The organism is Bradyrhizobium sp. CB82 (genome assembly GCF_029714405.1).
In the GTDB taxonomy this organism is placed as follows: Bacteria; Pseudomonadota; Alphaproteobacteria; order Rhizobiales; family Xanthobacteraceae; genus Bradyrhizobium.
This window is the reverse complement of record NZ_CP121650.1, coordinates 5,348,047-5,403,696: the sequence shown is the minus strand read 5'-3', so window position 1 is coordinate 5,403,696 and position 55,650 is coordinate 5,348,047. Positions and strand designations below refer to the sequence as shown.

General features: G+C 64.2%; 54 protein-coding genes, 1 tRNA gene and 3 pseudogenes (2 of these 58 cut by a window edge). 39 read left to right on the top strand and 19 right to left on the bottom strand.

Annotation, left to right across the window (positions count from 1 at the left end):
- Positions 1-1,095: the 5' end (the start) of a type I DNA topoisomerase gene (gene topA, locus QA640_RS26360; RefSeq protein WP_283035827.1), read on the bottom strand. The gene continues 1,650 nt to the left of window position 1, outside the view; 1,095 of the gene's 2,745 nt are visible here — the first part of the coding sequence; it begins with the start codon at positions 1,093-1,095; the stop codon falls past the left edge of the window.
- Positions 1,096-1,322: 227 nt separating this feature from the next.
- Between topA and QA640_RS26355 the strand changes: the two genes are divergently transcribed.
- A complete protein-coding gene (locus tag QA640_RS26355) occupies positions 1,323-1,562 on the top strand; it encodes a hypothetical protein (protein ID WP_283035826.1) in 240 nt (79 codons plus the stop codon).
- 188 nt (positions 1,563-1,750) lie between these two features.
- On the opposite strand, the gene QA640_RS26350 is transcribed toward QA640_RS26355, so the two are convergent.
- Positions 1,751-2,215, bottom strand: coding sequence for a helix-turn-helix domain-containing protein (locus QA640_RS26350; protein WP_283035825.1), 465 nt, complete (start codon positions 2,213-2,215; stop codon positions 1,751-1,753).
- A gap of 106 nt (positions 2,216-2,321) precedes the next feature.
- On the opposite strand from QA640_RS26350, the gene QA640_RS26345 reads away from it, so the two are divergent.
- Positions 2,322-3,095 (top strand): SDR family oxidoreductase, encoded by a 774-nt coding sequence (locus QA640_RS26345; protein WP_283035824.1) that lies wholly within the window; start codon positions 2,322-2,324, stop codon positions 3,093-3,095.
- A 173-nt stretch (positions 3,096-3,268) separates the two neighbouring features.
- Positions 3,269-3,451 carry a hypothetical protein gene (locus QA640_RS26340; protein ID WP_283035823.1) on the top strand — a complete coding sequence of 61 codons (183 nt, stop codon included), beginning with the start codon at positions 3,269-3,271 and terminating at the stop codon, positions 3,449-3,451.
- 68 nt (positions 3,452-3,519) lie between these two features.
- Here the strand turns inward: QA640_RS26340 and QA640_RS26335 are convergent, their stop codons facing one another.
- Positions 3,520-4,128 carry an FMN-dependent NADH-azoreductase gene (locus tag QA640_RS26335; RefSeq protein ID WP_283035822.1) on the bottom strand — a complete coding sequence of 203 codons (609 nt, stop codon included), beginning with the start codon at positions 4,126-4,128 and terminating at the stop codon, positions 3,520-3,522.
- An 83-nt stretch (positions 4,129-4,211) separates the two neighbouring features.
- Here QA640_RS26335 and QA640_RS26330 point away from each other — a divergent pair, with 83 nt between their 5' ends.
- The gene (locus tag QA640_RS26330) at positions 4,212-4,625 is read left to right on the top strand and encodes a helix-turn-helix domain-containing protein (RefSeq protein WP_283035821.1); all 414 of its coding nucleotides are present in this window, start codon (positions 4,212-4,214) and stop codon (positions 4,623-4,625) included.
- Here the strand turns inward: QA640_RS26330 and dprA are convergent.
- Positions 4,622-5,740 (bottom strand): DNA-processing protein DprA, encoded by a 1,119-nt coding sequence (gene dprA, locus QA640_RS26325; protein ID WP_283035820.1) that lies wholly within the window; start codon positions 5,738-5,740, stop codon positions 4,622-4,624. The two genes, QA640_RS26330 and dprA, sit on opposite strands and share 4 nt — an antisense overlap.
- Before the next feature lie 116 nt (positions 5,741-5,856).
- On the opposite strand from dprA, the gene QA640_RS26320 reads away from it, so the two are divergent.
- Complete coding sequence (locus tag QA640_RS26320) at positions 5,857-7,098, top strand: amidase (RefSeq protein ID WP_283035819.1); 1,242 nt, start codon at positions 5,857-5,859, stop codon at positions 7,096-7,098.
- On the opposite strand, the gene QA640_RS26315 is transcribed toward QA640_RS26320, so the two are convergent.
- The 4 genes from QA640_RS26315 to QA640_RS26300 form a co-directional block, all read right to left on the bottom strand.
- Positions 7,090-8,301 (bottom strand): patatin-like phospholipase family protein, encoded by a 1,212-nt coding sequence (locus QA640_RS26315; protein ID WP_283035818.1) that lies wholly within the window; start codon positions 8,299-8,301, stop codon positions 7,090-7,092. The two genes, QA640_RS26320 and QA640_RS26315, sit on opposite strands and share 9 nt — an antisense overlap.
- A 139-nt stretch (positions 8,302-8,440) precedes the next feature.
- Positions 8,441-9,037, bottom strand: a complete 597-nt coding sequence (gene plsY, locus QA640_RS26310) for a glycerol-3-phosphate 1-O-acyltransferase PlsY (protein WP_283035817.1) — start codon at positions 9,035-9,037, stop codon at positions 8,441-8,443.
- Between the two features lie 98 nt (positions 9,038-9,135).
- Complete coding sequence (locus tag QA640_RS26305; protein ID WP_283042894.1) at positions 9,136-10,437, bottom strand: dihydroorotase; 1,302 nt, start codon at positions 10,435-10,437, stop codon at positions 9,136-9,138.
- A gap of 5 nt (positions 10,438-10,442) precedes the next feature.
- Positions 10,443-11,390: an aspartate carbamoyltransferase catalytic subunit gene (locus tag QA640_RS26300; RefSeq protein WP_283035816.1), complete on the bottom strand. Its 948-nt coding sequence runs from the start codon at positions 11,388-11,390 to the stop codon at positions 10,443-10,445.
- Positions 11,391-11,648: 258 nt separating this feature from the next.
- Between QA640_RS26300 and QA640_RS26295 the strand changes: the two genes are divergently transcribed.
- The 4 genes from QA640_RS26295 (at position 11,649) to QA640_RS26280 (ending at position 16,027) form a co-directional block, all read left to right on the top strand.
- Positions 11,649-12,368, top strand: a complete 720-nt coding sequence (locus QA640_RS26295; protein ID WP_283035815.1) for a M15 family metallopeptidase — start codon at positions 11,649-11,651, stop codon at positions 12,366-12,368.
- A gap of 189 nt (positions 12,369-12,557) precedes the next feature.
- Entirely contained in the window at positions 12,558-14,201 is a 1,644-nt protein-coding gene (locus QA640_RS26290) for an acyl-CoA dehydrogenase family protein (protein ID WP_283035814.1), read from the top strand.
- 57 nt (positions 14,202-14,258) lie between these two features.
- Positions 14,259-15,029 carry a type II CAAX endopeptidase family protein gene (locus QA640_RS26285; RefSeq protein ID WP_283035813.1) on the top strand — a complete coding sequence of 257 codons (771 nt, stop codon included), beginning with the start codon at positions 14,259-14,261 and terminating at the stop codon, positions 15,027-15,029.
- A gap of 236 nt (positions 15,030-15,265) precedes the next feature.
- The gene (locus QA640_RS26280; protein WP_283035812.1) at positions 15,266-16,027 is read left to right on the top strand and encodes a type II CAAX endopeptidase family protein; all 762 of its coding nucleotides are present in this window, start codon (positions 15,266-15,268) and stop codon (positions 16,025-16,027) included.
- Between the two features lie 62 nt (positions 16,028-16,089).
- Here the strand turns inward: QA640_RS26280 and ruvX are convergent, their stop codons facing one another.
- The gene (ruvX, locus tag QA640_RS26275; protein WP_283035811.1) at positions 16,090-16,581 is read right to left on the bottom strand and encodes a Holliday junction resolvase RuvX; all 492 of its coding nucleotides are present in this window, start codon (positions 16,579-16,581) and stop codon (positions 16,090-16,092) included.
- Between the two features lie 44 nt (positions 16,582-16,625).
- Positions 16,626-17,515 (bottom strand): annotated as a pseudogene (locus QA640_RS26270) (LysR substrate-binding domain-containing protein).
- A gap of 95 nt (positions 17,516-17,610) precedes the next feature.
- On the opposite strand from QA640_RS26270, the gene QA640_RS26265 reads away from it, so the two are divergent.
- From QA640_RS26265 to QA640_RS26230, 8 genes are all read left to right on the top strand, one after another.
- On the top strand, positions 17,611-18,591 hold the full coding sequence (locus QA640_RS26265; RefSeq protein WP_283035810.1) for a nitronate monooxygenase: 981 nt from the start codon (positions 17,611-17,613) through the stop codon (positions 18,589-18,591).
- A gap of 15 nt (positions 18,592-18,606) precedes the next feature.
- Entirely contained in the window at positions 18,607-19,683 is a 1,077-nt protein-coding gene (locus QA640_RS26260) for a nitronate monooxygenase family protein (RefSeq protein WP_283035809.1), read from the top strand.
- Positions 19,684-19,842: 159 nt separating this feature from the next.
- Positions 19,843-20,130, top strand: coding sequence for an Asp-tRNA(Asn)/Glu-tRNA(Gln) amidotransferase subunit GatC (gene gatC / locus QA640_RS26255; RefSeq protein ID WP_283035808.1), 288 nt, complete (start codon positions 19,843-19,845; stop codon positions 20,128-20,130).
- 80 nt (positions 20,131-20,210) lie between these two features.
- Positions 20,211-20,435: a hypothetical protein gene (locus QA640_RS26250; RefSeq protein WP_283035807.1), complete on the top strand. Its 225-nt coding sequence runs from the start codon at positions 20,211-20,213 to the stop codon at positions 20,433-20,435.
- Positions 20,432-21,907: an Asp-tRNA(Asn)/Glu-tRNA(Gln) amidotransferase subunit GatA gene (gatA, locus tag QA640_RS26245; RefSeq protein WP_283035806.1), complete on the top strand. Its 1,476-nt coding sequence runs from the start codon at positions 20,432-20,434 to the stop codon at positions 21,905-21,907. The genes QA640_RS26250 and gatA overlap by 4 nt, the downstream gene beginning before the upstream one ends.
- 2 nt (positions 21,908-21,909) lie before the next feature.
- The gene (locus QA640_RS26240) at positions 21,910-22,200 is read left to right on the top strand and encodes a hypothetical protein (RefSeq protein ID WP_283035805.1); all 291 of its coding nucleotides are present in this window, start codon (positions 21,910-21,912) and stop codon (positions 22,198-22,200) included.
- The gene (gene gatB / locus QA640_RS26235) at positions 22,197-23,675 is read left to right on the top strand and encodes an Asp-tRNA(Asn)/Glu-tRNA(Gln) amidotransferase subunit GatB (RefSeq protein ID WP_283035804.1); all 1,479 of its coding nucleotides are present in this window, start codon (positions 22,197-22,199) and stop codon (positions 23,673-23,675) included. Before QA640_RS26240 ends, gatB begins: the two co-directional genes overlap by 4 nt.
- A gap of 1,489 nt (positions 23,676-25,164) precedes the next feature.
- Complete coding sequence (locus QA640_RS26230) at positions 25,165-25,431, top strand: hypothetical protein (protein ID WP_283035803.1); 267 nt, start codon at positions 25,165-25,167, stop codon at positions 25,429-25,431.
- 74 nt (positions 25,432-25,505) lie between these two features.
- Here QA640_RS26230 and QA640_RS26225 read toward each other — a convergent pair whose 3' ends face one another.
- Positions 25,506-26,918 carry a UDP-N-acetylglucosamine-peptide N-acetylglucosaminyltransferase gene (locus QA640_RS26225; RefSeq protein WP_283035802.1) on the bottom strand — a complete coding sequence of 471 codons (1,413 nt, stop codon included), beginning with the start codon at positions 26,916-26,918 and terminating at the stop codon, positions 25,506-25,508.
- A 27-nt stretch (positions 26,919-26,945) separates the two neighbouring features.
- Here QA640_RS26225 and QA640_RS26220 point away from each other — a divergent pair, with 27 nt between their 5' ends.
- The 4 genes from QA640_RS26220 to QA640_RS26205 all read left to right on the top strand — a co-directional run bounded on the left by QA640_RS26220 (position 26,946) and on the right by QA640_RS26205 (position 30,502).
- Positions 26,946-27,473: a hypothetical protein gene (locus QA640_RS26220; RefSeq protein ID WP_283035801.1), complete on the top strand. Its 528-nt coding sequence runs from the start codon at positions 26,946-26,948 to the stop codon at positions 27,471-27,473.
- A 393-nt stretch (positions 27,474-27,866) separates the two neighbouring features.
- Positions 27,867-27,960, top strand: a tRNA-Ser gene (locus QA640_RS26215).
- 614 nt (positions 27,961-28,574) lie between these two features.
- Positions 28,575-30,050, top strand: a complete 1,476-nt coding sequence (locus tag QA640_RS26210) for a porin (RefSeq protein ID WP_283035800.1) — start codon at positions 28,575-28,577, stop codon at positions 30,048-30,050.
- Positions 30,051-30,202: 152 nt separating this feature from the next.
- Entirely contained in the window at positions 30,203-30,502 is a 300-nt protein-coding gene (locus QA640_RS26205) for a DUF3551 domain-containing protein (protein WP_283035799.1), read from the top strand.
- 76 nt (positions 30,503-30,578) lie between these two features.
- Here the strand turns inward: QA640_RS26205 and QA640_RS26200 are convergent.
- Both QA640_RS26200 and QA640_RS26195 read right to left on the bottom strand, forming a co-directional pair.
- Positions 30,579-30,695: pseudogene (locus tag QA640_RS26200) on the bottom strand (DUF3551 domain-containing protein); the annotation flags it as partial.
- Between the two features lie 463 nt (positions 30,696-31,158).
- On the bottom strand, positions 31,159-33,540 hold the full coding sequence (locus tag QA640_RS26195; RefSeq protein WP_283042893.1) for a transglycosylase SLT domain-containing protein: 2,382 nt from the start codon (positions 33,538-33,540) through the stop codon (positions 31,159-31,161).
- Positions 33,541-33,821: 281 nt separating this feature from the next.
- Here QA640_RS26195 and dapA point away from each other — a divergent pair, with 281 nt between their 5' ends.
- The 4 genes from dapA to QA640_RS26175 are packed head-to-tail and all read left to right on the top strand — an operon-like array spanning position 33,822 to position 36,296.
- A complete protein-coding gene (gene dapA / locus QA640_RS26190) occupies positions 33,822-34,712 on the top strand; it encodes a 4-hydroxy-tetrahydrodipicolinate synthase (protein WP_283035798.1) in 891 nt (296 codons plus the stop codon).
- 24 nt (positions 34,713-34,736) lie between these two features.
- A complete protein-coding gene (gene mscL, locus QA640_RS26185) occupies positions 34,737-35,177 on the top strand; it encodes a large conductance mechanosensitive channel protein MscL (RefSeq protein WP_283035797.1) in 441 nt (146 codons plus the stop codon).
- A gap of 59 nt (positions 35,178-35,236) precedes the next feature.
- Complete coding sequence (gene smpB, locus QA640_RS26180; RefSeq protein WP_283035796.1) at positions 35,237-35,710, top strand: SsrA-binding protein SmpB; 474 nt, start codon at positions 35,237-35,239, stop codon at positions 35,708-35,710.
- A 4-nt stretch (positions 35,711-35,714) separates the two neighbouring features.
- The gene (locus QA640_RS26175) at positions 35,715-36,296 is read left to right on the top strand and encodes a peroxiredoxin (protein WP_283035795.1); all 582 of its coding nucleotides are present in this window, start codon (positions 35,715-35,717) and stop codon (positions 36,294-36,296) included.
- Here the strand turns inward: QA640_RS26175 and QA640_RS26170 are convergent.
- Positions 36,293-36,967, bottom strand: a complete 675-nt coding sequence (locus QA640_RS26170) for a uracil-DNA glycosylase (RefSeq protein ID WP_283035794.1) — start codon at positions 36,965-36,967, stop codon at positions 36,293-36,295. The two genes, QA640_RS26175 and QA640_RS26170, sit on opposite strands and share 4 nt — an antisense overlap.
- Positions 36,948-37,592: an NYN domain-containing protein gene (locus QA640_RS26165; protein WP_254095709.1), complete on the bottom strand. Its 645-nt coding sequence runs from the start codon at positions 37,590-37,592 to the stop codon at positions 36,948-36,950. Before QA640_RS26165 ends, QA640_RS26170 begins: the two co-directional genes overlap by 20 nt.
- A gap of 328 nt (positions 37,593-37,920) precedes the next feature.
- On the opposite strand from QA640_RS26165, the gene rpoZ reads away from it, so the two are divergent.
- The 11 genes from rpoZ to parC all read left to right on the top strand — a co-directional run bounded on the left by rpoZ (position 37,921) and on the right by parC (position 48,899).
- On the top strand, positions 37,921-38,313 hold the full coding sequence (gene rpoZ, locus QA640_RS26160; RefSeq protein WP_027522935.1) for a DNA-directed RNA polymerase subunit omega: 393 nt from the start codon (positions 37,921-37,923) through the stop codon (positions 38,311-38,313).
- Positions 38,314-38,519: 206 nt separating this feature from the next.
- Positions 38,520-40,808 carry a bifunctional (p)ppGpp synthetase/guanosine-3',5'-bis(diphosphate) 3'-pyrophosphohydrolase gene (locus QA640_RS26155; RefSeq protein WP_283035793.1) on the top strand — a complete coding sequence of 763 codons (2,289 nt, stop codon included), beginning with the start codon at positions 38,520-38,522 and terminating at the stop codon, positions 40,806-40,808.
- A gap of 39 nt (positions 40,809-40,847) precedes the next feature.
- Complete coding sequence (locus QA640_RS26150; RefSeq protein ID WP_283035792.1) at positions 40,848-41,600, top strand: pyridoxine 5'-phosphate synthase; 753 nt, start codon at positions 40,848-40,850, stop codon at positions 41,598-41,600.
- Entirely contained in the window at positions 41,597-42,016 is a 420-nt protein-coding gene (gene acpS / locus QA640_RS26145) for a holo-ACP synthase (RefSeq protein ID WP_283035791.1), read from the top strand. The genes QA640_RS26150 and acpS overlap by 4 nt, the downstream gene beginning before the upstream one ends.
- Positions 42,017-42,268: 252 nt before the next feature.
- Positions 42,269-43,030 carry a signal peptidase I gene (lepB, locus tag QA640_RS26140; RefSeq protein WP_283035790.1) on the top strand — a complete coding sequence of 254 codons (762 nt, stop codon included), beginning with the start codon at positions 42,269-42,271 and terminating at the stop codon, positions 43,028-43,030.
- Positions 43,027-43,842, top strand: a complete 816-nt coding sequence (rnc, locus tag QA640_RS26135) for a ribonuclease III (RefSeq protein ID WP_283035789.1) — start codon at positions 43,027-43,029, stop codon at positions 43,840-43,842. The genes lepB and rnc overlap by 4 nt, the downstream gene beginning before the upstream one ends.
- Positions 43,835-44,761 (top strand): GTPase Era, encoded by a 927-nt coding sequence (gene era / locus QA640_RS26130; protein ID WP_283035788.1) that lies wholly within the window; start codon positions 43,835-43,837, stop codon positions 44,759-44,761. The genes rnc and era overlap by 8 nt, the downstream gene beginning before the upstream one ends.
- Positions 44,762-44,783: 22 nt before the next feature.
- Positions 44,784-45,164, top strand: coding sequence for a hypothetical protein (locus QA640_RS26125; protein WP_283035787.1), 381 nt, complete (start codon positions 44,784-44,786; stop codon positions 45,162-45,164).
- 123 nt (positions 45,165-45,287) lie between these two features.
- A complete protein-coding gene (recO, locus tag QA640_RS26120) occupies positions 45,288-46,037 on the top strand; it encodes a DNA repair protein RecO (protein ID WP_283035786.1) in 750 nt (249 codons plus the stop codon).
- Between the two features lie 97 nt (positions 46,038-46,134).
- Positions 46,135-46,410: a hypothetical protein gene (locus QA640_RS26115; protein WP_283035785.1), complete on the top strand. Its 276-nt coding sequence runs from the start codon at positions 46,135-46,137 to the stop codon at positions 46,408-46,410.
- 230 nt (positions 46,411-46,640) lie between these two features.
- Positions 46,641-48,899: a DNA topoisomerase IV subunit A gene (gene parC / locus QA640_RS26110; protein ID WP_283035784.1), complete on the top strand. Its 2,259-nt coding sequence runs from the start codon at positions 46,641-46,643 to the stop codon at positions 48,897-48,899.
- Positions 48,900-49,052: 153 nt separating this feature from the next.
- Here parC and QA640_RS26105 read toward each other — a convergent pair whose 3' ends face one another.
- Positions 49,053-49,805: a hypothetical protein gene (locus tag QA640_RS26105; RefSeq protein WP_283035783.1), complete on the bottom strand. Its 753-nt coding sequence runs from the start codon at positions 49,803-49,805 to the stop codon at positions 49,053-49,055.
- Positions 49,806-49,929: 124 nt separating this feature from the next.
- Positions 49,930-51,240, bottom strand: a complete 1,311-nt coding sequence (locus tag QA640_RS26100; protein WP_283035782.1) for a hypothetical protein — start codon at positions 51,238-51,240, stop codon at positions 49,930-49,932.
- 142 nt (positions 51,241-51,382) lie between these two features.
- On the opposite strand from QA640_RS26100, the pseudogene QA640_RS26095 reads away from it, so the two are divergent.
- Positions 51,383-51,807 (top strand): annotated as a pseudogene (locus tag QA640_RS26095) (hypothetical protein).
- A gap of 386 nt (positions 51,808-52,193) precedes the next feature.
- Positions 52,194-52,508: a hypothetical protein gene (locus tag QA640_RS26090; RefSeq protein ID WP_283042892.1), complete on the top strand. Its 315-nt coding sequence runs from the start codon at positions 52,194-52,196 to the stop codon at positions 52,506-52,508.
- A 112-nt stretch (positions 52,509-52,620) separates the two neighbouring features.
- Here QA640_RS26090 and chrA read toward each other — a convergent pair whose 3' ends face one another.
- Positions 52,621-54,006: a chromate efflux transporter gene (gene chrA / locus QA640_RS26085; RefSeq protein ID WP_283035781.1), complete on the bottom strand. Its 1,386-nt coding sequence runs from the start codon at positions 54,004-54,006 to the stop codon at positions 52,621-52,623.
- Positions 54,006-54,824 carry a chromate resistance protein ChrB domain-containing protein gene (locus QA640_RS26080; RefSeq protein WP_283035780.1) on the bottom strand — a complete coding sequence of 273 codons (819 nt, stop codon included), beginning with the start codon at positions 54,822-54,824 and terminating at the stop codon, positions 54,006-54,008. Before QA640_RS26080 ends, chrA begins: the two co-directional genes overlap by 1 nt.
- Positions 54,825-55,203: 379 nt before the next feature.
- Between QA640_RS26080 and dmeF the strand changes: the two genes are divergently transcribed.
- Positions 55,204-55,650, top strand: the beginning of a protein-coding gene (gene dmeF / locus QA640_RS26075) for a CDF family Co(II)/Ni(II) efflux transporter DmeF (RefSeq protein ID WP_283035779.1). 525 nt of this gene lie beyond the right edge of the window; only the first 447 of its 972 coding nucleotides appear in the window; the start codon lies at positions 55,204-55,206; the stop codon falls past the right edge of the window.

Genomic DNA, 55,650 nt, shown 5'->3' with positions numbered 1-55,650 from the left:
CATGCTGGCGGGACGGCGGGTGAGGTCGGTCGGGCGGATCGCCTCATGCGCTTCCTGCGCGTTCTTGGCCTTGGTCTGGTACTGGCGGGGGCTGTCCGGCACATAGGCGTTGCCGTAGTCCTCGCCGATCACCTTGCGCGCCTGGGTGATCGCTTCGCCGGCGATCTGCACGCCGTCGGTACGCATATAAGTAATGAGTCCGGTGGTCTCGCCTCCGATGTCGATGCCCTCGTAGAGCCGCTGCGCGATCCGCATCGTATGCGCGGGCGCAAAGCCGTATTTGCGGCTGGCCTCCTGCTGGAGTGTGGAGGTCGTGAAGGGCGCCTGCGGATTGCGCCGGGCCGGCTTGGCGTCGACGGCAGCGACCGCATAAGCGGCCGCTTCCAGCGCCTTCTTGAAGGCTTCCGCTTCCGCACCGGTGCCGATGTCGAGCCGCTGGATCTTCTTGCCGTCGGCGCCGACGAGGCGCGCCTCAAATGCTTCGCCGCGCGGCGTCAGCAGGGTGGCGATCAGCGACCAGTATTCGCGCACGACGAATTTCTCGATCTCGAGCTCGCGGTCGCAGACGAGGCGCAGCGCCACCGACTGCACGCGGCCGGCCGAGCGTGCGCCCGGTAGTTTTCGCCACAGCACGGGGGAGAGGGTAAAGCCGACCAGATAATCCAGGGCGCGGCGCGCCATGTAGGCGTCGACCAGTGCGCCGTCGATCTGGCGAGGATGCTTCATGGCTTCCGAGACCGCCTGCTTGGTGATGGCGTTGAACACCACGCGCTCGATCTTCTGGTCCTTCAGCGCACGCTTCTCTTTGAGCACCTCCAGCACGTGCCAGGAGATTGCCTCGCCCTCGCGATCGGGGTCGGTGGCGAGAATCAGGCGGTCAGCGCCCTTCAGCGACTTGGCAATGTCATTGAGCCGGCCGGCCGCCTTGGGGTCGACCTCCCAGATCATCTTGAAATTTTCGTCCGGATCGACCGATCCGTTCTTGGCCGGCAAGTCGCGGACATGGCCGAACGAGGCCAGAACCTCGTAGGACGAGCCCAAATATTTGTTGATCGTCTTGGCTTTCGCCGGCGACTCCACAATGACGATATTCATGTAGTTCCAGTAACTTACGGGAGAAATTGAGGCCAAATTCGAAGGGACTCGGGTCGGCCGTTTCGACCCGAACATGGGTGGTGAGGCGGCCCCTGTCAAATCGAGGGCTGTTGAATGGACCGAAAATGAGCAAAGTTTCATATCGGGAAAGTTGCAAAATACTACCTTTAAGTTGTGGGCGAGGCGGCGTAGAGTCCTGCCCGGGCAAGGATTCGGGATGGGGTCTGGTGACAAAACCAGCAAGGAAGCGGACGCGGTCCGCCGCGGCCGGAGGAAAGCGTTCGCGGAGCGAGGAACCGGGTGAGGGCGGTGCGGACGAGGCTGTCGCGTTCATCGCCGAGCAGGTGGTTCATCTGCGCAGGATCGCCGAGCGCCACAAGCTCGACGTCCTGCATTATCTCCTCGGCATGATCCAGCTAGAGGCCGACGAGCGCATCCGTCTGCGCAGCAAGCGCAAGCTGTCGTGAGAGGCGGCTTCTCCAAAATGACGCTGTCACGCCCCCGCGAAAGCGAGTCGTCCAGCACGCCGTGGCATCTCTGTATGCGTCGCTGTCTCTGGAATACTGGATCGCCCGCTTTCACGCGGGCGATGGCACTGAGAGGGTGGGGTGCACGCGCCACATGGTCCCAGTGACCGTGTAGCGGCAGCTTGCCGCTAACCCGTGGCCCGTCGGCGCGGACGTGCTTTCAGCGTGGTGTCAACGGCACTCAATAGCCGCCCATCCTCCGCGCGCAGCTCGAGCTTTCGCACCGGGCGCCCCTTGTCGCGGTCGACCAGGATGGTCGCGATCTCTTCGGGATGGTCGTCGAACTCCTCGCTCCATTGCCGGAGCGCGACGAGGACCGGGAAAACGCCGCGGCCCTTCGACGTGAGCACATATTCAGAATAGGCGCTGCCGTCGGAGGCGGGGGCGATCTTCAGGATGTCGTGGTCGACGAGCGCACGCAGGCGCGCGGCGAGGATGTTCTTGGCCATGCCGAGCTTGCCCTGGAACTCGCCGAAACGGCGCACGCCAAAGAGTGCCTCGCGGATGATGAGGAGCGACCACCAGTCTCCGATCTGCTCCAGCGATCGCGCGATCGGGCAGGAGTCTCCCTCAAAGCTCGTTCGTTTCACCATCGTGCCGTTTCCGCCTTCGCGCGGTCACGCGCTTGTGTGGTTGCATTATAAAACCAGGTGGCCTAAATGGCAACCAGGTTTCATTATGCAACCACTGGAGGCGAGCATGAGACTGAAGGGCAAGACGACATTCATCACCGGCGGCAATAGCGGTATCGGGCTTGCGACCGCAAAGCTGTTCGTGGCCGAGGGCGCCAAGGTCACCATCACCGGGCGCAACAAGGAGACGCTGGAGGCTGCCGCGAAGGAACTTGGACCCAATGGTTTTGCGGTCGACGCCGATATCAATGATGTCGCGGCGACCGAGAAGGCGATCGCGCGCGCGGTCGAAAAATTCGGCAAGCTCGACATCGTCTTTGCCAATGCCGGCATCCCCGGCAACACGCCGCTCGGCGGCACCACGCTGTCGGCCTTCGAGCAGGTGATCCGCACCAACATCACCTCGGTGTTCTTCACGGTGCAGGCGGCGCTACCGCATCTCAATGACGGCGCATCCATCATTCTCAACGGCTCGGTGATCTCGGTGCTCGGCAATCCCGGCTATGCAGCCTATGCCGCGAGCAAGGCCGGCGTGCGCGCGATGGCGCGGGTGATGGCGTCCGAACTGTCGCCGCGCAATATCCGCGTCAATGTGGTGGCGCCAGGCGCGGCCCGCACGCCGATCTGGAGGGGCGCAGCGCCGACCGACGAGGCATTTGCCGCGCTGGAGAGCCGCATCGCCAAGACCACGCCACTCGGCCGAATTGGTGAAGCAGATCACATTGCGAAGACGGTTCTGTTTCTCGCCTCCGATGATTCCGCGCATGTCCAGAGTGCCGAGATCTTCGTCGATGGCGGCGCGACCGGCTCCCCTGCGGGCGCGCCGATCTTTCGCGCTTGATGAGATGAGGTGAAAGTTGACCTGGTCGGCGCGACGAGAGCCGGTTGCGCCGGCGGGTTCCCTCAGCCGTGGGACGTAATTTCAAAAGTGTACTTGATGCGTTGAACCTTGGCGTGCGTTGCAAAGACATTTCTACGGGCAGGGGTCATAAGGCCCATTTGAGGGAGCCCGTGATGCCGAAAGCAGCTCGCATTGTTTCCTCGATTTCAGAACCGCGCATTTACACCGAACGATCCGCGATCCCCGCGAAGCAATCCGACAGCCATCAACTGGTTGTCGTTGCCTTGTTTTCCTGTATCGGCCTGTTCGTCTCGCTCGTCGCCGTGATCCTCGGCATACAGGGAATGTGGTTTTAGCTTCGTGACTCGCCGACGCGGCTGCCGCCGCCGGCATTTGGCGGCGACAGTTGGCGTTGGCGCCCCGCTTATGCTGCTTGCAGGCTCGTTGCGGCCTGAAGTGCGCCCGCCAGCGCCTTTTCACGATACTCGGGCCCAATCTGGATGCCGTCGGCGAAGATGAATTCCGGATTTGTGATGCCGATAAAGCCGAACACCCAGCGCAAATAGGTTTCGAGATGCTCGCCCGCGGCGTACGGCGTTTCCGCGCCATAAAAACCGCCGCGCGAGATCGCCACGATCACGCGCTTGCCGCCGGCGAGGCCTTGCGGACCGTTAGCGCCATATTGGAAGGTCTTGCCCGCCACCAAGATGCGGTCGATCCAGGCCTTGAGCTGGCTCGGAATGGTGAAATTGTACATGGGCGCGCCGATCACGACGGTGTCGGCGGCGAGGAACTCGTCAAGCACGGCTTGGCTGGTGGCGAGGTCCGCGGCGAGCTCGGCTGGCGCGGGAGCGCCTTGCGCGGCCGCCAGATGCGTGCCGGTGAGATGCGCGAGAGGGGTCTGCGTCAGGTCGCGGTAGGAAACCTCGAGTGCGGGCGTTGCCTCGCGCAGCCGCGCGACGATCGCGGCGGAGACCTGCCGGCTGACGGAGTGGGGGCCGAGGACACTGGAGTCGATATGGAGGAGTTTCATTTGGGTCACCTATGGTATAGATTTGTTACCCGCGCTACATGAGTGACCACCGAAATTCCCGCAAGAACGCACTTTTTTGAGCCATGGGCACATCTTTGGAACCGACACACAACCATTTGCCTGTCTTGCCGGAGCGGCCGGATCCCAATCACGCCGACTGCCGCGGCGTCGCGTCGATCCTGTCCCGCGTCGGCGACAAATGGAGCGTGTTCGTGATCATGATGCTTGATGACGGGCCAAAGCGCTTCAACGAGCTCAAACGCATGATCAAGGGCATCTCTCAGCGGATGCTGACCTTGACCTTGCGCGGACTGGAACGCGACGGGCTCGTCACGCGCACGATCTTCCCGACGATTCCGCCACGCGTGGACTATGAGCTGACTGATCTCGGTCGCGGGCTGAGTCGGCCGGTGCAAGCGCTCGGGATGTGGGCGAAGGAGCATCAGACCCAGATCGAAGCGGCGCGGGCGCGCTTTGATGAGCGCAACGATCGTTAGAGCAGCGAAACGAGGCCGCCGCCGTGGCGCTCGAGCCGGCCGGCCAGTTCGAGTTCGAGCAGCACGGTGCGGACGATCGCGGGCGAGGCGCCGGACATCCGCACGAGATCGTCGATTCCGATCGGCGCAGGGCCGAGCAGCCCGGTGATCTGATCGCGATCATGTCCTTGCGGATCGCTTTCAAAGAGCTCGCTGTCGGGCTCACCGGCCGGATGCATCACCGGGCGTTCCAGGATCGGCTGAATCGCATTGATGACATCGGCGGCCTCCGTGACGAGCGTTGCGCCCTGCTTGATCAGATCATTGGTGCCGGCGGCGCGCGGATCGAGCGGCGAGCCCGGCACGGCAAAGACCTCGCGGCCCTGTTCGGCCGCCATCCGCGCGGTGATCAGCGAGCCCGAGCGCTGCGCGGCCTCGACCACGACCACGCCGAGGCAAGCGCCAGAGATCAGGCGGTTGCGGCGGGGAAAATCGCAGGCGCGCGGCTCGTGGCCGAGCGGCATCTCGGAGATCCCAGCGCCGTCCTGGTCGAGGATCGCGGCGAGCAGAACCTCATGCTCGGGTGGGTAGATGCAGTCATGGCCGCCGGCGAGCACGGCGACCGTGCCGCTTGCGATGCTCGCGCGATGTGCGGCCTGATCGACGCCGCGCGCGAGGCCCGAGATGATCACGAAGCCGGCCTCGCCAAGTTCGCGCGCGAGTTGGCCTGCAAATTTCAGCCCGGCGCCGGAGGCGTTGCGCGAGCCGACGATTGCGATCATCGGTCGCATCAAGCTGGCGGCGTGGCCGCGCACCGCGAGCAACGGCGGCGCGTCGTCGATCGTCGCCAGCCGCGAGGGATAGCCGTCCTCGCCGGGTGCGAGCCAGCTGACGCCGAGTTTCCGGCTTGCCGCAAGCTCGGCCTTGGCCTCGTCAGTGGAATGGATGCGCCCCGACCGGGCCGCGCCGCCGCGGCGCGCGAGGTCGGGCAGTCGCTCCAGCGCAGCGCGCACGCTGCCAAAGTGATCGACCAGCGAGCGGAAGGTGCGCGGGCCGACATTGTCCGAGCGGATCAGGCGCAAGCGGTCGATCCTGTCGGCTTCGGTCAGTTCGGTCGTCGAGTTGATGGCGTCCAACGGCGTCTCCTTGCGTTCGCAGCATGGAACAACCTGGGCGCGTGGGCAACAGGGCGCTGCGCTTGCGCGACTGACTTGCGATGCTAAAAGCGCTCCCTACAAGAAGGATTTTTGCCATGATCTCGCTCGCCGACCTCCAGCGCCGCATTGAGAAGGGCGAGCTCTTGCCGGACGTTGCCATCGCGCAGTCACTGGAGGCGATCGAGGCACGGGAGAAGGATGTCCGGGCTTTCGTCTGCCACGCCCAGTCGGCGAGGGCGGCGGCAAAAGGACCCCTGCGCGGCATCGCGGTCGGCATCAAGGACATCATCGATACCGCGGATTTCCCGACCGAGATGGGGTCGTCGATCTATCGCGGCTGGCAGCCGCGCGCGGACGCGCCGGTCGTGATGATGCTGAGGCGCGCGGGCGCGACCATCATTGGCAAGACCACGACGACGGCGTTTGCCTCGCGCGATCCGACCGTGACGCTCAATCCCCACAATCCCGGTCACACGCCGGGCGGATCTTCCGCGGGCTCGGCGGCTGCCGTCGCTGCCGGCATGATCCCGCTGGCGCTGGGCACCCAGACCGGCGGTTCGGTGATCCGGCCCGCGGCCTATTGCGGGGTTGCCGCGATCAAGCCGTCGTTCCGCCTGCTGCCGACGGTGGGCGTCAAATGCTTCTCGTGGGCGCTCGATACGGTGGGGTTGTTCGGTGCCGGCGTCGAGGACGTCGCGCGCGGATTGTTTGCGATGACGCGGCGTGCTGAATTCTCCGACATTGGCGTCGCCAAATCGCCGCGCATCGGCGTTGTCCGACAGGAGTTTGCCGGAGCCGTCGAGCCTGCAGCCGAGCAGGGGCTCGCGGCCGCGATCAAGGCGGCGGAGCGCGCCGGCGCCAGTGTCCAAACCATCGACCTGCCGGAGATGGTGCGCGAGGCCTGGCGCATTCATCCGATGATCATGGACTTTGAGGCGCATGGCGCGCTCGCTTGGGAATTCTCAGAGCGCCATGACGAGATCGCGTCGATGCTGCGCGCCAATCTCGACGAGACTGTCGGGCTCACGCCGTCGCAATATGACGAGGCGCGTCGGATCGGCCGTCGCGGTCGCCGCGAGCTCGGCGAGGTCTTTGAGGGCGTTGACGTGCTCCTGACCTATTCCGCGCCGGGCACCGCCCCGAAGGGCCTCTCGACCACTGGCGATGCCCGTTACAACCGGCTCTGGACGCTGATGGGCAATCCTTGCGTCAATGTGCCGGCCCTCAAGGTCGAGGGCTTACCAGTCGGCGTGCAGGTGATCGCGCGCTTCGGCAATGATGCGGGCGCGCTGGCCGCCGCGCGGTTCCTCGAGAACGCACTCGTGACGTCACACTAAGGCGGGCTCGGCGGGCGTGCGCTGAACGGACGTCTCGCCGCGCGTCTCCTGCCGCAGCCAGCGCTCGGCGGCGGTGCGGCCGCTTCGATGCAACAGGCGGATGAAGCCGCGGCCGAGATCGGTCGTTGAGCGCTGCGCCAGACCCTCGATCTCGTCCTCCGCCGCGATCCGGAACAGCCGCAGCGCGGGTGCGGAGCTGGCGCGTGCCCATTCCACCGCGGCGATCTCGGCGTTGAGCGCGGCGTTGGCCGCGATCTGGTCGAGCCTGCGGTCGATCGCGGCCAGCGTGATCGGCACGTAGCCGTCGCGCGAGGGCGTCACCTGGACAACCAGCACGTCGGACGCGCGCGACGCCTGCACCAGACGCACCAGCGGTGGATTGCCGCCATAGCCGCCGTCCCAATAGGCCTCGCCCTCGATCTCGATGGCGCAATGCACCAGCGGCGGACAGGTCGAGGCCAGCGCGACGTCGGCGGTGATCGCGTCGTTCGAAAACACCTGCTGGTGCCCGTCGCGGATTCGCGTCGCAGCGATGAGAAGTTTCGGGCAGGGCTTGGCTAGCAGCGCCGCGAAATTGATGTCGCGCGACAGCGCCTGCCGCAGCGGATCGAGATCGAGCGGATCGAAATGGCCGGAGCGCAGCGTTGGCCCGAATGCCACGGAGCTTCCCGCCGGCGAAAAGCCGCCGATCAGCATCAGTGAGCGGAACGAGGCCTCATGCATCAGCCGCACCCAGAACCGGTCGAGGCGGGCCCGCGCGCCCTCGCGGCCGCCCTCGGCAAGGCCGCAGGCGACCAGCAGCGCGTTGATTGCGCCCGCACTGGCGCCGCTGATGGTGTCGAATTCGATTCCCGGCTCTTCCAGCAGCCGCTCCAGCACGCCCCAGGTGAAAGCGGCAAAGGTGCCGCCGCCCTGCAGCGCCAGTGACAATTTTCGCGGCGGCCAATGGGTGGAGGGACGCGCAGCCGCTTCGGCTGGCGCAGGGGCCGGTCGCTCGAGAGGCCGGACCGGTTGCGCGATTTCTTCGCGGGCGCGCGGCGGCTTTGCAACGGGCGCTTCCGCAACGGGCGGTTCAGGCGCGCTTGACCAGATGTTCGTCGCAGAGAGCAGGCGGCTCGCGGCGGTGCCGTAGACTTGCGCGGGCGCATCGGCGGCGCTGCGCAGAGTCGGTCGTTCATGCGTGACGTCGGTCTTCTCGCTCATCGGACGCAAACCGGATAACGCCATTGTCATCCCGAGGATGACAGGCATGGAACTCGTTTGCCACTCTTGGCAAGAGTTGCGAACAGGAATTGGAATATAATGCGGAAGAGCCGCGTCGGTATCCGTACTTTTTCCGGGTTTAAGACTTCTGGCCGATCCGGCTCTCGCTGCCCGATTGCAACCGCTTGATGTTCTCGCGGTGCATGTAGAACAGCAGCAGCGTCAGCACCGCGGACAGCGAGGCGAGCGCGAGGTGGCCGAACCACCAGAGGAAGATCGGCGTCACGAAGGCCGCCACCAGCGCCGAGAGCGAGGAATAGCGCGTGGTGAAGGCGGTCGCGAGCCAGAGCAGGCAGAAGAACAGCGCGCCTGGCCAGAATAGCCCGAGCAGGATGCCGATATAGACCGCGACGCCCTTGCCGCCTTTGAACTTGAGCCAGACCGGAAACAGGTGGCCGAGGAAGGCGCCGAGGCCGGCGAGCATCGCCGCGTTGGGACCGGCGATGTAACCCGCGATCACAACCGCCGCAGTACCCTTCAGGGCGTCGAGCAGCAGTGTTGCCGCTGCAAGCCCCTTGCGGCCGGTGCGGAGCACGTTGGTGGCGCCGATATTGCCGGAGCCGATCGAGCGTAGATCCTGCGTGCCGGCTAGTTTCGTCAGGATAAGGCCGAACGGAATCGAGCCGAGCAGGTAGCCGATGGCGAAGGCCACGGGGAGGAAAGCTTCAAGTCCCATCGCCGCATCTCCGTGCCCGACATATTTCCCGCGCATGGATTCGTCCTGACGCGTGTTCTTGACGCGAGCCGGGATCCACTTCGCTTGAAAACGCTACGCTAGACATGCTCGAACACCGTCCGCCCGCCGACGATGGTGCGCACCACCCGTCCCGAGAAGCGGGCTTCGTCGAACGGCGTGTTCTTGCAGGGCGATTTGAGGTCGGCGGGATCGAGCACCCAGGGCGTGTCGGCGTCGATCACGATGACGTCGGCCGGCGCGCCGGCGCGCAACGTGCCGCCGGGCAGACCGAGCAGCTCGGCCGGCCGTGTCGACATCGCCCGGATCAGCGTCTTCAGCTCCATCTCGCCATTATGCACCAGCCGCAGGCCGGCCGACAGCATGGTCTCGAGGCCCACCGCGCCGGACGCCGCTTCGGCAAACGGCAGGCGCTTGACCTCGACGTCCCGCGGATTGTGGTCGGACATGATGACGTCGACGAGGCCGGAGCCGACGGCCGCAACCAGCGCGCGGCGGTCGTCCTCGGTGCGCAGCGGCGGCGATAGTTTCAGGAACGTCCGGTACGGCCCGATATCGTTCTCGTTCAGCGCGAGATGGTTGATCGAGACCGAGGCGCTGACAGCAAGACCGGCATCGCGGGCGCGTTTCAGAATATCGAGCGAGTCGATGCAGGAGAGCGAGGCCGCGTGATAGCGCCCGCCGGTGAGCGCGACGAGGCGCATGTCGCGCTCCAGCATCACGGCCTCCGCCGCGCTCGGAATGCCCATCAGGCCAAGGCGGGTCGCGAACTCGCCCTCGTTCATGACGCCTTCGCCGACGAGGTGGGGATCCTCGGTGTGATGCACGATCAGCGCGTCGAAATCGCGCGCGTAGGTCAGCGCCCAGCGCATCACCTGTGCGTTGGTGACGCTTCTGTCGCCGTCGCTGAAGGCGACCGCTCCGGCGGCTTTCAAAAGACCGAACTCGGTCATCTCCTCGCCGCGCATGCCCTTTGTCAGTGCGGCCATCGGGTGGACGTTGACGATCGCGGTGTCGCGGGCGCGGCGCATCACGAAGTCGACGGTCGCCGAATTGTCGATGACGGGCGCGGTGTCTGGCTGGCAGATGATGGTGGTGATGCCGCCGGTCGCCGCCGCCTGGCTCGCGCTGGCAAACGTCTCGCGGTGGCTGAAGCCGGGCTCGCCTGCAAAGGCGCGCATGTCGATCAGCCCGGGGGCCACGATCATGCCGGAGCAGTTGACGATGTCGGTGCCCTCGGGAACGCCGGCCGCGCCGATGCCGCGGCGGGTCTCGCGGATGGTGCCGTCGGCGATCAGGACGTCGCCGATGCCGTCAAAATCCCTGGAGGGATCGACGACGCGGGCGTTGGCGAGCAGGATCGGACGGCGGTCGGTCAGCATGGGCATCACGCGTTCGGCAGGTTACGGGCGAGCGCTTCCAGCACCGCCATGCGCACGGCCACGCCCATCTCCACCTGTTCGCGGATCAGGGACTGCGCGCCGTCGGCGACCGCGGTATCGATCTCGACGCCGCGGTTCATGGGGCCGGGATGCATCACCAGCGCATCGGGTTTTGCGTAGGCGAGCTTCTTCTGGTCGAGACCGAAATAGTTGAAGTACTCGCTGGACGACGGCACGAAGGAGCCGTTCATGCGCTCGCGCTGGAGCCGCAGCATCATGACGATATCAGCGCCCTCGAGGCCCGCGCGCATGTCGCGTGCGACCTCGACGCCCATCCGCTCGATACCGGGCGGCAGCAGCGTGGAAGGCCCGACGACGCGGACGCGGGCGCCCATGGTGTTGAGCAGGATGATGTTGGAGCGGGCGACGCGCGAATGCAGCACATCGCCGCAGATCGCGATCACCAGTCCCTCGATCCGGCCCTTGTTGCGGCGGATGGTGAGTGCATCCAGCAAAGCTTGCGTCGGATGCTCGTGAGCTCCGTCGCCGGCATTGATCACGGAACCGTCAACCTTGCGGGCCAGAAGTTCCACCGCGCCGGAAGCGTGATGCCGGACCACCAGGATATCCGGGTGCATGGCGTTCAGCGTCACCGCGGTATCGATCAGCGTCTCGCCCTTTTTCATGGACGAGGAGGAGACCGACATGTTCATGACGTCGGCGCCCAGGCGTTTGCCCGCGAGTTCGAACGAGGATTGGGTGCGGGTGGAGGCCTCGAAGAACAGGTTCACCTGCGTCCGTCCACGCAGGACGGTGCGCTTCTTGTCCACCTGGCGGTTCACCTCGACATATTCTTCGGACAGGTCGAGGAGGCCGGTGATATCGGCAGCGGAAAGGCCCTCGATACCCAGCAAATGCCGGTGACCGAGGACGAAGGTCGATTTCGATGTCATTAAAGGCAGAGCTATAGGCGCGGATGCTGAGGGGAGCAAGGGCCAAAGCTGAGGAAGTGGGTTATCCCCTGATCTGTAACCTTGTCGTCATTCCGGGCCGATGCGAAACATCGAACCCCAATGCGCGGTTGCGCATTGGGGAATCTCGAGATTCCGAGTCTGGGCCTTCGGACCATCCCATCGCAATGGCGCAATGTGGAATGACGACGGGAAATGTGGATGTATCTCGTGAAATCAATTCGAATTGCGATTGTATTGATGGCGATCAGTTCGGCCGCTCACGCCCAATTGCTCCCCGGCGGCTTCGTCTACCTGCGCGACATCGATCCCACCATCATCCAGGACATCCGCTACGCGACGTCAAATAACTTCACCGGCCATCGGCTGAGCGGTTACGGCGCCGGCGAATGCGTGGTGAAGCGGGAGGTGGGGCTGCGGCTGAAGGCGATCCAGCAGGAGCTCGCCAGCCAAAGTCTCTCGCTGAAGATGTTCGATTGCTACCGGCCGGTGCGCGCGTCGCTCGATATGGTGGCGTGGGCGCAGAACGGCCGGGAGCCGGCGGCCGAGCGGCGCTACAATCCCAGGATTCCGAAGACCGAGCTGTTTCGGCTCGGTTACATCGCGAGCCGCTCGCAGCATTCCACCGGGGCGGCGCTCGATCTGACGCTCGTCGATCTCAAGGCCGGCAACTCCGCCAAATACGATCCCGCGAAGGCCTATGGCGACTGCACGGCGCCGGTCGAGGCCAGGGCGCCCGAAGGCAGCGTTGACATGGGCACCGGCTATGACTGCACGGATGCGAAGGGCCATACCGCTGCACCGTCGATCACGGCCGATCAGCGCGCCTGGCGCAAGCGGCTGGTCGCTGCGATGGCCCGGCAAGGCTTTGTGAACTATTCGAAGGAGTGGTGGCATTTTTCCCTGCCGGGGGCGGGCGGGGCAGCCTATGATTTCCCGATCCAGCCGCGGACGAGGTAGAGTGCAACTGAGGCGGAAGCAGCCACGCGTCGGGTTACCTCTCCCAAAGGGAGAGGTCGGCGCGGAGCGCCGGGTGAGGGGATCAGGTCCCTCGGTAGAGCGTAACCTCTCACCCGTGCCTTCGGCGCGACCTCTCCTCTTGGGAGAGGTGGCACTGCCGGTGCGGGTATATTCAACCGGGAACGCACAATGACCCAGCCGAGCTTCGCAACCCACGAGGTCTTCAACCAGTCGCCGCCGTTCGAGGACGTCGACCTGTTTGCCGTGGACCGGCCGCTGGTCGAGGCGGTGAGGGCCAATGGCGGGACTGCTGCCGAACAGGAGCTGTCCGCGTTCGGCCGGCATTGGGGTTCGGCGGCAATGGCCGAGCGTGGGCGCATTGCCAACGAGAACACGCCAAAACTCCGCACCTTTGACTCCAAGGGCAACCGTCGCGACCAGGTCGAGTTTCATCCTGCCTATCACGAGCTGATGGCGCACAGCGCGCATGCCGGCGTGCACAACTCCACCTGGACTGCGGACGGAAAGCCCGTGGGCGATGCGGCCGAAGTCATTCGCGCGGCCAAATTCTATATCGCCTCGCAAGTCGAGACCGGACATCTCTGCCCGGTCACCATGACCCGCGCCTCCGTTGCGGCGCTGGCGATGCAGCCCGACCTGCTCGCGCGCGTGATGCCGGTGCTCTCGACGAAGAGTTACGATCCCACCTTCGCGCCGTGGTGGGACAAGCGCGGCATGACGCTCGGCATGGGCATGACCGAGAAGCAGGGCGGCACCGACGTTCGCGCCAACATGACGCGCGCGGTGCGCGATGGGAACGCTTATCGCATCACCGGCCATAAATGGTTCATGTCGGCGCCGATGTGCGACGCCTTCCTCGTGCTCGCGCAAGCCGAAGGCGGGCTGACCTGTTTCTTCATGCCGCGCTTCGCGCCGGACGGCTCGGTGAACGCGATCCAGTTCCAGCGGCTGAAGGACAAGCTCGGCAACCGCTCCAATGCGTCCTCCGAGGTCGAGTTCGTCGGCGCCTATGCGGAAGCCGTCGGCGAGGAGGGCAAGGGGATCCGCACCATCATACAGATGGTGCAGCTCACGCGGCAGGATTGTGCGATCGCCTCGGCCGGACTGATGCGTTCGGGGCTCGCTCATGCGCTGCATCACGCGCGTCACCGCAGCGTGTTCCAAAAACATCTCGCCGATCAGCCGCTGATGCAGGCGGTGCTGTCCGACATGGCGCTGCATGTCGAGGCGACGGTCGCTCTGGTGATGCGGCTCTGCCGCGCCTTCGACCGCACGCCGCACGATGCGACCGAGGCCGCCTACGTGCGGCTGCTGACGCCCGCAATCAAATACTGGGTGTGCAAGAGCGCGCCGGCGTTCCTCTATGAGGCGATGGAATGCCTCGGCGGCAACGGCTACGTCGAAGACGGCATTCTGGCGCGCCACTATCGGGAGGCGCCGGTGAACGCGATCTGGGAAGGCTCGGGCAATGTGATGTGCCTCGATGTGCTGAGGGCACTCGCGCGCGAGCCCGATGCGGCGATGGCCGTGCTGCAAGTCCTGGCTGCCGAGACCAAGGGTCTGCCAGGGCCGGGCGAGGCGGTGAGCTTCATCGGCAAGACGTTCCGCCGCGCCGACGGCGAGCGCATCGCGCGGCTTGCGGTGGAGAAGCTGGCGCTGCTGTCAGCCGCCGCGGCGCTCAACCTTGTGTCGCCGCGCAACGCCGAATTGTTCGCCGCCACGCGCCTCGCTACCAGTCACGCCAGCATGTATGGCGCGGCGGAGCTGGAGAGTGAGGATGTTCGCGCACTGCTGGAGCGGGCGCTGCCTTGATCGGGGCACAGTCTTTCAACACCGTCGATAGTTGTCGCGCCCAACGAAAGCCTCTTGATGGACACCCTCAATCCTGACCACCCGCCGCTCATCGTGACATCCGCCGAGGGCGCGCCGCGCGTCTGGAAATTCTGGGGCACGTCGCTGTGGGGCGTGTTCGTCTTCGCTGCGATGTTCGTCGGCCAGGTCGGGACCGTCGTCTATCTGGTCGTGCATCGCGGTGTCCCTCTCGACATGGCGTCCCTTGAGTCCGTCGGCCGCGATCCGCAGGCGCTGGCGCTTTCGGTGATCGTCGGCCTTCCGACCACGCTCGCCGCAGTGTGGCTGGCCATTCGCCTGAAGGGAGCTTCCTTCGCCGACTACCTTGCGCTGCGCTGGCCGTCCTGGCTGCAGATTCTGCTCGGGGCGGTTGGTCTCATCCTGATCGTTGTGATCTGGGAGGCGATGTCGCGTGCGCTGGGCCGCGAAGCGACGCCGGGCTTCACGACCGACCTCTTGAAATCAGGCCGCGACAAGGGTGCGGCGACGATGCTCGTGCTCGCCTTCAGCATTGCCGCGCCCATGTCCGAAGAGGTGATCGCGCGAGGCTTCCTCTATCGTGGCTGGTCGGAAAGTTTTCTGCGCGTGCCCGGTGCGATCATCCTGTCGTCGCTGGTCTGGACGGCCGTGCATCTCCAGTACGACATGTACTTCCTTGCCGAGGTGTTCTCGATCGGATTGTGGTTCGGCTACATGCGCTACCGCGGCAACTCGCTGTGGCTCACGATCGTGCTCCATGCGCTGAACAATCTGACGGCGGTGGTGCTGACGATGTGGCTGGGGAGCTAGGCCGGCGCGCTCGATCCTTGCGTTGGCCGAGCAGACGTTTGACCTCGAGCTTGCCAGCGAAGCGAAGCAGTCCAGGATCCCTCCGTGGCGACAGTCTGGATTGCTTCGCTTCGCTGGCAATGACGGCATCTTGGAGCGCTTCCCACACTGCTCTCCCCATGGCATTGCCGGCCCGATGGCTCTATGTTAGGTAGAGGTGATCCAACCCTCGCTGCGAAGTTGTCGCGAAAGCCCACATGTCCAACATCGAAAATGCCGATCCCTCAGTCGCGGATCCGACCGAGCAGCCCCGGACATGGGATTTCATGGAGACGTTGTTCGTCGTCCTGGTCGCTTATATCGCTTACATATTCGCAGGCATGCTCATACTGACCTTCATCTTGAGCATACCGAGCACGATGAAAGGTCTGTCGTCCGAGCAAATCGACATACTATGGAAGCAAGAGAATTGGCAACGCGCAGGCAATATCTTGGCGACGCCGGCAGCGATCGCCGTACTTTGGATTGCGATCCGGAAGGCAGGGAGAGAATTCGCGGAGTATTTGGCCTTGAACTGGCCACGCCCCGGCGAGCTATTGAGCGCCTTGGGCATCATGCTCGTCGTCTTCTTCCTCGAGTGTGTATTGAATTACGTTGTTGCTGGTCCACAGGCGCCTGCGAAGGATACCTATATCGCGGTCGGCAGTGCTGGCGGATTGCTGATTATGCTCGTCACGGGCTGCATTGCAGCGCCGGTCCTGGAGGAGTTGATCGTTCGGGGCTTCATGTTTCGCGGCTGGTCTCAGACATTTCTGGGGCCGATCGGGGCTATCGTGCTTACGTCAGCCCTATGGGGAATCTGTCACTCGCAATACGATTGGCTTGGGCGGCTGAACATCTTCTTCACGGGACTTGCTCTCGGCTATTTCCGTTGGCGAAGGAATTCAACCTGGCTGCCGATGATCATCCATTCGACTTTCAACACGGCCATCTTCTTCATGATGGGACCTTATGCTTAAACGGTCGCCACTAACGCGATCGCAACCGGCATCGTGATTGTCGCCAACCACCACCGCCATGGTCAGCCCATCCCGGGTGCGTCGCGCAGATTGGCCAGACGATCGAGCGCGCCTTGCAGGATGAAGATCGCGGCGTGCTCGTCGATCACCTCGGCGCGCTTGGCGCGGCTGACGTCCATGCCGATCAGCTCGCGCTCGACCGCTGATGTCGAGAGGCGCTCGTCCCACAGCCCGATGGCAAGCGCCGTGAGGCCGGCAAGGTTGCGGGCGAAGGCGCGGGTCGATTGCGCGCGCGGGCCCTCGCTGCCGTCCATGTTGATGGGAAGCCCAAGCACGAAGCCGACTGCCTTGCGCTCGGCGGCAATGGCGAGCAGGCGCGCAGCATCCTGCCTGAAGGCCTTGCGCTGGATGGTCTCGACGCCGGTCGCGAGCCGCCGGTCCGGATCGGAGACGGCAACACCGATCGTCTTGGTGCCGAGATCGAGCCCGATCAGCGCACCGCGATCGGGCCAATGGGTTGCAGCGTCGACCAGGGGTAGGATAGGAGCCGGCATGGCGTTAGCGCATACCATGCGAAGCGCGAAAGAGGCAAAGCGCCTCAAGCGGCAATGACTGCGTCGTCCCCCTTCAGGCAGGATACAAAACCCTGAAGCGCGCTGTATTGGTGGCCGGCGCAGCGCTGGATGAACAGCGTCTCGACCCGCGCGTAGGCCGGGGGCAGCGCGTGGATCGCCACGTTCCCGATCATCGCGCTGCGTTCGACCACGGCGCGAGGCAGCAGTGTTACCCCCATGTCGGCGGCGACGCAGCCGATCATGCCGTCGAGCGTGCCGAGCTCGAATCGCGCCGCCGACGGCCAGCCGAACTCGACGAAGATCTGCTCGAGCCGCTGGCGATAGGTGCAGCCGGTGCGGAACACCAGCGCCGTCGGGCCGGACTCCGGCGTGCCTGCGCGCAGCTCCTTCAGTGACGCCCAGCGGCGCGCGCTGACCAGCACCAGCTCCTCGCGGAAGGCGCTGACTGCGATGATCTCGGCATGCTCGATGGGGCCCGCGACGAAAGCGCCGTCGAGCACGCCATCGAGCACGGCGGCGACGAGATCGGCTGATGTCGCTGTGCGCAGGCTCAGCCGCACAGCAGGAAAGCGGCGGTGGAAATCCGCGAGCAGCGGTGGCAGGCGCACGGCGGCGGTCGTCTCCATCGAGCCGATCGCGAGCGGCCCCTTGGGCTCGCCATCATCACGCGCTGCGAGAACGGCTTCGCGCGACAGAGCCGCCATCTTCTGCGCGTAGGGCAGGAGCCTCTTGCCGGCGCCGGTGAGTGTCATGCCGCGGCTGTGCCGCTCGAACAGCGGCGTGCCGATCTCGACCTCCAGCGCCTTGATCCGCTGGGTGACGTTCGACTGCAAGTGTTGAGTTCTTCCGCGGCACGCGTGATGCCGCCGCTGCGGGCGACCGCGGCAAAGGTCTTGATATCGCTGAGTTCCATGACTTCGTTTCGTTTTTGAGATGGCAGCGTTCGCAAGAATTCAATTTTCGAGAATGCTATTCCTGCCTACTCTCGCTGTCCAGACGGGAGGAGCCATGTCGATCACCACACCGCTTACCACGCTGCTTGGCATCCAGCACCCGATCCTGCTCGCTCCGATGGACATCGTTGCGGGCAGCCGGCTGGTGACGGCGGTGAGCGGCGCGGGCGGCTTTGGCATTCTCGGCGGCGGTTATGGCGAAAGGCTCTGGCTGGAGCGGGAGACGTCGAAGCTGAGAGAGCTGCGCGCACCGTTCGGCATCGGCTTCATCACCTGGAGCCTCGCCAGGTGTCCGCAACTGCTCGACATCGCGCTCGCGGCGCGTCCCAGCGCGATCATGCTCTCGTTCGGCGATCCCGCGCCGTTCGTCCCGAAGATCAAATCGGCCGGCGCGCGGCTGATCTGCCAGGTACAGGACGAGGCCATGGCGCGGCAGGCGCTCGAGGCCGGCGCGGACATTCTGATCGCGCAAGGTACGGAAGCAGGCGGCCATGGTGCATCCCGCACCACAGTCGATCTCGTGCCAGGGATTGTCGATCTTGCGGCGGGGCGAGTGCCGGTTGTCGCCGCCGGCGGCGTCGCCGACGGGCGCGGGCTCGCCGCCATGATGATGCTGGGCGCAAGCGGCGTGCTGCTTGGCACGCGCTTTTATGCGTGCCAGGAGGCCGATGCCGCTGACGAGGCGAAGCGGCGCATCTGTGATGCAACGAGCGGCTCGACCGTGCGCGGCATCATTTTCGATCTGTCCCGCAACAATGTGTGGCCGGCGCCGTTTACCGGGCGATGCCTGATCAACGATCACGCCCGGCGCTGGATGGGTCGCGAGGTCGAATTGATGCAGAATGTCGCCAAGGTTGCGGCGGACTATGCCGCGGCGAAGGCCAGCGGCAATTTCGACGTTGCTGCCGTGATCGCCGGCGAGGCGGTCGGCCTGATCCATGATATTCCGCCGGCGGCCGAGATCGTCGAGCGGATCGCGACGGAGGCGGAGCAGTTGCTGGCCGGCCGGCGCAATTCCATCGCTTCTGCTGCCTAATACGAGAGAACAGCCATGTGGCCTGACCGTCGACTGATCGACCTCTTCAAGACCGAATTCCCGATCGTGCTGGCGCCGATGGCGGGCGTGATGGACGCGGAACTCGTGATCGCGGCGGCGAAAGGCGGTGCGCTTGGCTCACTGCCGTGCGCGATGCTGTCGGCGGAGAAGGCGCGCGAGCAGGTCAATCTCATCCGCCAGCAGGTCACCGCGCCGGTGAACATGAATTTCTTCTGCCACAAGCCTCTCGAGCTCACGGCCGAGGCCGAAGCGCGCTGGAAGCAGCGGCTGGCCGGCTACTACAAAGAGCATGGTCTCGATCCGGCGACGCCGATCAGCGCCGCCAACCGCGCGCCGTTCGATGCGGCGTTCTGCGAGGTCGTCGAAGAGTTGAAGCCGGAAGTCGTCAGCTTCCATTTCGGCCTGCCGGAGGCGGCGCTGCTCAAGCGCGTCAAGGCGGCCGGCTGCATCGTGATTTCCTCCGCCACCACGGTGAAGGAGGCGGTCTGGCTCGAGCAGCACGGCGTCGATGCGGTGATCGCGCAGGGCGCCGAGGCGGGCGGCCATCGCGGCATGTTCCTGACCGAGAATATCTCGGAGCAGCCCGGCACCTTCGCACTGGTGCCGCAGGTCGTCGATGCCGTGAAAGTGCCGGTGATCGCCTGCGGCGGTATCGCGGATGGGCGCGGCATCGCAGCCGCCTTCGCGCTCGGTGCGGCCGGCGTGCAGATCGGCAGTGCCTATCTGCGTTGCCCGGAGTCCAAGGTCAGCGCCGGTGGCCGCAAGGCGCTCGCCGAAGCGCGGGACGATTCCACCGTCATTACCAATGTGATGACCGGCCGGCCCGCGCGTGGCGTGCAGAACCGCCTGATGCGCGAGGCCGGCCCGATTTCGCCGGACGCGCCGGCCTTTCCTCATGCCGCGACCGCACTGGGGCCGCTGAAGGCGGCAGCCGAAAAGCAGGGCAGGGTGGATTTCACCAATCTCTGGGCCGGCCAGGCCATCGGCATGGGGCGCGAGATGCCCGCGGCCGAACTGACCCGGGAGCTGGCCAAATCCGCGCAGGCCCGCCTGAAAGCGCTGGCCGGCTAGGGCGCGATAGGATCATCGCGCATTAGGTTATTGTTTGCGCTTGATCTTTCCGGAAAACCGCTGCGCACTTTTCCGGATCATGCGCCCACGCCGGTTGCGGCGCAAAAGCGGCCTCTGCTATACGGCAGAACAGGATTTCTGCCGCTCGAGGCCTTATATATGTCCGTTGACGCCGCTACCGTCCGCCGCATCGCGCATCTCGCGCGTATTGCGGTTTCCGACGACGAGGTTCCGCATCTCCAGGGTGAACTCAACGCCATGCTTGCCTTCGTCGAGCAGCTCTCGGAGGTCAATGTCGACGGCGTCGATCCCATGACATCGGTGACCCCGATGGAGATGAAGAAGCGCCAGGACGTCGTCAATGACGGCGAGATCGCCGACGATATCGTTACCAACGCGCCGGCGACCGAAGGCCATTTCTTCCTGGTGCCGAAGGTTGTCGAGTGACATAGCGTTTTCGAGCGAAGTGGATACCGGTTCGCGTCAAGAAAGCGCGTCAACAAGAGAGCAATTCAGGACGCTGTTCGATGTGCCTGCTATGCGACGATGAGAAGGCCTATCAGGCCTATATGAACTATCTCGACGCGATGGAGCGGCAGGGCAAGGCTGCCGATCCCAACGTGGCCGTCAATGCCGTGCTCGACCAGCTCGAGGCGGCGGCGAATGCGTCCGCCAAGAAAAACGTCACGCAAGACGACCCTGCCAACGACAAGACCCTCTCTCCGTTCTTCTGTAGCCCGATCAATAAATGACCGATTTGACATCGCTGACGCTCGCCGAGGCCCGCAAGGGTCTCGCCGACAAGACATTCACGTCGCTTGAGCTGACCGACGCGCATCTGGGCGCGATGGAAGCCGCGCGCGCGCTCAACGCCTTCGTCCTGGAGACGCCAGACCAGGCGCGCGCCATGGCGCGCGAGGCTGATGACAAGATCGCCAAGGGCGATGCCGGCCCGCTCGCCGGCATTCCGCTCGGCATCAAGGACCTGTTCGCGACCAAGGGCGTGCGCACCACCGCCTGTTCGAAGATACTCGGCAATTTCGTGCCGACCTACGAATCGACCATCACCTCGCAGCTCTGGCGCGACGGCGCGGTGATGCTCGGCAAGCTCAACAACGACGAGTTCGCGATGGGCTCGTCGAACGAGACCTCCTGCTTCGGTGCCGTGGGCAATCCCTGGCGGCGCGAGGGCTCCAACACGACGCTGGTGCCGGGCGGCTCGTCCGGCGGCTCGGCCTCGGCCGTGGCGGCGCTGCTCTGCATGGGCGCGACCGCGACCGATACCGGCGGCTCGATCCGCCAGCCGGCGGCCTTCACCGCGACCGTCGGCATCAAGCCGACCTACGGCCGCTGCTCGCGCTGGGGCATCGTCGCCTTTGCCTCCTCGCTCGACCAGGCCGGTCCCATCGCGCGCAGCGTGCGCGATAGCGCGATGCTGCTGCGCTCGATGGCCGGCCACGACCCCAAGGACACGACATCTGTCGACATCGCCGTGCCGGACTACGAGGCTGCGGTCGGCAAGTCCGTGAAAGGCATGAAGATCGGCATTCCCAAGGAATATCGCCTCGACGGCATGCCGGCCGAGATCGAAAAGCTTTGGGAAGCGGGGGCGGCCTGGCTGAAAGCGGCCGGCGCCGAGCTCGTCGAGGTGTCGCTGCCGCACACCAGATACGCGCTGCCGGCCTATTACATCGTGGCGCCGGCGGAAGCTTCCTCGAACCTGGCGCGCTATGACGGCGTGCGCTACGGCCTGCGCGAGCAGGGCAGGAACGTCGTCGAGATGTACGAGAACACCCGCGCTGAAGGTTTTGGCGCCGAGGTGAAGCGCCGCGTCATGATCGGCACCTACGTGCTCTCTGCCGGCTATTACGATGCCTATTACCTGCGCGCGCAGAAGGTGCGGATGCTGATCAAGAAGGATTTTGAGGATTGCTTCGCCATGGGCGTCGACGCGATCCTGACGCCGGCGACGCCGTCGGCTGCCTTCGGCATCGGCGAGAAGGGCGGCGCCGATCCGGTCGAGATGTATCTCAACGACATCTTCACAGTGACCGTGAACATGGCCGGCCTGCCCGGCATCGCCGTGCCGGCCGGCAAGGACGCGCAGGGCCTGCCGCTCGGCCTGCAACTGATCGGCCGGCCCTTCGATGAAGAGACGCTGTTCTCGCTCGGCGAGGTGATCGAGCAGGCGGCGGGGCGCTTCACGCCTGCGAGGTGGTGGTGAACATGGCGGCGTACATCGCCAGCCTCGACGGCGCAGCGCCCGCGCCGGAGCTCAGCGCGCCGCTCGCAGGGCTGTGGTGGGCCGCCAAGGGCGACTGGGACCGGGCGCACAAGATCGTTCAGGACGACAGCAGCCGCGAGGCCGCCTGGGTGCACGCATACTTGCACCGCGTCGAAGGCGATCTCGGCAATGCCGGTTACTGGTACCGTCAGGCAGGGCAACCGGCGGCGAAGGATACATTGCAGGCGGAGTGGGAGCGGATCGCTGCCGCGCTGCTCGGGAGCACGACATGAGCACGGCCACGCACAAGCTTCTCAAAGGCGCCACCGGCGACTGGGAGATGGTCATCGGCATGGAGATCCACGCCCAGGTGACGTCGAACTCAAAGCTGTTCTCGGGCGCCTCGACTGCGTTCGGCGGCGAGCCGAACACGCATGTGTCTCTGGTCGACGCGGCGATGCCGGGCATGCTGCCCGTCATCAACGAGGAATGCGTCAGGCAGGCTGTCCGGACCGGGCTCGGTCTGAACGCAAAGATCAACCTGCGTTCGGTGTTCGACCGCAAAAACTATTTCTATCCGGACTCGCCGCAGGGCTACCAGATCAGCCAGTACAAGTCGCCTGTTGTCGGCGAGGGCGAGGTGATCGTCGAGCTCGACGGCGGCCGCAGCGTCACCGTCGGCATCGAGCGGCTGCATCTGGAGCAGGACGCCGGCAAGTTACTGCACGACCAGTCGCCGTCGCTGTCCTTCGTCGATCTCAACCGCTGCGGCGTGGCGCTGATGGAGATCGTCTCAAAACCGGACATCCGCGACGCCGAGCAGGCCAAGGCCTATGTAACCAAGCTGCGCTCGATCCTGCGCTATCTCGGCACCTGCGACGGCGATATGGAGAAGGGGAATCTGCGTGCCGACGTCAACGTCTCGGTGCGCAAGCCCGGCGGGCCGCTCGGCACCCGCTGCGAGATCAAGAACATGAACTCGATCAACTTCATCGGACAAGCGATCGAGTACGAGGCGCGGCGCCAGATCGAGATCCTCGAGGACGGTGGCGAGATCGACCAGGAGACACGGCTCTACGACGCCAACAAGGGCGAGACGCGCTCGATGCGGTCCAAGGAGGAGGCGCATGACTATCGCTACTTCCCCGATCCGGATCTGCTGCCGCTGGAATTCTCGCAAAGCTTCGTTGACGAGCTGAAGGCGAAGCTGCCGGAGTTGCCCGATCAGAAGAAGACGCGCTTTGTCGCCGACTTCGGCCTCTCGGCCTATGACGCGAGCGTGCTCGTCGCCGAGCGCGAAAGCGCTGACTTCTACGAGACCGTGCTGGACAGGCTCGCCAATCGCACCCGCGACGGCAAGATGGCGGCGAACTGGGTGATCAACGAGCTGTTCGGCCGTCTCAACAAGGAAGGCCACGATATTACGGCCTCTCCGGTCTCGTCCGGGCAGCTTGCCGCGATCATCGACCTGATCGGCGAGGGCACGATCAGCGGAAAGATCGCCAAGGACCTGTTCGAGATCGTCTGGCAGGAGGGCGGCGATCCCCGCGCGCTGGTTGAGAGCCGCGGAATGAAGCAGGTCACCGACCTCTCCGCGATCGAGAAGGTGGTGGACGACATCATCGCGGCCAATCCCGACAAGGTCGCGCAAGTCAAGGACAAGCCGCAGGCGCTCGGCTGGTTCGTCGGCCAGGTGATGAAGTCGTCCGGCGGCAAGGCCAACCCGCAAGCGGTCAACGACCTCTTGAAGTCCAAGCTCGGCAACTGACACCTTGCGGTGACGGCGCGTGCCGTCACCGTAATCCTCCTCTTGCGCATCCGTCGCGCGCACGCGGCGACACCAACGTCGTCTCGCTCGCACCGCCCAGGCGCAACCGAATCGCCGTCTTCGATTCGCGGAAAACGGCGGCTTCGAGCGCGCTCCGGCGGGCGATCGTGCCGTTAAGCATGAAAATATTTTCGTTGCCAAAATTCGCGACTCAGAGTCCGCGAAACGCACTTCGTGCGCCTTCGAACCAGACGCAACGCGCGACGGCGCGTCGATCGCGCGCAACGTGGGAATGCGGAATGCGCTTGCAGCATAGGGTTTTCTTGCAACCGATGCTTTCGCCCGCGTCGATGCGGCAGGCACTTTTTGCATAGACGATCGAACGACTCGTCGAGCGCGTGCGCGAAGCGCGGAGTACTTGCGCGCTTTGCTGCGTCAACACTTCCTTAAGCGAGAAGATGTTTTTTTCGCCGTGTTGGTGTATTCGGGATGAAGTGCATTCGATCCCCGAATGCACGCAGCGATTAAGCCATCTCACATCGGAGGGCAACATGGCGAAGAAAGCGAAGAAGGCGAAGAAGGCGAAGAGCGCAGTGAAGAAGACTGCGAAGAAGACCCGCAAGGTCGCGAAGAAGAAGAAGTAACTTCGCTCTTGAAGTCGTCGGCCTCTCTGACGGCCGGCACGTCATCAGCGCCTTCTGCGATCTGGTTTGCCTCCGGCAGGACAGGTCTCAGTCAACCGGGCTCTGATCGGCGATAGAGGGTGTCGGCGAGACATCAGGTCAACGGTCGGATCGTCCCACCTTGCCGAGCTTGCTCGTTAAGGTCCGGTCCGGCAGAAGAAACGAGTTTTCTTCGTTCGGTGCGGTTCGCCTTTATCGGCTCCGCAATTTCATGAGTAGCCTCGCGGCAAAAATGAAATCTGGTCCTGACGTGTTCGCCGACGCCCTCGTTCGAGTAGCCGGGATCCTCGCCGGCGTTTTCATTTCTCTCAATTGTAGATCCGGGACGTGGCAGCGCTGTCGACGAGGCGGGCGTAACCGTTGCGCACACACACACACCGGTGTCCTGGCCCGGCTTTCGGGCCATCCATTACGCCGCGGCTCCTCGGCTCAATTACAAACATCCCGGAGTACTGGATCGCCCGGTCAAGCCCGGACGATGACAGCTGATGTTTTGGGCGCTCGGATCACGCCACCCGTATTCGGACCCGTCGCAATGGTTATCACTCTGCAAAAATCGGCACCGTGAACCTCGTCCAACGAATCGCGGAAGTGCTTGTGATTCGAGGACTTCTTGCATTTTTGCAGCCGCGCCGCGTGGCCTCGCGTTTACGTCCCCTTCATCGCACTACTTAAACTGCCATTCAAATTTGCTCGCCAAGATCGCTCTCAACAAGCCGGCAAAACGGCATGGGGACGAGTTGAACAGTTTGGACGGGAGCCGCACTCGGGGAAACGAGGCGGCACGACAATAAAGGGGATGCGACATGTATCAGGGGACTTTCAATCTGGAGGCGGCGACACCGATCGACGCGAGCGCGCTGTCGGACGTGCTGTTCGAGCGGGGCATGTATTGGGCGAGCGGCCGCTCCGGTCTCGTTGATCTCATTGCCGCGCACAAATGGTTCAACCTCGCGGCGCTGAAGGGCCGCAAGGACGCCATCGCGCTCCGCCAGGAAGTCGCCGGGCAGATGTCGGATGCCGAGATCGCCGCCGCGCAGCGCGAGGCGAGGGCCTGGGCTACCGCGCACTGAGCGGTTCACTCCGCCGTCGGGAACCGAACCTGGACCGATCGGTGCGATGCGCCAAGGCGACCTCATGATGAGATTTAGACGGCAAACGAGGCCGGCGCTTCGCCGGCGCAATGACGGCGCCACATTTCATTGAGGGCCTTTTCGATGTGTCGCGTCATGCCGACAGTATCGAAGAGAGGCCAGGTGGACCGATGCATCGCCAGCTTGCGCTTGAGGGCGGTTCGAAGTTCGGAATCGTGCGCGATCCGAAGCGCCAAACCCTCATATTCGTCCAACGATCGCGTCACCAGCTCAGGAAGGCCGACAGCATTCAGGAGACTGGCTGCAACACGTCCCGCAAAGGCGGTGCCGAGGCAGGTCAGAACCGGCAAGCCAGCCCAAAGGGCGTCGCTGGCCGCGGTATGGGCATTGTAGGGCTGTGTGTCCAGGAACAGATCGGCGAGCTGGTGACGCGCCAAGTGTTCATCGGCAGGGACGTGTGGTGCGAACACGATCCTCTCGGCGGCGATGCCGCGCGCAACGGCTTCACGCCTCAGGTTCTCCCCGGCGATCGGGTCCCCATCAAGCAGCCAAAGGACGCTGCCGGCGGTCCTGGTCAGCAGCCTCATCCAGACATCGAACATTAGGGGCGTGATCTTCGACGTTCTGTTGAACGCGCAGTAGACGAATGCGTCGTCCGCCAGTCCGACCGCGCTCCTAGCAGGTACATTTGGCAGGGGCGGTCGCCTCGCGTCGGTCACCTGATAGCTGTCGGGGAGATAAATCACCTTCTCGGCGTAATGCTTCTGCTCTTCTTCGGGGATGACGATCCGGTCGGCCATGACGTAGTCGATGTATGACGCGCCCATCGTGCCGGGAAACCCGAGATAGTTGACCTGGATGGGAGCCGCCCGGTGCGCAAGGATTTTCGGCCGCGCGCCGGCGGTGAAGCCTCCCAGATCGACGAGGACGTCAATGTCGAGCTGCCGTATCAGCTTGACCACGTCCTCGTCGGTAAGATGGCTGACGTCTTCAAAGCGTTCGAATGCTGCCTTCAGGCGGTTGCGCATCTCGCTGCGGTCATCCGGTCCGTAGGAGATGGCGCTGACGTCGAAGCGCTCGCGGTCGTGCTCCTCGAAAAGTCCGGCCGTCAAATGCGCGGTGGCGTGACTGCGAAAATCGGCAGACAGGTACGCGACCCGCAACCGGGAAACCGGTGACGTCGTTGTGGGTACCGCGACACCTCGTTCCGGGGCGACCTCGGCGACATATGTCTTCACGCAGGTCAACTGGCGTGCGGGAGACGACGAGGCATGAAAGAAGGTGAAGGGGTCGACGGCCACGCCGGATTCGACGGCCTCGTCCAGGGCGGCCTGTTCACGCCCAAAACTGCGCCAGTCGGCGCGTTTCTGCCTGAAAGCAACGAGCTTGCTCAACGCGAACGGAAAGGCCTTATCCAGTGCGACCGTTCTTTCGAGCGCCCCGATTGCTTGGTCGTCTCGGCCCATTTGGGTAAGGACCTCGGACAAGACGAAATGGTACTGTGGATTCGACGGTGCAAGCTCGACGGCACGTTGGTAGCTGTCATGCGCTTCAATGAGCTGACCCAGCTGCTGGAACGCACTGCCTCGGTTTGCGAACGCTGCGCTCGATGGCGCGATCGCAATGGCGCGATCAAATTCCGCGATGGCGCCGTGAAGCTCCCGCCGTGCGATCAGGATCGCTCCGCGATTGAGATGCGCATCGGCGAAGTTCGGCGACAGCGCAATCGCTTTCGCAAGCCAGGCGAGCGCATCGTCTGTCTTGTCAAGTGCACGCAGCACGTTGGCATAGTTGAAAAGAACGTCGGGATTGCCGGAGTCGACGCGGGCAGCCTTCTTGAGCAATGGCTCGGCGTCCGCGAAATTGCCGCGCTGGGCGTGCAACAGCCCCAGCATATGGAGCGCGACGGGATGCGTTCTGCTTCCCCTCAGGATGGTCGTGTAGACCCGCTCTGCATCCGACAGATTGCCCGAACGGTGCGCCGCAATTGCCTGGTCCAGAATAGCCGACGGACGGAGTGAGGAGGGGGCCGAAGCTCCCTTGTTGCGGCTTTGCTGCGACATGTGATTGGATTTCCGGACCCCGATGACGGGTCTGTGCTTTGGCGGACTGGTGCAAAAACTCTAGTCGCCTTTGCTGGAGAGAACAACGGCCGCCCGCTCGCGCTTCGAGGCTCGAAACTACCGCGCTGGTGCCGAGATTTCGCGCGCGACAATATCGATGCCGGCCAACTGACGCGATGGCGACCCGCTGTGCGGGCGTGACGACGGCCGGCCGGCGCCCCGGACGTCGGCCAGTTCCCGACCCGTCCTTGGCTTGCCGTCGCTGTCAAAGCTTTCATGTGCAAAGAAACCCGCCAGCCGCAATTCTGCCGCTTGCGGCTCGCCGCGGGGTCGGGCATACCCGACAAAGCCGGAGACGTGGCCGAGTGGCTGAAGGCGGCGGTTTGCTAAACCGTTATAGGCTTGTAAAGGCCTATCGAGGGTTCGAATCCCTCCGTCTCCGCCAGCTGTGAAGCCCGGCGCGCCGCTTCCCATCCCCGCACGTTTACACATTATAGAGTCCAGATGGGTCCGTCCGGCGGCGGCTCGCCCTCGCGGGAAATCGCACTCCGTGCTCGATTGGCCCGGGATATGGGCGTCGCGTTAATCAGTGCGCGGCGCGATGACGAGATCATCCAGCATCCGTTCCGAGTCGACTGCCGATTCTTCGATTCGAGTGCGTCGCTAGGGCGTCAAGGGAGACGGGCGCCGCCGCCGGTTCAAGGCGGGAAATTTGACGGCATCTGGAACCCCTTCGAAAATAATATGGAAAACAAATACTTACAGAAGCGCCGCGATCACATCTGCGTGTTATTTGTGCAACACCCATCGGAAAACGCGCTCTATAGGGCCGTTGCGGAGCGTTCTTTTGTTGTGTGTGCAGGGACGTTCGGTAATTGTGATCGGGCGACGGAGGGGGGCATCCCAAGGTCGTCCCGTTTTAGGTGGTTCGCTTAAGTCCCTCGCGTTCATGCGGGTGTGTCCGAAGGCGCGAAGCGACTAAGCGGTGATTTGAAGCGGGAATGGGAAATTGGCCATCCGGTCAGTGACCTTCCCTGAAGAGCAACTTGGAGGTTTAACATGAAGTTGGTTAAGAGCCTTTTGCTCGGCTCAGCGGCGGGTCTGATCGCCGTTGGCGGAGCACAGGCAGCCGATCTCCCCGTAAAGGCCAAGGCGGTCGAATACGTGAAGATCTGCTCCCTGTACGGTGCCGGATTTTACTACATGCCGGGCACTGACACCTGCATCAAGTTCGGCGGCTACGTGCGCGCCGACGCCTGGGTCCTCGGCGGCGACTACGGTTTCCGGCAAGGCGCAAACCAGGGTTCGAATAACCGTCTGACCAACTACTGGGGCAGCCGCGCTCGTATGGACCTCACCATCGATACGCGCACGGCGACCGAGTATGGTGTGGTTCGCACCTACGCCGACATGGTCTTCACCTGGGATACGACCTCGGTCACAAACAGCAACCCGTCGACGATCTCGACCGGTTCTGCCTCGCTCGGCCTCTACCATGCGTTCATCCAGTTCGCTGGCTTCACCTTCGGCCGTACGGTCTCGATCTTCGACGCTCCGTGGCAGAGCTATCCGGCTGGCGGTCCCGATACCATTCCGGGTGGTTCCAACCACGTCACCGGCGTGAACCAGGTCGCTTACACGGCTGATTTCGGTCAGGGCATCACAGCTTCGATCGCGTTGGATGATGAAACGACGTCGGCAGGTGGCAACTCGAACCTCTGGAACCTGTCGGGCGCGACCGCGGCCAACATGATCACCGGCGTCTACGGCAACAACGATTGGGGTGGAACGCGCGTTCCCGACATCGTCGGTGCCGTCCGCGTCGACCAGGCCTGGGGTCTGGCCCAGTTGTCGGTTGCTGCGCATAACATGCATGCTGCCTACTACGGCGCCACCGAACCGACGGGTCACCCCGGCGACAAGTGGGGCTGGGCGATCCAGGGTTCGTTGTCGATCAAGAACATCCCGACCGGTCCGGGCGACTCGATCAACTTGCAGGCCGTCTACACGGATGGCGCGTCTCGCTACAACTTCCAGAGCCTGTTCCCGCAGACCTTCTTCATGTACAGCGGCAGCGGCATTGGCGCGTACCAGAGCCTCGGGATCGCCGGCATTGCTGACGGCGTGTTCGTGACCGGCAGCGGCATCGAGACCGTCAAGTCCTGGGGCGTCCGTGGTGGCTATACCCACAACTGGACCCCGAACTGGGCGAGCGCCATCTACGGTGGCTACGGTGCGCTCCAGTACGGTTCCGGTGGCAAGGCCGCGATCTGCGCCAACATGGTTGGGCTCCTCGGCTTGACCGGCGCCTGCAACCCGGACTTCAACTTCGCAGTGATCGGTGTCAACACCGTGTGGACCCCGGTCAAGAACCTGGCCTTCACGGCGGACGTCAACTGGTCGCGTCTGGACCAGAAGTTCTCCGGCACCATCGCCAGCCCGGGCCTTGCGAGCGCTGCCAAGCCGGCAGCTCTGTATGAGATGAAGGACCAGGACTCGGTCACCCTGCTCCTCCGCGCTCAGCGCAACTTCTAAGATCGATCTCTCGACCGATCAGAGAGCCCCGGCGGGCAACCGCCGGGGTTTTTCTTTGCGGGAGTTGCGGCCTATATTGTCCGGAATGGGCCGGCACTTTCCCTTCGGGGAGAGGCGGACTGGAGTCTTCGAACATGAACAGCAGTTTGACGATGCGAACGAAAGTGATGATGGGTGCGCTCGCTGCCGGGATTATTGCCGGGGCCGCGATCATGACTGCTGCGCCAGCGACGGCCCAGCGCTACGACGCCCGTTATCCGGTCTGCCTCCAGAAATGGGAGTGGGGTGGCAGCAGCACGATCTACTGCAACTATCCCTCCTGGGAGGCGTGCAAGGCGTCCGCGGCGGGACTGTCGGCAATGTGCATCGCCAACCCATACTGGGCCGAGTCGACGACAACAGGCTTCGCCCGCCCACCGGCCCCCGCGGGTAGGCCGCTTCCGGCCCGGTGATGATGGAATTCGTGGCGCTTAGATTGCCGGCGCGGTGCGCTGGTCTTGCTGCGAGTTTGCGCGCGCGAATCCGGAATCACCGAGCTCCCTGCCATTCCCTGAATGCGTAAGTGGGATTGAGGCGGCACGCATCGATCGTGCCCGACGCGGTCGCCATCCACTGGCTGTAAGTGGCCAATTGGCAATTGCCTGGGGGCGTTGAGCCACGAACCCTCCGGTCATGCCTATTTCCGATTTCGGAAAGCTATCTGGGGTGCGCGTACCTGCCCCGCCTCGGAGGCGAGGGTTGCGGTCCGCCTGCAGAGGTAGATGATCCGGCTCCTGCCGAACTGCCGGTGGTACCAGTGTTGCCAGTGTTGCCATTGGTGCCGGCTCCGCCAGCCCCCGTTCCGCCAGCTCCCGTGCCCATGCCGGTACCAGCTGCTCCACCACTACCCGAGCCGGTTCCGCCTGCGCCTCCGGCTGCGCCGCTTCCGCTCACTTGCGCGGAGGTCGGAACGACCGAGGTGCCGGCGAGCAGTGCCGCAATCATCATGACGAGTAATTTATTCCGCATGTCGTGCTCCGTTGTTTGCACGGCGGGCTAATGGCTCGAACGCAAGCACGTTCCTAAATGATTGTGGCGGCCGTTGTTCATTCCCACGCTCGACGAGCAACTACTCCACGCTGCCGGCTGCGCCCCGCCGCAGGTCGGCTTCGATCTGGAGCCGCGTTCCGCCGCCAAAGCGCGCGCGATAGACTTGAAGGTTCTCCATGATGCGCTGTACGTAGTTGCGCGTTTCGGAGAACGGGATCAATTCGACCCAGTCAACCGCGTCGATCTTGGACTCGCGCGGATCGCCGTAGCGCTCGACCCATTTCTTCACGCTGCCGCGGCCAGCATTATAGGCGGCGAAGGTCATGATGTAGGAGCCGCGGTAGTCCTCGAGCAGGCCGCCGAGCTCGGCCGCGCCAAGTGCGGCATTGTAGACGGAATCGTTCTTCAATCGCGACAGGTCGTAGGTCGCGCCGTGCCGCTTGCAGACGTAGCGCGCAGCGTCCGGCGTCACCTGCATCAGCCCGTAGGCCTGCGCCGGTGACACCACCGCCGGATTGAACGCGCTTTCCTGCCGCGCGATCGCATACACGATGCTGCGCTCGACCTCGGGGCCGATCTGGCTGAACTGCGGGATGCCGTTGACCGGATAGGCGTAGAAGTCGAAGGGCAGCCCGCGGTTGAGCGCGGCCTTGCCGACCAGGAGCATGCCGCGGGCGTCGCCGTAGCGCTGGGTCAGCTCGCCGAGGCCGGCAAGCGCATCAGGGTCGCCGTTCTCGCCCATGTCGGCGAGCATCGGGATCGCGAGCTCGCGCTCGTCGAGCTCGTAGAGCAGTTGCGCCGCGCGCACGATCTCCAGCCGCTCGGCGCCGCGACCGCGCGGCGCGCTGTTGAGCTCGATCTGCGGCAGGCCGAGTTTGGCCCGCGCGAGCTGGCCATAGTAGCTCGTGGATTGCTCGGCTGCCCGCGCATAGGCGTTGCGCGCTTCCTGTTGCCGCCCCATGGCTTCCGCCGCGCGGCCCTGCCAGTAGCCGGCGCGCGCCAGCGTGGTCGGGTTGACGCTGCCGACGCCGATGCGAGCGAAGTGCTGGGCGGCGGTCGCGGGATCATTGAGGAAACGCAACGCGATCCAGCCCGCGGTGAATTCCTGCTCGGTCTTGTAGATATCGCGCGAGGGCAGGGCCGCGTCGCGCGCGATCAGATAGGCGCTGCGGAATTCTTCGGTGTCGATCATCTTGCGCGCGATCAGCCGCCGCTCGATCCACCATTCGTCGAGATTGTAGAGGCGGTTCGGATCCTTCGGCGCCGACAGCATCAGTTGCGCGGCTTCCGCGAACTTCTCCTCGCGGCGCAGGAGCTGGATCTTGCTGAAGATGAAGCCGGGATCGCCGTGAAGTTCATGCGGCACGGCTTCGAGCAAGGCGCGCGTGTTCGGCGCCTTCTTGTAGGAGGCGATGCGCGCCTTGGCGAGCGCCACGTAGCCGGCGCCGAGCCGCTTGGCGGCGCGCAGCGCGGCCTCGTGCTCGCTGCCGTAGAGTAGCGTGTCCATCCGCGCCTTCTGGTCGCCCGGCGTGAGCAGCGCGCCGAACTGGTCGAGCGCGTTGTTCTCCGTCTCCTCCGACATCGGGTCGCTGCGCCAGGCTTCGCGCACCAGCCGCTCGGCATTGGCGCGGTCGCCGCGCGCCAGCATCGCCTTGGCCAGCGAGAAGCGGCCCTTCGCGGAAACCGGGGATTCGTTCTCGAACCACGACCAGGCGACCTGGTCCTCACGCCGGTCGTCCCAGAGCGCGGCTTCGAGCCGGCGGCGCAGGAAGGTCTGGGACGGCCAGCTCGGATTGGCGCTGATGAAGGCGCGATAGCGCTCGACGCTGGCGCCATTGTCGTCGCTGCGCAGGATGATCCATTCGGCGAGTTTTCGCGCGACAGGATCCGAGATCGCGGCTGCATTGTCGGTGGCATCGCCCGGCCTGTGCTTGCGCACGAGCTCGATGACGTTCTCGAGCGTGTCCTTGTCGGCCTGCGAGGTCGATGAGGTCGCAGCGACCGCGGCCGGCGTGACGGGCTTGCGTGGGGCGGCATGCTGGCGGGTCGCAGGAGCCAGCAGGGGTGCTGCCATCGGTTTGACGGCAGCCGGTGCGGTTGGTCTGACGGCCGCCGTCACCTCCGGGGCGGGTGCGGTTTTGGGGGGCGAACCGTTGGCAGTCGGCTGTGATTTTGGCGCAGGTGCCCTGGCGGCAGGCTTCGGCTTGTCCTTCGCGGGTTCCTTGCCGGCATCCTTGGCAGGTTTCTTTGCGGCATCCTTGGCCGGTGCGCCAGCCGTTCCCTTGCTAGCGCCGCCCTTGTCCGTTCCCTTGTCCGTTCGCTTGTCCGTTCCCTTGGGCGATTGTTTGGCCGCGCCCTTCGCGGTGTCCTTGGCGGCTGGTTTCGCTGTGTCCTTGGTGTCGTCCGCGGTGGTCTCATTGGGCTTGGCCAAGGCGGCGCAACCGACCGACAGGCCCGCCATCAGGCACACAACCAGACCGGCGAATCGCCATGTGGCATGGGGAAAGAAGGTCACGGCGTTTCGTCGCCCCGAATCGTTCGAGTGGCTCAAGACCGAGCTGAATTTGATTGAATATGCGGACAAAATACCAACAGCTACTTACCGCGGCCGTGTTTGGACCATCACCGCGGCAAAATCGCGGCCTAATCGGTGCGTCACCTTGGACCGGGCCCTTTACCTGCCCGTTAGACCCGATATGAAAGAAGCCTCTTTTCTGGCCAGCACGCGTACGGAGGAAGCCCATGGCAGCCAAGACGAAGTTCCGGGGGTCATTCACCGCCTTGGTCACGCCGTTCAAAAACGGCTCGCTGGACGAGGGCGCGTTCCGCTCACTGGTCAACTGGCAGATCGCCGAAGGCACCCACGGTCTGGTTCCGGTCGGCACCACCGGCGAAAGCCCGACGCTCAGCCATGACGAGCACAAGAAGGTCGTCGAATGGTGCATCGGCGAGGCCAAGGGGCGGGTGCCCGTGATCGCCGGCGCCGGCTCCAACTCCACCAAGGAAGCCGTCGAACTCGCACAACACGCCGAGAAGGCGGGCGCCAACGCCGTTCTGGTGGTGACGCCCTATTATAACAAGCCGACCCAGGAAGGGCTCTACCAGCACTTCAAGGCGATCAACGATGCGATTGGAATTCCGATCATTATCTACAACATCCCGCCGCGCTCGGTGATCGACATGTCGGTCGACACGATGAAGCGGCTGTGGGACCTGAAGAACATCGCGGGCGTCAAGGACGCGACCGCCAGCATGGTGCGGGTGTCGCAGCAGCGCGCCGCGATGGGCGAGGATTTCAACCAGCTATCGGGCGAGGATGCGACCGTGCTCGGCTACATGGCGCATGGTGGCCATGGCTGCATCTCGGTGACCTCCAACGTTGCGCCGCGACTGTGCTCGGAATTCCACACCGCCTGGCAGAAGGGCGACCACGCAACGGCCTTAAAGTTGCACGACAAGTTGATGCCGCTGCACAACAACCTCTTCATCGAGAGCAATCCGGCGCCGGTCAAATATGCGCTGTCGCTGCTCGGCAAGCTCGACGAGACGCTGCGGCTGCCGATGGTGCCGGTGTCGGAGGGAACGCGCGCGGCGGTGCGCAGCGCCATGGTGCACGCCGGCCTGATCAACTGACGTTTAGCGTTTGGGGGGCTTTTCATGGGCGTGGAGGAAAAGGGCATGCAGATGCTCAAGGAGTTCCGCGAGTTTGCCATGAAAGGCAACGTCGTGGACCTCGCGGTCGGTGTCATCATCGGTGCGGCCTTCGGCGCCATCGTCAATTCGCTGGTCGGCGACGTGATCATGCCGATCATCGGCGCCGCCACCGGCGGCCTCGACTTCTCGAATTACTTCACGCCGCTTTCGAGCAAGGTCACCGCCGCCAATCTTGCGGACGCGAAAAAGCAGGGTGCCGTATTGGCTTGGGGCAGCTTCCTCACGCTGACGATCAACTTCATCATCATCGCCTTCGTGCTGTTCCTGGTGATCCGTGCCATGAACAAGTTGAAGCGCAAGGAGGAGACGGCGCCTGCTCCGCCGAAGCCCTCAGCCGAGGTCGAGTTGCTGACCGAGATCCGCGATCTCCTCAAGAAGTCTTGACCCGCGCGCCTCGCCCAAACTGTTAGCGTGCGCGCATCCTGCTCAGGTTTTTTACTACGATGGCCGACAAGAACGAACGCCCCATCAAGGTCGTCGCGGAAAATCGCAAGGCGCGCTTCAACTACGCGATCGAGGATACGGTCGAGGCCGGCATTGCGCTGACCGGGACCGAGGTCAAGTCGATCCGCAACGGCAAGAGCACGATCGCGGAATCCTACGCGGATTCGAAGAACGGCGAGATCTGGCTGATCAACGCCACCATTCCCGAATATCTCCAGGGCAACCGCTTCAACCACGAGCCGAAAAGGCCGCGAAAGCTGCTCCTCCACCGCAGGCAGATCAACAAGCTGATCGGCGCGGTGGACCGCGAAGGCATGACGCTGATCCCGCTAAAGCTCTACTTCAACGAGCGCGGTCGCGCGAAGCTTCAGCTCGCGGTCGCCAAGGGCAAGAAGCTGCACGACAAGCGCGAGTCTGAGAAGAAGCGCGACTGGGGCCGGGAGAAGGGCCGGCTGATGCGGGCGAGGGGATGAGGCGATGAACCAGCGAAGCCTGCTCGAGGTGGACTGGAGCAAGATCCCGGCGCCGACCGACGATGGCCGCGCGGCGCATCTGAAGGGCCTGACGATCCCGCCGGTCAGCCTGCGCGCGACCGACGATACGTCGGTGACGCTGTCGGCGCTCCGCGGCCGCACCGTGGTGTTCGGCTATCCGCGCACCGGCGAGCCGGGCAAGATTGCGCTGGTCGACGACTGGGACATGATCCCCGGCGCGCGCGGCTGCACGCCGCAGACCTGCGCATTCCGCGACCTCTTCGCCGAACTGAAGGCGGCCGGGACGGGCCACGTGTTCGGGCTCTCGACCCAGAGCAACGATTACCAGACCGAGATGGCCTCGCGGCTGCATCTGCCGTTCCCGGTGCTGTCAGACGAAAAGCTCAAGCTGACCCGCGCGCTCAACCTGCCGACGATGCAGGTTGCGGGGCTGACGCTGATCAAGCGGCTTGCGCTGATCATCGACGACGCGAAAATTACGCACGTCTTCTATCCGGTGTTCCCGCCGGACCGGAACGCCGGCGACGTGCTGGACTGGCTGAAGGCCAATCCGGTCAAGGCCTAGTCGAGATCGGCCTTCACCTTAGCGAACACCTTGCGGAACATCTCCGGCGTCAGCACGCCGGTGTTCGTGTTGTAGCGGGAGCAGTGATAGCTGTCGTAGAGCCTGAACGGGCCGGCCTGGTGGACCGCGCCGTGACCGAACGGCGCCTGCGCGCCTTTGAGGCCCAGCGGCTTGAGCACGGTATCGTGCGCAATCCGTCCCAGCGCGACGATGGCACGCAGGTTCGGCATCGTCTCAAGGTTCGCGGCGAGGAAGCGGCGGCAGGTGTTGATCTCTGCCGGCAGCGGCTTGTTCTGCGGCGGCACGCAATGCACCGCATTGGCGATCCGGCAGTCGACCAGCTTCAGGCCGTCGTCAGGCCGCGCCCGATAGGTCCCCTTGGCAAATCCGTGTTCGATCAGCGTTGCGTAGAGCAGGTCGCCGGCATAGTCGCCCGTGAAAGGGCGACCCGTGCGGTTGGCACCCTGCATCCCCGGCGCAAGACCGACGATCAGCAGGCGCGCCTTGGCGTCACCGAAGGGCGCAACGGGAGCGTTGTGCCAGGACGGCTCGCGCGCCCGGTTCGCCTCGCGAAAGGAGACCAGGCGCGGACAGAGCGGGCAGTCACGGTCGGGTACGACGGTGGCAGACTGGCGGCTTGACCGGGCCGCTTCACTCGTCGAAATCGTCATCGCCCCTCGGCGCCATCGTGGTCGCGCGCTGGAGGAACTGCGGGGCGTGATGACGTGCTTCGCGGTCGCCACGCTCGCGCGGAGCCGGGCGTTCGGACGGGTCGCGGCCGAGCTTGGACTGGAGCTCGACGAGGTCGGTGAAGACGTCGGCCTGGCGGCGCAGCTCGTCGGCGATCATCGGAGGCTGGCTGGCGATGGTGGAGATGACGGTGACGCGCACGCCGCGGCGCTGCACGGCCTCGACCAGAGAACGGAAATCGCCGTCACCGGAGAACAGCACCATCTGGTCGATGTGCTCGGCAAGCTCCATGGCGTCCACCGCGAGCTCGATATCCATGTTGCCCTTGACCTTGCGGCGGCCGCTGGCGTCGATGAATTCCTTCGTGGCCTTGGTGACGACGGTGTAGCCGTTGTAGTCGAGCCAGTCGATCAGCGGACGTATCGAGGAGTATTCCTGATCCTCGATGATGGCAGTGTAATAGAACGCGCGCAGAAGCGTCCCCCGGCTCTGGAATTCCTTCAGCAGGCGCTTGTAATCGATATCGAAACCCAGCGTTTTTGCCGTCGCATACAGATTGGCTCCATCGATGAAGAGCGCGATCTTATTGGTTGGAGAAGGTGACATTCAGTTGCTCGCGTAGTGTTCGTGTTCACTTGTTTATTGTTGGCGCGACGGCAGCAATCCGCGCAGATATATAGAGGCTGCCAAAACCCGTCGAAACCGTAAATCCGGAGAAGTCGGGGCAAACCAAGGTATAGTTATGGCGGTCGGCCCGTCCGATGCCGCTCTCCTTGGCGACCCGGGAAACGCCGATTCTAACCCCAATGTGGGGTTATCAGAGGCGTTTGGCGAGACCAAATCACAAAATGATCTTGCGAAACCGCCCCGGCCTCTATAACTACCCCGCATCATCCACATGTTTTGACCCACCCAAGAGCGGAGCGACAGTCTAATGGCTCGCGTCACCGTAGAAGATTGTATCGACAAGGTCGACAACCGGTTTGACCTCGTCCTGCTGGCCGCCCACCGCGCCCGCATGATTTCGTCCGGTTCACAACTAACGGTTGACCGGGATAACGACAAGAACCCCGTTGTCTCTCTGCGCGAAATTGCCGACCAGACCATTTCGCCGGAGGATCTGCGCGAGGAGCTGGTCCACTCCCTCCAGAAATTCGTCGAGGTGGACGAGCCTGAGCCCGATACCGTGCCTTTGATCGGTTCCGCTGGCGCCAGCGTCGATGCCGACGATACCGAGGTCGCTGTCGAACGCATGACGGAAGAGGAGCTCCTGAAGGGTCTCGAGGGCCTTGCGCCGCCCGAGGAGCAGCCCGAGGAGGACGAGTAATCGTCCCCGCGCCGACGAAATGTTGATTTCACCAAAGGCCCGAACCCGCGTTCGGGCCTTTGCTTTTGTTGACCTTTTCGTGGTTACCATGGCATCGCGCGAAGTGCTTGCGAGAGCTTGTTTCGATTATGTCGGATGCGCGCGGGATCGGCGTTAAGATAGGTATGCAACGGGTCGTCTACTGGCCCGTTTGAAGGCAGGAAGGCATGGTGTATCGGCGTCGCAGATTTACGCAGATGGAGGCCGCGACCGAATCGGTCGCCGTGGCCCCGACTGCGCCGACGGCGGCGCGGCCTCCAAAGCCGCGGGCGCGGATGATGAGGCAATATGACCTCGTCGAACGAGTTCGCTCTTATAACCCCAACACCAACGAAGACCTGCTGAACCGCGCCTATGTCTACGCCATGAAGGCGCACGGTTCGCAGACCCGCGCCTCGGGCGATCCGTACTTCTCCCACCCGCTCGAAGTGGCGGCGATCCTCACCGACCTGAAGCTCGACGACGCCACGATCGTCGCAGCGCTGCTGCATGACACGATCGAGGACACCGAGGCGACGCGTGCCGAGATCGACCAGATATTCGGCCCCGAGATTGGCGCGCTGGTCGAGGGCCTGACCAAGCTGAAGCGGCTGGAGCTGGTGTCGCGCGAGGCCAAGCAGGCCGAGAACCTGCGCAAGCTCCTGCTGGCAATCGCCGACGACGTTCGCGTCCTCCTGGTCAAGCTCGCCGATCGTCTCCACAACATGCGCACGCTGGAATTCGTGCCACCGGAATCGCGCCGCCGGATCGCCGAGGAGACGCTCGACATCTATGCGCCGCTCGCGGGCCGGATGGGTATGCAGCAGATGCGTGAGGAGCTGGAGGACCTGTCCTTCCGCACCCTCGATCCCGAAGCCTACAACGTGGTGATGCAGCGGCTCGATGCGCTGGCCGAGCGCAACCGTAATTTGATCGGCGAGATCGAGGCCCAGCTCTCCAACAATCTGCGCCACAGGGGCCTCGGCGCGCGCGTCTATGGTCGCCGCAAGAAACCGTTTTCGATCTGGACCAAGATGGAGCGCAAGTCGGTCGGCTTCGAGCAATTGTCCGACATCTTCGGCTTCCGCGTCGTGGTCAACGACATCGAGGCCTGCTACCGCGCGCTCGGCATCGTCCACACCACCTGGCCGGTCGTGCCGGGCCGTTTCAAGGACTACATCTCGACGCCCAAGCAGAACGACTATCGCTCGATCCACACCACGGTGATCGGCCCCGGCAACCAGCGCGTCGAGCTCCAGATCCGCACCGAGGAGATGGACCAGATCGCCGAGCGCGGCATCGCCGCGCACGTCTTCTACAAGGAAGGCGCCGGCTCGCCGACGGAGTTCCTGAAGCGCGAATCCAATGCCTTTGCATGGCTGCGGCATACCGTCGGAATTCTTTCCGAGAGCACAAATCCCGAGGAATTCCTCGAGCACACCAAGCTCGAATTGTTCCACGACCAGGTGTTCTGCTTCACGCCCAAGGGCAAGCTGATCGCGCTGCCGCGCCATGCCAATGTGATCGACTTCGCCTATGCGGTGCACACCGACGTTGGCAACAGCGCCGTCGGCTGCAAGATCAACGGCAAGTTCGCACCGCTGTCATCGGAGCTCCAGAACGGCGACGAGGTCGAGGTTTTGACCTCGGAGGCGCAATCGGCGCCGCCGTCGGCGTGGGAATCGCTTGCCGTCACCGGCAAGGCGCGCGCGGCGATCCGGCGCGCCACCCGCACTGCGGTGCGTGACCAATACGCCGGCCTCGGCCGGCGCATCGTCGAGCGCCTGTTCGAGCGCGCCAAGATCGACTACGCCGACGACAAGCTGAAGGGCGCGCTGCCGCGCCTTGCCCGCTCCTCGATCGATGACGTGATGGCGGCGGTCGGACGCGGCGAGATCAAGGCCTCTGACGTCGCGCGCGCGATGTATCCGGACTACAAGGAAGAGCGGGTCGGGCGTTACGCGAAGAAGGGGCTGGCCGCCAAGCTCAAGGAGACGGTGGCGCCGGCGCCGCCGCGCGCGCCATCGGCGATCCCGATCCGCGGCATCAATTCCGACCTGCCGGTGAAGTTCGCGCCGAACGGCGGCGCCGTGCCGGGCGACCGCATCGTCGGCATCGTCACCCCGGGCGAGGGCATCACCATCTATCCGATCCAGGCGCCGGCCTTGAAGGATTTCGAGGAGGAACCGGAGCGCTGGCTCGACGTGCGCTGGGACATCGAGGATACCGCTCCGCAGCGCTTCCCGGCCCGCATCAAGGTCGAGAACGTCAACGAGCCCGGCGCGCTCGCGCAGATCGCGACCGTGATCGCCGAGCACGACGGCAATATCGACAATATCAGCATGCAGCGCCGCTCGCCGGATTTCACCGAGACGACCATCGATCTCGAGGTCTATGACCTGAAGCACCTGAGCGCGATCATAGCCCAGTTGCGCGCAAAGGCGGTCGTCGCCCGCGTCGAACGTGTTAATGGATAGGCCGAGTATGCCTGTCCGTCCGATCATGTGAGCCTCGCTATGCCCGTTCCTCCGCTTCGCCTTGGCGTCAATGTCGACCATGTCGCGACCCTGCGTAACGCGCGGGGCGGCCGCAATCCCGATCCGGTGCGCGCTGCTTTGCTGGCGATAGAGGCCGGCGCCGACGGCATCACCGCACACTTGCGCGAAGACCGCCGGCATATCCGCGACGAGGACATGGCGCGGCTGAAGGCGGAAATCTCCAAGCCTCTGAACTTCGAGATGGCGGCGACCGACGACATGATGCGCATCTCGCTCGCCACCAATCCGCATGCGGTGTGCCTCGTGCCAGAGCGCCGCCAGGAGGTGACGACCGAAGGCGGGCTCGATGTGGTCGGACAGCACAATGCGCTCGCGCCGTTCATCGACCGGCTGAACGATGCCGGCATCCGCGTGTCGCTGTTCATCGCCGCCGATCCCAAGCAGATCGAGATGGCGGCGCGGCTACGCGCGCCGGTGATCGAGATCCATACTGGTGCCTGGTGCGACGCCGTGGTCGACGGACACACCGACAAGGCCGAGGCCGAATGGCAGCGCATCGTGGCCGGCGCCAGGCTGGCGCGGGCGGCGGGCCTCGAAGTCCATGCCGGCCACGGGCTCGATTATGCGACGGCGGAAAAGATCTCGGCGCTTCCGGAGATCGTCGAACTGAACATCGGCTACTACATGATCGGGGAGGCGCTATTCGTCGGCTTGGCCGAAACGGTGCGCAGCATGCGCGCCGCGATGGACCGCGGCCGGAGCAAGGCATGATCATCGGCATCGGCTCCGACCTGATCGACATCACCCGCGTCGCCAAGGTGATCGAGCGCCATGGCGAGCGCTTCCTCGACCGCATCTTCACCGAAGCCGAGCGCGCCAAGGCCGGGCGCCGCGCCAAGAGCGAGAAGATGGTGGTCGCGACCTATGCCAAACGGTTCGCCGCCAAGGAGGCATGCTCCAAGGCGCTCGGGACCGGCATCCGGCGCGGCGTCTGGTGGCGCGACATGGGGGTGGTCAACCTGCCCGGAGGGCGGCCGACCATGCAACTGACCGGCGGGGCGCTGGCCCGTCTGAAGGCGCTGACGCCGGAAGGCTTCGAGGCGCGGATCGACCTGTCGATCACCGACGACTGGCCGCTCGCACAGGCCTTCGTCATCATTTCCGCCGTACCGCTGGCGAAACCTTGATCTGTTCGCCGCTGAATTAAAATACTATAATAAATTCAATATCTTATATATTGTTGATGCGACACTTGATTGCGTGGCTGGCGACAACAGTCTAAAAGTTCGCCGGCGCAAAATCAGCCCGGGGCGAATTCAGCTTTACGCCGGAATTGGCCCTCACTATCAGAATCAGGACAATCTCCTTACGCCGCAAGACGACGGGGCCATGCGCGGGAACGGGCGTTCCGTGACCGCGGAGCCGGAATTGGGAAAGCAATGAGCGTGACTTCAGGAACCAAATCTGAGAGCGGCCTCGGCGAAACCGTCCGGGTCGTTATCCACGCTCTCCTGATCGCGCTGGTGATCCGCACCTTTCTGTTCCAGCCCTTCAACATTCCCTCCGGCTCGATGAAGGCGACGCTGCTCGTCGGCGATTACCTGTTCGTGTCGAAATATTCCTACGGCTATAGCCATTACTCGATCCCGTTCTCGCCGCCGCTGTTCTCGGGACGCGAGTTCGGCTCGGACCCGAACCGCGGCGACATCGTCGTGTTCCGTCTGCCAAAGGATGACACCACCGACTACATCAAGCGCGTGATCGGTCTGCCCGGCGACCGGATCCAGATGAAGGAGGGGCTGCTCTACATCAACGACGTGCCGGTGCAGCGCGAACGGCTGAGCGACTTCGTCGGCGAAGACCCCTGCGGCTCGTCGGACGCCACCGCGCGGGTGAAGCGCTGGAAGGAGACGCTGCCGAATGGCGTCACCTATGAGACGCTCGACTGCGTCGACAACGGCTTCTACGACAACACCAACGTCTACACGGTGCCGGCCGGCCACTTCTTCATGATGGGCGACAACCGTGACAACTCGACCGACAGCCGCGTGCAGTCGGCGGTGGGCTACGTGCCGCAGGAGAACCTGATCGGCCGTGCCCAGATGATCTTCTTCTCCATCGCCGAAGGCGAGCACGCTTGGATGTTCTGGCGCTGGCCCTGGTCGGTGCGCTGGAACCGAATGTTCAAAATCGTCCGATGAAAGACGAAGCCAAGGACATCCCACCCCAATCGATCGAGGCCGCTGCGAGCCCTGACGCCGAAGCTGCTCCCAAAGCTTCCGCAAAGAAGAAGCGGGCGAGGAGCGGCAAGGCCAAGGGCGCGAACGCGGCGCTCGAGGCGCGCATCGGGCACAGTTTCGCCGATCCGAACCTGCTGATCCAGGCGATCACGCACGTCTCCGCACTCAAGTCGGGACGCAAACGCGGCGACAGCTATCAGCGACTGGAATTTCTGGGCGACCACGTGCTCGGGCTCGTCGTCTCCGACATGCTCTATCACGCCTTCCCGACCGCGGATGAAGGCGAGCTGTCGAAGCGGCTCGCCGAGCTCGTGCGCAAGGAGAGCTGCGCCGATGTTGCGAAGTTGCTGGGCCTCGTCGAGGACATCAAGCTCGGCGGTGTCGGCCCCGCCGCGGACGCGCGGCTGCGCAAGTCCGTGCTGGGCGACATCTGCGAAGCCGTGATCGGCGCCATCTATCTCGATGGTGGGCATGCGGCCGCATCCGAGTTCGTCAAGCGCAACTGGACCGAGCGCATGCACAAGCCGCGGCGCCCGCTGCGCGATCCCAAGACCGTGCTCCAGGAATGGGCGCAGGGGAAGGGCTTGCCGACGCCGGTTTATCGCGAGGTCGAGCGCACCGGGCCGCATCACGATCCGCAGTTTCGCGTCGCCGTGGATCTTCCGGGGCTGGCATCGGCGGAAGGCATCGGTGGCAGCAAGCGCGCGGCGGAGAAGGTCGCGGCCTCCGTCATGATCGAACGCGAAGGCGTTGGCGGCGGCAACGATGGCTGAGGCGAGCAATGCGGCAACGCCGCCCGCCACACGCTGCGGCTTCGTGGCGCTGATCGGCGCCCCCAATGTCGGCAAGTCGACCCTTGTCAATGCGCTGGTCGGCGCCAAGGTCACGATCGTCTCGCGCAAGGTGCAGACGACGCGGGCGCTGATTCGCGGCATCGTCATCGAAGACAATGCGCAAGTGATTCTGGTCGATACGCCCGGCATCTTCTCGCCGAAGCGGCGGCTCGATCGGGCCATGGTGTCGACCGCCTGGAGCGGCGCGCATGACGCCGATCTCGTCTGCGTGCTGTTGGACGCCAAGGCCGGCCTCGACGAGGAGGCCGAGGCGATCCTCGCCAAGGTCGCAAGCGTCGCGCACGAGAAGATTTTGGTGCTCAACAAGGTCGATCTGGTTCAGCGCGAGAAGCTCCTTGCGCTGGCGCAGGCTGCAAACGAGCGCATTCGCTTTGCAAAGACCTTCATGATCTCGGCGCTGTCGGGCGATGGTGTCGATGACATCCGGCATGCGCTTGCCGAAATGGTGCCGGCAGGTCCGTTCCTCTATCCCGAGGACCAGATGTCGGATGCGCCGATGCGGCAGTTAGCTGCCGAGATCACGCGGGAAAAGATCTATCAGAAGCTGCACCAGGAACTGCCCTACCAGTCCACGGTCGAAACGGACAAATGGGAGGAGCGCAAGGACAAGTCGGTGCGCATCGAGCAGACGATCTTCGTCGAGCGCGAAAGCCAGCGCAAGATCGTGCTCGGCAAGGGCGGCGCCACCATCAAGTCGATCGGCGCGGAATCGCGCAAAGAGCTCATCGACATTCTCGGCGTGCCCGTGCATCTCTTCCTGTTCGTCAAGGTGCGCGAGAACTGGGGCGACGATCCCGACCGCTATCGGGAAATGGGCCTGGAATTCCCCAAAGAATGAACAAGAAGTAGATGGGTTGGTGATGAGCGTGCCACGCAACGTCCTGCGCTTCGAAGTGCTGCTCTACGCATCGCTGATGCTGGATGCGCTGTCGGTCGCGTTCCAGGACCGCACGCCGAACGCCGACATGACGGACCAGATGATCACGACCGCGACGCTGATCGCCGGCGGGATGATCCTGCTGCTCGTCTATTTCGTCTGGCTGGCGGCGCAAAAGCGCAAGAATTGGCCGCGCTGGGTTCTTGGGGCGGCCCTCGTGCTGTCGGCGATTTCGCTTGCGCAGATCATCGGCGAGAAGGGCGTCGAGCTCGACAGCGGCATCGAGATCGTGTCCTGCGTGCTGACGACGATTGGTCTGTATTTCTCCTTCACCGGTGACGCGCAGGGCTGGTTCAACGCGTGAACTCGTCGAGGTGGTCGGGTGGGCAAAGGCGCGCTCTTTCGCGCGCCGTGCCACCTGATCAAATTGGTGGGCACGCTTCGCTTTGCCCACCCACGATCGCGTGAATGCGGTAGAATTCATCCCATGGAATGGACCGACGACGGCATCGTGCTGGGGGTGCGGCGGCATGGCGAGACGAGCGCCATCGCCGAGCTTTTGACACGTGCGCACGGCCGGCATCTCGGGCTCGTGCGGGGCGGCGCCAGTTCGCGGATGCGGCCGCTGCTCCAGCCCGGCAACAGCGTGCGTGCGGTGTGGCGGGCGCGGCTGGACGAGCATCTCGGCACCTATGCGATCGAAGGCCTGCGATTGCGGGCTGCGGGGCTGCTTGCGTCCTCGCACGGCGTCTATGGCGTGACGCATCTGGCCTCGCTCGCGCGGCTTTTGCCCGAGCGCGATCCGCACGAAGAGATCTTTGCACAGCTCGAGCACGCTCTCGATGACTTCGACGACATCGGCGGAGCCGCCGTGCACATCATCCATTTCGAGCTCGCGATGCTCGCCGAACTCGGCTTCGGCCTCGCGCTGGAGAATTGCGCGGTGACCGGCGAGACCACAGACCTGATCTACGTTTCGCCGAAATCCGGCGGCGCGGTGTCGCGCTCCGCCGGCGAGCCATGGCGCGATCGGCTGTTGCGCTTGCCGCCGTTCCTGCGGCAGGGCGAGGCGGCGCGCGAACTGACGGACCAGGACCTCCAGGATGGCTTTCGGCTGACCGGCCTGTTCCTGCTCCGCCACGTGCTGGAGCCGCGCGGGCAGGGCCATTCGGACGCACGAAGCGGCTTCCTCAATGCGTTGACGCGGCAGCAGGCGAGGGCAATCGCCTCCCCATGAGCGAGCCGCGCCTCTGCCCTGTCCGATCGGACGATGGAACCCGGAACCAAACTGCGCTAACTGAGTTGGCCGGGGTGGTTCCACCGGGGACATCCAGATGATCAGAGGATTCGTGGTATCCGCCGCGCTGCTCGCGCTGGCGCCGGACGTAATGGCTGCTGAGCAGCCCGGCCTGTTCCGCCGCGCCTCCTGCACCCTCGTGCGGTACTATGTTGCGAAATATTCGGCAGCCGCCGCAGAGACATGGGCGCGATCCCACGGCGCAACCGACGCGGAAATCGAGACCGCGCGCCGCTGTCTGGCCAATGCGCCTGTGCAGGCCAAGAGCCCGCAAACCACCCCGGCCGTGACCGCGGGCTGGGCGGGGCAGTAGCAGCCGACAGGGGCGCCAATCGATCCTCGTCCACTCGCGCCGCGGGTTGACCGGGCGGCACCGGACTTTGAATCGATCAGCCGCGATTTGCGTCCCCAAGCGGCGCGCAGCGGGCGGAAGCCGATCCGAATCGGCCCGCAAATCCTTTTTCTGTGAGGAGGTTGGCCCGCCAAATCGAGCGTTTTGATTCGCGGCTTGCCCGATTCACCATCTCGGTTTAACGCCTCCCCATGGGAAAACGACAGGTACCGCCGGAAGAGCCGGCTGAAATCCACGAGGTGCCGCTGCGCGATGCGCTCGAAGAGCGCTATCTCGCCTACGCACTCTCCACCATCATGCACCGCGCGCTGCCGGATGCGCGCGACGGCCTGAAGCCGGTCCACCGGCGCATCCTCTACGGCATGCGCCTGCTCAGGCTCGATCCGGGCTCGGGCTTCAAGAAATCGGCCAAGATCGTCGGCGACGTGATGGGCTCGTTCCATCCGCACGGCGACCAGGCGATCTATGACGCCATGGTGCGTCTTGCGCAGGATTTCTCCTCGCGCTATCCGCTGGTCGACGGCCAGGGCAATTTCGGCAATATCGACGGCGATAACCCCGCCGCCTACCGCTACACCGAAGCGCGCATGACCGACGTCGCGCGGCTTCTGCTCGAGGGCATCGACGAGGACGGCGTCGAATTCCGCGCCAATTACGACGGCCAGTCCAAGGAGCCGGTGGTTCTGCCCGGCGGCTTCCCGAACCTGCTCGCCAACGGTGCACAAGGCATCGCGGTCGGCATGGCGACCTCGATCCCGCCGCACAATGCGGCCGAGCTCTGCGACGCGGCGCTGCATCTGATCGAGAAGCCCGACGCCAAGTCCAAGTCCCTCCTGAAGTGGGTGAAGGGGCCGGATTTCCCGACCGGCGGCATCATCGTCGATTCCAAGCAGGCGATCGCGGAAGCCTACACCACCGGCCGCGGCTCCTTCCGCGTCCGCTCCAAATGGGAGCAGGAGGAGGGCGCCCGCGGCACCTGGGTGGTGGTCGTCACCGAGATCCCCTGGCTGGTGCAGAAGTCGCGGCTGGTCGAGAAGATTTCCGAGCTGCTCGACCAGAAGAAGCTGCCGCTGGTCGGCGAAGTCCGCGATGAGTCGGCCGAAGACGTCCGTCTCGTCATCGAGCCGAAGTCGAAGAACGTCGATCCCGCCTTGATGATGGAATCGCTGTTCCGGCTCACCGAGCTCGAAAGCAAGATTCCGCTGAACCTGAACGTGCTGATGAAGGGCCGCATCCCCAAGGTGGTCGGCCTTGCCGAAGCCTTGCGCGAATGGCTCGACCATCTGCGCGACGTGCTGATCCGGCGGACCAATTATCGCAAGGCCCAGATCGAGAACCGGTTGGAAGTCCTCGGCGGCTTCCTGATCGCGTACTTGAACATCGACAAGGTGATCAAGATCATCCGCACCGAGGACGAGCCGAAGCCGGCGCTGATCAAGGCGTTCAAGCTCACGGAATTGCAGGCCGAAGCGATCCTCAACATGCGACTCCGCTCGTTGCGCAAGCTCGAGGAGATGGAGATCCGCACCGAGGACAAGCATCTCCGCAACGAGCTCAAGGGCGTCAACGCGATCCTCGCCTCCGAAGCCGAGCAGTGGAAGAAGGTCGGCGAGCAGGTCGGCAAGGTCCGCGACATGTTCGGACCCAAGACGCCGCTCGGCAAGCGCCGCACCACCTTTGCCGACGCGCCCGAGCACGACCTCGCCGCGATCGAGGAGGCCTTCGTCGAGCGCGAGCCGGTCACGGTCGTCGTCTCCGACAAGGGCTGGATCCGGACGATGAAGGGCCATGTCGAGGATTTGTCGGGGCTTGCTTTCAAGCAGGACGACAAGCTCGGCTTTGCCTTCTTCGCCGAAACGACCTCGAAGCTGCTGCTGTTCGCGACCAACGGCAAGTTCTATTCGCTGGACGTTGCGAAGCTGCCGGGCGGCCGCGGTCATGGCGAGCCGATCCGCCTGTTCATCGACCTCGAGCAGGAGGCCGCACCCGTCGCGCTGTTCGTCAACAAGGGCGGGCGCAAATTCCTGGTCGCAAGCCACGAGGGCCAGGGTTTCGTCGTCAACGAGGATGATTGCGTCGGTACCACCAAGAAGGGCAAGCAGGTCCTGAACGTCGAGATGCCGAACGAGGCGCGCGCGATCACGGAAGTGCTCGGCGACACCATCGCGGTCATCGGCGAGAACCGCAAGATGCTGATCTTCCCGCTCGACCAGGTGCCGGAGATGGCACGCGGCCGCGGCGTGCGGCTTCAGAAATACAAGGACGGCGGCCTGTCCGACGTCGCCGTGTTCGACGCCAAGGTGGGCCTGACCTGGAAGGATTCCGCCGGTCGCGAGTTCAGCGCGACCATGAAGGAGCTCGCCGAGTGGCAAGGCACCCGCGCCGACGCCGGCCGCCTGCCGCCGAAGGGTTTTCCCAAGTCGAACAAGTTCGGACGGGTGATCGGGTAGCCTTCGCGGGCGATGACGGCGACAGCACGGTGTGCGTGTGCCAGAATCTCGTCATTGCGAGGAGCGCAGCGACGAAGCAATCCAGGGTCTCTCCGCGGCGACCCTCTGGATTGCTTCGCTGCGCTCGCAATGACGGAGAAAGGCCGATAGCGATCAATGCTCGGCGAATGCCTTCCATCTGGCGAGCTGCGATTCTCGCAGCTTCGCCCTTTCGGCGCCGAGCTCCGCGGCTTGGTTTGTTGCCGTCGTCATAGCCGTCGCCGCGCGGTTATAGGCGTCGGCCGTGGACTGAAATGGAAACACGAACTGACCGTTGGAAACCCTGTAGATCCCGAACTCGCGGGCCAGAAGTGCGACGCATTTGTCGAAAGCACTGTAATATTCCGCCCGCGAGGCGAGCGCCTTGGCGGTGAGGGCGGTCCATGCCGCATGCTGGTCGTCGATCAGCGCCATGAAACTGGAGAGCCGGTCATCCCCGGCATTCAGTGATCGGGCGTCGTTTTCCACCTGGTCACGCGTGGTCTTGATCAGCGCGGCGTAACGGGGCGCAACGCCTGTCGCATTGCTTTCCGCGGTCTTGAGATCGCGGTGCAGCCCGTCAAGGTCAGTGCGGCTGGACGCGCCGAGATCGCCGAGCTTCGGCAACGGTTTCGGCTCGATATCGCTCAGCAGCTTTCGCGAGGCGGCTTCGATTTCCATCGCGTCCCTGTTTGCGAGCGCAAGCAGCTTGAGCAGCTTGTTGGACGGGTGCAGCTTGATGACCTGATCGAGCTGGTCGGGATCGGTCACGTCGCGCAAGGCGGTGCGGGTCTCCTCGGCGGAAACGACGGTCTGATACTTCGACAGATCGCCTGCGTAATACATGGCGACAAGGCAAGCGGTCAGCAGGAGGGACAGGAGCAACAAAACGACGACCGCTCTTCGACGCGGCCTGGCCTTCTGATCCGAAAACGATTGCACGGCGCTGAGTCCCTCTCGATCCATTCTACCGTCTTTCGCCCCGATGGAGGAGTCCGGGGCAAGACGTGAGCTATGCGGACGCGTTGGCCGGCAGGGCGGACCGGGGGACGTCCTGCTCATGCGACGACCACCAGTGCGCCACCGCATGGGCGACCTCGTCCCATAACGGCGTCGGCAGATCCGGCACGGCGATCCTGACGACATAGCGATCGCAGGTCGTGTCATGGAACCACTCTGTCGCACCAAAATCGAAGCCGAAGCTTCCAGCGTGGCGAAGCGGCAATCCGGCCCTGCCGAGGTCGTCCGATAGATCCACGGCGATCTGTCGGGCGTGGTGCTCGTCCATGCTGCGCTTTGGTGCCAGCGTGACATAGAGCCCGTGGGCGAAGTGCAGCTCCGCCGATGAGCCCGGAAGGGTCGCTGCAAAATGACGGGCGGTTCGCCGGCCGTTACGCAGGATGGCCGCGACGCGCCGGTCGGTCAGCACGCGGTAGGCTTTCGTCCCGACATAGGGCGGAAAATGCGCCGGCAGGGCCGCGCCGCCGAACAGCCGTACCGCATCACGCATTTCCTTCTTCAGATCGGCCAGCAGTTGCCGCCCCTGCACGCTCACGCGATGGTCGAGGCCCACGAATGACGCAGAGCCGAGGCGGCCATATTCGAGGCCGAGGGAATCGAGCTTGGTATGGCTGCGCACGAGGACGACGGGAACTTGCTGGCGGCAAGCCCAGCCCAGCAGGCGGCGGATCCGTCCCGAGCCGATCGAGAAGCACGTCGTGTCGAAGACGATGAGATCGAGCCCACTCGCTTCGCGACGCAGTGTCGCCTCGAAGGCGGCGGCCGGCGCACAGGAGTCGAAGAGAAGAATTCTCGGCCGGTCCGTGCGAACCGCAAGTTCACCGGGTGCGTGGTTGACCGCCACGAGACGCAGATGTCGGGCATGGCGTTCGATCAGCTCGATGGTCTCGCCGTAGGAGCCGGGCAGGACCAGGATGTCCGCTTTCGCCATCACGCGGGCCGAGCCCAGCAGCAGCGCCGATGTCGCGGCCATGCCTGACGACGTGTAGATGGTGTCCCACCTCGCGGCATCCTCGACGTGGTAGAACGGGGGACCGCGGACTTCGAGATCGGCGCGCTGGTAATCGTAGCTGAACTCGAATGGACCGGCGCGCAGCCGCCCCCAATGGGCCCAGTCGGTTTCCGTGCGCGCCCAATCGTGCAGGGCGTGTTCGGCCTTCAGCGCCGCGGCAAGGCGGAATTTCTGTTCGATCACCTCCACGACTGCGACCGGCGTTCGCAGCGTCAAGGGCCTCGCAAGGCAACCATTTAACAGTGCAAGTTCCTGGTGCTTTCTGTCGAGATACGCAGAGAGTGTTTCCATGGCGCGCCATCGATGATCCCTGTCAACGTTTCCGGTAGTGATCGGGTCCGAGGCGGAAGCCGTTGTGCATCCAACCAAAGCCCAATGGTGCCGGTGACAGGCCGAAGCCGATACTGCGCTGCCGGAAAAAAGAGGGGGGATGATGCCAGACAACGTCGCCCTGTTCGCCGCGATCATCCTGCTGCTTCCGATGTTTTATCTGCTGCTGGCAGCGCCCGCCTTTCTGCTGGTGAAGCTGGACGTCCGACCGTCGCGTTGCTGCTCCGCGCCATGTTCAACGGCTATTTCCTGACAGTGGCGGTTGCCAGTGCCGTAGGGACGATTGCCATTGCCGTGGAGGGCCGCGCGGTCCTGGCCACGGGCATCGCCTTGATCACGGCTTTCGCAGTCTCCTCGCGCCGCTGGTTCCTGCGGCAGATGGACGCACAGATCAGTGAGCAAGATCCGGGCGACGCCGATTCCGCGCGCCGGCTGCGGCGATTGCATTGGGGTGGCATGCTGGGCAATGCGATCCAGCTTGCTGTCGTCGTGGCCTGCATTCGCTACATCGCCATCGCGCCTGCTTGACCGGCGGTTTGCGTACGGGCTTGCTGACGAGCGGAGCCCGTCTTGCATGTATTCATGAATCGCGACCGTTCGGCCAAGCGGGTTGCATGTCCGCTTAACATCTACAAGCGGTACGAGAGGGGCTGCTTGAACCTTTCAGCTCCTGCCGCGACGTACGCCTACGCTGATGTGTGCCTCGAGAGAGGCGACCGGAGCGATGCTGAGCTCCTGCGTGTGAGGGCCGATTGGGCAAATCTTTTGGCCGCGTTGACTGATCACGCACCGGGCATTGATGCTCGCGTGAACAGAGCTGACGTTGTTTGCGGACTGTTGTGGTTGTGAAAATTTCCTTCTTTCAAAGGAATTTTTCTATGACCAAGATATTGTTGGTAGTTGCCATCGCCACGATGATGGTGGTCGACGTTCACGCCCATGATGCCGCTCATCCCGAGCTCGACTCGTGGTACGAGAGCCTTCGTAGCGGCAAGGGGCAATGCTGCAGCGACGCGGACCGCTTTGCGCTGTCTGACGTCGATTGGGAAACCAGGGACGGCCACTACCGCGTCCGGATCGCAGGCGAGTGGTGGGATGTTCCCGACGAGGCGGTCATCACTGGGCCGAATCGAGCCGGGCATGCGATGGCTTGGCCCGTCTACTATTGGAAACTCAAGCGGCTGATACGGGTTGAAATTCGCTGCTTTATGCCCGGAAGCATGATGTGAGCGGAGCACCCTAAAGGGTGATGAGATTAAGTACGATCAGTCGCATTGGGACACCTCTCCCCCGCGGGGAGAGGTGAATCCTCGGCATCGCACCGATTCAACTCATCCCGCTTTAGATCACTCCGGCAAGTCGCAGCGCCACGCCCGCCGCGCACGATCCCGCCAGCACCGTCAGCATCCCGAGCTTGAACCGGAAGATCGCGGTCGCGGCCGCGATCGAGAGCACCAGCGCTGCGATGTCGACGCTTGCCAGCACCGGCATGTCGAAGGACAGGGGAAACGCGTGCACCGGTACGGTCTCGCGGAACAGCGTGTGGAGCGCGAACCAGATCGAGAGGTTGAGGATCACACCGACGACGGCGGCGGTGATCGCGCTGAGCGCGCCGGCGAGGCCGTTGTTGCCGCGCAGGAGCTCGACATAGGGAGCGCCCAAGAAGATCCAGAGGAAGCACGGTGTGAAGGTCACCCAGGTCGCGAGCAGACCCCCGAGCGTGCCGGCGAGCATCGGCGACACCCCGCCCGGATCACGGAAGGCGGCCATGAAGCCCACGAATTGCAGCACCATGATCAGGGGGCCGGGTGTCGTCTCGGCCATGCCGAGGCCGTCCAGCATCTCGCGCGCGCTGAGCCAGTGATAATGCTCTACCGCCTGCTGGGCGACATAGGCGAGCACTGCGTAGGCGCCGCCGAAGGTGACCAGCGCCATCTTGGAGAAGAACAGCGCGATCTGGCTGAACACGTTGGCCTCTCCGAAGGCCACGAGCAAAGCAATCACGGGGACCAGCCATAGCGCGAGCCATATCGCGCCGACTCGGATCGCGCGCGCGGTGTCGGGACGGACATGATCGGGCGCGGCCTCGCCGAGCATGCTGTCGATGGCGGCTGTGTTGCTGCCATGGCCGTGCCCTGCGGGCGCGAATTCCGGACGGCTGCTTCTTGCGCCAAGATAGCCGATCATGCCGGCGGTGATGATGATGATCGGGAAGGGGACCGCAAAGAAGAAGATCGCGACGAAGGCGATTGCAGCGAGCGCGATCATGATGCGGTTCTTCAGCGCGCGCTTGCCGACGCGCACCACGGCCTCGACCACGATGGCGAGAACGGCGGCCTTCAGACCGAAGAACAGCGCCTCGACGAAGCTGACATTGCCGAAGGCGGCATAGATGTAGCTGAGCCCCATGATGGCGATGATGCCGGGCAGGATGAACAGCCCACCCGCCATCAGCCCGCCGGCCGTGCGGTGCATCAGCCAGCCGATATAGGTCGCAAGCTGCTGTGCCTCCGGTCCCGGAAGCAGCATGCAGTAGTTCAGCGCATGCAGGAAGCGCCCTTCCGAGATCCAGTTCTTCTCCTCGACCAGGATGCGGTGCATCACCGCGATCTGGCCGGCGGGGCCGCCGAAGCTTAAGCAGGCGACCCGGAGCCAGACGCGAAAGGCTTCGTTGAAGCTGATGCCGTGACCGGCATCAGCTTCTGCTTGAGCATTGCGGGTATCCATCACGCCTTCACTTTGTTGGTCGGCCAGTTGTGGGTCTCGGTGGTGGCGTCACGGCACCAGCGGTAGAAGGCATCATAGAGCAGCATGCCGGCATCGAGCTGCGCGAGGTCGTCATCATACATCCGCGACAGGCCGAGCGAGGCCGCGAGCAGGCCCGGGGCTTCCGGTGCGAGGTCGGGCCGTGCGGTGTCAGCGCCGCGCACCAGCGTTGCGAGCCGCTGCAAGGGCGGCGTCGATAGCCCGAACTCCTCGACCATGACGTCGAAGGTGCAGAGCGGTCCGCGGTGGCTCCAGAACACGTTCTCGATGTCGAAGGGCGCGGCATCGAAGCGTTCGCCGACGCCGACGACTTCGGACGGCGCGACGTACAGGAACACTGCGTCGGGATCGACGAAGCGGCGGATCAGCCAGGGACAGGCGATGCGATCGACCTTCGGCCGCGCCCGCGTCACCCAGACGGTGCGGCCCCTGGCGTCCCGCTTCGGCAGCTTGCTGGTGTCCACGAGCGGCAGTTTGGCCGCCTTCCAGCCCTCGAACCCGCCTTCCAGAGTCTCGGCCTGCACGCCGAGCTGCCGGAGCCAGGCCGCGGTGCCTTGCGCGAGCTTTTCGCCGCGCAGGCAGGTGACGATCGCGGGGCGGCCGGCGAAGTCGGCGCCCCAATCCGGAACCTTGTCATGGCTGAGCTTGATGGAGCCGGGGATCAGTCGCCGGTCGGCGGCAAAATCCTCGTCGGTGCGAACGTCGATCAGGGCAGGGGCATTCGCCGTGCCGATCAGCCGCGCCAGTTTGTCAGAAGATATAGTCGTGAAAGAAGACATGATGCGTCCTCGTAAGAAACGAACGGGACGCGATGCTTGGGCGTGTCGCCTCGTGGGGAGATCGCTCAAATCCCCATGCAGGATATTACAGCGAAACTGCGCCGGCCTGTCAATCGCGGATGCGATCCGCTCTGTCCATCCGACGCGCTCCGATGATGGCATTCTGCCAGTGATTTGCCCGACGTGTCAAATGATTTCGTAAAATCAGCAATGCATCCTGCGGCAGCCGTCGACGCCTTTGCATGGGGTTGTTTTTCAAATTCTGTCGTGCCGTCACGGAAAGCCGGCACTCTGGATGGTCCGGTGAGATCTCCAAATTGGAAAGTTCGGCCGGCGGGGCCTATATTTGGTCTGGATTCCTTCTCTGGAGCTCTATCCGATGCATTCACATTCCATCGAGCAATGGACGCACGAGCATGTGTTCCTCGGCGAAAAGCACGACGAGAACGAGCGGCGCACCTGGTTCGTCGTGGCGCTGACGCTGGTCATGATGGTCGGCGAGATCGTCGCCGGCTCGCTGTTCGGCTCGATGGCGCTGCTCGCCGACGGCTGGCATATGGGAACGCATGCGGCGGCGCTCGGGATAGCGGCGTTCGCCTATCGCTTCGCGCGCCAGCACCTCGGCAATGCGCATTTCACCTTCGGCACCGGCAAGTTCGGCGATCTCGCCGCCTTTTCCAGCGCGATCATCTTGGGCCTGATCGCGGTCCAGATCGCCTATGAGAGCGTCCTGCGGCTGATCTCGCCGGTGCCGATCGTCTATGGCGAGGCGATCGCGGTCGCTGTGCTCGGGCTGTGTGTCAATCTGGTGAGCGTCTGGCTGCTG

Coding starts and splice junctions, on each gene's coding strand:
- QA640_RS26350 (WP_283035825.1), bottom strand. CDS start 2,215: ATGGTGAAACGAACGAGCTTTGAGGGAGACTCCTGCCCGATCGCGCGA.
- QA640_RS26345 (WP_283035824.1), top strand. CDS start 2,322: ATGAGACTGAAGGGCAAGACGACATTCATCACCGGCGGCAATAGCGGT.
- QA640_RS26340 (WP_283035823.1), top strand. CDS start 3,269: ATGCCGAAAGCAGCTCGCATTGTTTCCTCGATTTCAGAACCGCGCATT.
- QA640_RS26335 (WP_283035822.1), bottom strand. CDS start 4,128: ATGAAACTCCTCCATATCGACTCCAGTGTCCTCGGCCCCCACTCCGTC.
- QA640_RS26330 (WP_283035821.1), top strand. CDS start 4,212: ATGGGCACATCTTTGGAACCGACACACAACCATTTGCCTGTCTTGCCG.
- QA640_RS26320 (WP_283035819.1), top strand. CDS start 5,857: ATGATCTCGCTCGCCGACCTCCAGCGCCGCATTGAGAAGGGCGAGCTC.
- QA640_RS26315 (WP_283035818.1), bottom strand. CDS start 8,301: ATGAGCGAGAAGACCGACGTCACGCATGAACGACCGACTCTGCGCAGC.
- plsY (WP_283035817.1), bottom strand. CDS start 9,037: ATGGGACTTGAAGCTTTCCTCCCCGTGGCCTTCGCCATCGGCTACCTG.
- QA640_RS26305 (WP_283042894.1), bottom strand. CDS start 10,437: ATGCTGACCGACCGCCGTCCGATCCTGCTCGCCAACGCCCGCGTCGTC.
- QA640_RS26300 (WP_283035816.1), bottom strand. CDS start 11,390: ATGACATCGAAATCGACCTTCGTCCTCGGTCACCGGCATTTGCTGGGT.
- QA640_RS26295 (WP_283035815.1), top strand. CDS start 11,649: ATGGCGATCAGTTCGGCCGCTCACGCCCAATTGCTCCCCGGCGGCTTC.
- QA640_RS26290 (WP_283035814.1), top strand. CDS start 12,558: ATGACCCAGCCGAGCTTCGCAACCCACGAGGTCTTCAACCAGTCGCCG.
- QA640_RS26285 (WP_283035813.1), top strand. CDS start 14,259: ATGGACACCCTCAATCCTGACCACCCGCCGCTCATCGTGACATCCGCC.
- QA640_RS26280 (WP_283035812.1), top strand. CDS start 15,266: ATGTCCAACATCGAAAATGCCGATCCCTCAGTCGCGGATCCGACCGAG.
- ruvX (WP_283035811.1), bottom strand. CDS start 16,581: ATGCCGGCTCCTATCCTACCCCTGGTCGACGCTGCAACCCATTGGCCC.
- QA640_RS26265 (WP_283035810.1), top strand. CDS start 17,611: ATGTCGATCACCACACCGCTTACCACGCTGCTTGGCATCCAGCACCCG.
- QA640_RS26260 (WP_283035809.1), top strand. CDS start 18,607: ATGTGGCCTGACCGTCGACTGATCGACCTCTTCAAGACCGAATTCCCG.
- gatC (WP_283035808.1), top strand. CDS start 19,843: ATGTCCGTTGACGCCGCTACCGTCCGCCGCATCGCGCATCTCGCGCGT.
- QA640_RS26250 (WP_283035807.1), top strand. CDS start 20,211: ATGTGCCTGCTATGCGACGATGAGAAGGCCTATCAGGCCTATATGAAC.
- gatA (WP_283035806.1), top strand. CDS start 20,432: ATGACCGATTTGACATCGCTGACGCTCGCCGAGGCCCGCAAGGGTCTC.
- QA640_RS26240 (WP_283035805.1), top strand. CDS start 21,910: ATGGCGGCGTACATCGCCAGCCTCGACGGCGCAGCGCCCGCGCCGGAG.
- gatB (WP_283035804.1), top strand. CDS start 22,197: ATGAGCACGGCCACGCACAAGCTTCTCAAAGGCGCCACCGGCGACTGG.
- QA640_RS26230 (WP_283035803.1), top strand. CDS start 25,165: ATGTATCAGGGGACTTTCAATCTGGAGGCGGCGACACCGATCGACGCG.
- QA640_RS26225 (WP_283035802.1), bottom strand. CDS start 26,918: ATGGGCCGAGACGACCAAGCAATCGGGGCGCTCGAAAGAACGGTCGCA.
- QA640_RS26220 (WP_283035801.1), top strand. CDS start 26,946: ATGGTACTGTGGATTCGACGGTGCAAGCTCGACGGCACGTTGGTAGCT.
- QA640_RS26210 (WP_283035800.1), top strand. CDS start 28,575: ATGAAGTTGGTTAAGAGCCTTTTGCTCGGCTCAGCGGCGGGTCTGATC.
- QA640_RS26205 (WP_283035799.1), top strand. CDS start 30,203: ATGCGAACGAAAGTGATGATGGGTGCGCTCGCTGCCGGGATTATTGCC.
- QA640_RS26195 (WP_283042893.1), bottom strand. CDS start 33,540: ATGGCGGGCCTGTCGGTCGGTTGCGCCGCCTTGGCCAAGCCCAATGAG.
- dapA (WP_283035798.1), top strand. CDS start 33,822: ATGGCAGCCAAGACGAAGTTCCGGGGGTCATTCACCGCCTTGGTCACG.
- mscL (WP_283035797.1), top strand. CDS start 34,737: ATGGGCGTGGAGGAAAAGGGCATGCAGATGCTCAAGGAGTTCCGCGAG.
- smpB (WP_283035796.1), top strand. CDS start 35,237: ATGGCCGACAAGAACGAACGCCCCATCAAGGTCGTCGCGGAAAATCGC.
- QA640_RS26175 (WP_283035795.1), top strand. CDS start 35,715: ATGAACCAGCGAAGCCTGCTCGAGGTGGACTGGAGCAAGATCCCGGCG.
- QA640_RS26170 (WP_283035794.1), bottom strand. CDS start 36,967: ATGACGATTTCGACGAGTGAAGCGGCCCGGTCAAGCCGCCAGTCTGCC.
- QA640_RS26165 (WP_254095709.1), bottom strand. CDS start 37,592: ATGTCACCTTCTCCAACCAATAAGATCGCGCTCTTCATCGATGGAGCC.
- rpoZ (WP_027522935.1), top strand. CDS start 37,921: ATGGCTCGCGTCACCGTAGAAGATTGTATCGACAAGGTCGACAACCGG.
- QA640_RS26155 (WP_283035793.1), top strand. CDS start 38,520: ATGGTGTATCGGCGTCGCAGATTTACGCAGATGGAGGCCGCGACCGAA.
- QA640_RS26150 (WP_283035792.1), top strand. CDS start 40,848: ATGCCCGTTCCTCCGCTTCGCCTTGGCGTCAATGTCGACCATGTCGCG.
- acpS (WP_283035791.1), top strand. CDS start 41,597: ATGATCATCGGCATCGGCTCCGACCTGATCGACATCACCCGCGTCGCC.
- lepB (WP_283035790.1), top strand. CDS start 42,269: ATGAGCGTGACTTCAGGAACCAAATCTGAGAGCGGCCTCGGCGAAACC.
- rnc (WP_283035789.1), top strand. CDS start 43,027: ATGAAAGACGAAGCCAAGGACATCCCACCCCAATCGATCGAGGCCGCT.
- era (WP_283035788.1), top strand. CDS start 43,835: ATGGCTGAGGCGAGCAATGCGGCAACGCCGCCCGCCACACGCTGCGGC.
- QA640_RS26125 (WP_283035787.1), top strand. CDS start 44,784: ATGAGCGTGCCACGCAACGTCCTGCGCTTCGAAGTGCTGCTCTACGCA.
- recO (WP_283035786.1), top strand. CDS start 45,288: ATGGAATGGACCGACGACGGCATCGTGCTGGGGGTGCGGCGGCATGGC.
- QA640_RS26115 (WP_283035785.1), top strand. CDS start 46,135: ATGATCAGAGGATTCGTGGTATCCGCCGCGCTGCTCGCGCTGGCGCCG.
- parC (WP_283035784.1), top strand. CDS start 46,641: ATGGGAAAACGACAGGTACCGCCGGAAGAGCCGGCTGAAATCCACGAG.
- QA640_RS26100 (WP_283035782.1), bottom strand. CDS start 51,240: ATGGAAACACTCTCTGCGTATCTCGACAGAAAGCACCAGGAACTTGCA.
- QA640_RS26090 (WP_283042892.1), top strand. CDS start 52,194: ATGATGGTGGTCGACGTTCACGCCCATGATGCCGCTCATCCCGAGCTC.
- chrA (WP_283035781.1), bottom strand. CDS start 54,006: ATGGATACCCGCAATGCTCAAGCAGAAGCTGATGCCGGTCACGGCATC.
- QA640_RS26080 (WP_283035780.1), bottom strand. CDS start 54,824: ATGTCTTCTTTCACGACTATATCTTCTGACAAACTGGCGCGGCTGATC.